Raw genomic sequence first — 41938 nt, 5'->3', positions numbered from 1 at the left:
CTAGGTGTTCACGTTCGGCCGATCTGGGTGTTCACGATCGACCGAAATCCGCAGCAGAAGGCGGTCGAGGAGCTCCTGCCTCGCAAGGGCCGGGGCTGGAGACCGCCGAGAATCACGTGGCGAGACCTCGCGAGACGCGCCATGGATCCGAACAGGAATCGTCATCCAACCCGCTGGAGACTGTGCCTGGAGCTGGTGCCGGCGAGGTGACCATGGCTCTTAACCGATCACGAATGGGTCTGCCCATGCTTACCACCGCTGAGTCTAACATTGTACACATGGAAATCGTCCCTCCGCCCTATCGAACGCTACCTGGTATCTATCGATGCTGGTCTCGCAGAGGCATTGAACAAACCCAGTTCGTTGTTTCGGTCAACGTCCTCAACATTCGTACCACCATGGAACCCGGCCAATTTAACCTCCATCCATCTAGCCCTGGACCCTACGGTCTGCGCCAGCCAATTCTGTGCCGCCGTGGGCTCGTTCGTTTACTACTGGGAAGTAGGTCATCTTGTTGGCTGCCAGTTCCTCTTCGAAGTGCCAGGCCCCTGGTCGGCACTCAGCCACGCGGAGCAGACGCTCTAGGTCGTCCCCCTGGATGGGCAGTTCATGCATCGAGCCAGGCCCGAACGGCTGGACCTATTGAGCGGACCAGAGGGAGCGAAGATGAACCCTCAAGGGTACGAATCTTGACCCCGACGAGCCGAACCAGTGTGCCCTATGTGTGCCATGGTTCTGCGTCCCGGACGGACGACAAAGGGTTTGCGGACCAAAATCGGTCCGCAAACCCTTGAAAATTGGTGGCGGTGGGTAGACTCGAACTACCGACACGGGGCTTATGAGACCCCTGCTCTAGCCACCTGAGCTACACCGCCGTATTCCGTTCCTGCTGTCCTCAGGACCACCCTGAAGGTGGCTGGGGGCGGGATTCGTACCCCGTGGGGGCCCATTGGTCAAGCGCCCATCGGCCCTGGCTTGGCTGCTAGCATGGGGGCCCATGTCCTGGAGGATCTGCAGCCTCTTCGTGCTCCTCTCGGCCCTCCCGGGCTGCGGGCGGGACTTCGAGATGCCCGGCCTCCTCCCCCAGGGGCTGATCGGCTGCGGGATCGACGCGGACTGCGACGGCGGCCGGCACTGCCAGGGCGCCACCTCTACGACGGAGGCCGTCTGCTTCCCCACGAGCATCATCGGCCTGCCCGGACAGGGTGATCCCTCGGCCCTCGACTACCGCGACAACCTCCCCCACCTGCGGGAGTGGGCGGAGGAGACCTACGGCCTGGGCCCCCCCGAGCTGGTCATGATCAACGGCGCCCACCTCGGCGCCGAGGGGACCATCGACCTGGGCGCTGGCGCGACCGCCAGCTGGACCTACCAGCTGCGCCTGGGCGACAGCGGCCGCTACCTGACGGTGGTCTACTACCTCTACGAGTACGCCGCGGAGAACCTGTCCGTCCCCCTGGGCATCCTCGGCATCGGTACGGTCACCGCGACCCTGAGCAACGCCCTGGGTCACTCCCTCTCCGCCGACCCGGTGACGGGCCAGGGCTCCACGATCTGCAACTGACGCCCTCCGTGCATAGGAATCGATCATGAGCCGCATCCAGAAGACGATCTCCCCCGTCGATGACACGGTCTACCTCGAGCGCGAGCTCGCCGAGGAGGCCCAGATCGAGGCGGCCCTGGCGAGGGCCGCGGCGGTGCAGCGCGAGTGGCGCTCGCTGACGGTCGAGGCCCGCTGCGAGGCCCTCTCCCGCTGGGTGGACGCGATGATCGCGGACCCGCAGCGCACGGCCACCGAGCTGGCCTGGCAGATGGGCCGGCCGGTCGCCCACGGGGGCGGCGAGCTCAAGGGTCTCGAGGAGCGGGCCCGGCACATGCTGGCCATCGCCCCGCGGGCGCTGGCGGACCTCGACGTGGGCCCCAAGGAGGGCTTCCGGCGCTTCATCCGCCGCGAGCCCCTCGGCGTGGTCTTCGTCGTCGCACCCTGGAACTACCCCTATCTGACGGCCGTCAACGCCGTGATCCCGGCCCTGGCGGCGGGCAACAGCGTCCTGCTCAAGCACTCCTCCCAGACCCCCCTGGTGGCAGAGGCCTTCTCCTCGGCGGCCGTCGAGGCGGGCCTGCCCGAGGGCCTGCTCACCCACCTCCACCTCTCCCACGAGGACGTGGCGAAGGTCATCGGCGACCCCCGGGTGGGCTTCGTCGCCTTCACCGGCTCGGTGCCGGGGGGCCACGCGGTGCAGGAGGCGGCCTCGGGCCGCTTCATCGCGACCGGTCTGGAGCTGGGCGGCAAGGACCCGGCCTACGTGCGGGCGGACGCGGATCTGAAGCACGCCATCGAGACGGTGATCGACGGGGCCTTCTACAACGCCGGCCAGAGCTGCTGCGGCATCGAGCGGGCCTACGTCCACGCCGACCTCTACGACGACTTCATCGCCGGCGCCGCCGAGCTGGTGCGGACCTACCACCTGGGCGACCCCACGAAGCCGGAGACGACCCTGGGGCCGGTGGTGCGCACCAGCGCCGCCGACTTCATCCGGCAGCAGGTCGCCAACGCCCTCACCCGCGGCGCCCGGCGGCTGGTGACCCCGGACGAGTTCCCCCTGGCCACCCCCTTCGGGCCCTACCTGGCCCCCGAGCTGCTGGTGGACGTCACCCACGAGATGGCGGTGATGAAGGAGGAGACCTTCGGGCCGGTGCTCGGGGTGATGAAGGTGGCCTCGGACGAGGAGGCGCTGGCCCTGATGAACGACAGCGACTTCGGGCTGACGGCGGCGATCTTCTCGCGGGATCTCGAGGCGGCGGTGGCGCTCGGCGACCGGGTCGAGACGGGGACCCTCTTCCTGAACCGCTGCGACTATCTGGATCCGGCGCTGGCGTGGACCGGGGTGAAGGACTCGGGGCGGGGGTGCACGCTGAGCTCGTTGGGGTATGAGGCGGTGACGCGGCCGAAGTCGTTCCACCTGAAGATCCTCGGCTAGCGAGGTTCCACCAACGCGCACGCGTGCGCGTGCGCGGAAGCGTGACAGGGGTGTCAGGGTGAGAACATGATTTCCCGGTCCCCGGGTACGTAACCCCTTGAATACCCGGGCCTCGTGATGGCACCCCCCTTGCTCCATCCCTGGCGATGCGACCGGCGCTCCTCGCTCCCCTCCTCGCCCTCCTGACGGCCACGGCCTGCTTCACCACGGTCCCCTCCTCCGGCCTCTCCCTGGAGGCCTTCGACCTGCAGGCCACGGTGGACGAGACCCGGGGCGGGCGGGTGCGGGTCTCGGTCACCCTGAACCACTGCGGCGTCTCCTGGGAGCGCATCACCCTGGCGGGCACGGACCGCCTGGAGGCGAGCCTGGACGGCGAGACGATCGAGCTCTCGCCGCCGATCTTCTCCCTGGGCGGGACCTACGAGGGCATCTTCCCCCGGGGCACCGAGAGCGGAGAGGTCTCGATGGTGCTGCTGCGGACCCCCGGCTCCCGCGCCCGGCCGGGCGCCACGGTGATGATGCCGGCGAAGGTGCGCATCACCTCCCCCGCCCGCCGGGAGCCCGTCTCCCGGGGCACCGAGGACCTCGCGGTGCGCTGGTCACCGCTGCGGGGCGAGGACGAGGGCAGCCTGGGCGCCGACCGGGCGGCCTGGGAGGTCCGGGGCGCCGAGGCCTGCTCCAGCGAGGATCAGGCGCCCGACTTCCGCGGCGACCTCGAGCTCGGCCGGCGGGACGACGGCTTCGTGCTGCCCGCCGGGACCCTGGCCCTGCCGGCGCTCTCGGGGAGCGGAAGCTGCAAGAGCGAGCTGGTAGTGCTGCGGTCGAACGTTGGCCTGGTGGATGAGGGGTTCTGTGGGGATTCGAGTATCCGGGCGGAGAGGGTTAGCGCGCGGGTGTTCAAGTCGACGCCCTAGAGCCCCGGATCGAGAGCCGTACACGTACACGTCCACGTCCACGGGTTCTCCGGTAAACCTCGAGGCTGAGAGCCATCGCCCCTCGGAAAGGCCGTGTACGTGTACGTGGACGTGGACGTGTACGGGGTCGGCCTACCGGCCGGCCTAGCCCTGACAGAACCCGTAGCTCCGCCCCTCGAGAGGCAGACACGCCGCGCCCCCCGCACAGGAGGGAGTCCCCCCCGGCACACACCCGATCCTGCAGGTACTCTCCCCATTCTGCAGGATGCAGAGCATCCCCTTCGCGCAGTCGAGGTGATCGGTGCAGGGATCCCCATCCTCGGAGGTCCCCCCCGGCCAGCAGCGCCCTCCCCGGGGCACATTGGCGGCCCAGCAGAAGGCTCCGTCCCCGCAGAAGGGGCTGACGGTGGGGTCGCAGGTCGGCAGGCAGACCAGCTGCCCCTGCACCTGCTGGCAGACATGGTTCTCGAGGCAGACCCCGGCCGAGCCGCCGCAGGGCTCCCGGGCCGCCTGCAGGCCCCGCGCGGGCGAGGTGCAGAGGCCCGCGGGGAGCTCGCAGACCCCCGACTGGCACTGGCCGTCACTCTGGCAGGGCGGCGCACAGACGTCCCGCAGGTCGGCCGGCTGGCCGGCGGGATCGCCGAAGAGGTAGCGCTGACAGGGGAAGTCGGCCGGGCAGCTGCCCTGGTCGCTGACGCCGCAGTAGGCGCTGCAGTAGGTCTGGCCCTCGGTGCCCGAGAGGCAGATCCGTTCGGCGCAGGCCAGGGGATCTCCCCCCGGGCAGGCCTCGCCGATGGCCGCCCCACCGCCGTCCGTCACGCCGCCGTCCGGGTCGTCGTTGCCGCCGGTGCCGCAGGCGGCGGTCAGGGAGAGGACGAGGAGGGTCGCGAGGGTCGGGAGAGTCCGGCGCATGGCGACCTTTTAGATCAGCCGGAGGAGGCCGGCGAGGTCGCGCGGGGGCCGAAGGGCAGGCGCCCGTCGACGATGACCCGGTAGGTCAGCCAGCCGCAGACCACGCCCAGGACGAGGAGGACCAGGCCGAGGCCAGTCGAGCCCAGGAAGAGCTCGCCGAAGCCGAAGAGGAGCAGGTAGACGAAGGCCACGCCGGTGGCCCAGCCCAGGGCCACGTCCCACTTGCGCTCGGTGAGGTCGACGTCCGGGCAGCGCGCCCGCACCGGCCCCCAGAAGCCCAGGGGCCGCACCTTCCGGTAGAAAGCGTCGAGGGTCGCGTCGTCGGTGGGCGGGGTGAGGAAGGTCACCGTCACCCAGATCGTGGTGGAGAAGCTCACGGTGACCAGCACCCGGGCCGCCTCCCCGAGCTCGGGGACGCCGGGCAGGTAGAGGACGAGGGTCACCAGGAGGGTGGCGCCGAGGGCCGCGAGCTCGCTCCAGGCGCTCACCCGCCACCAGAGCCAGCGGGCCAGGGCCACCAGGCCCAGCCCCGAGCCCAGGGTCACGAAGAAGACCCAGGCGTCGGCGATGCTGTTCATGTTCAGGGCGAAGATGGCGGCGATCACCGCCATGATCACCACCGCCCAGCGCGAGGCGGCGACGTAGTGCCGCTCGGAGGCGTCCTTCTTGAGGAAGCGCTGGTAGAGGTCGGTGACGAGGTAGGAGGCGCCCCAGTTCACGTGGGTGTCGATCGTCGACATGAAGGCGGCGATCAGCGAGGCCACGGCGATGCCGAGCAGGCCGGTGGGGAGCAGGTCGCGGATCAACATCGGGTAGGTCGTCTCGCGGTCGAGGCCGGCGTTCTCGGCCACGGGGTAGAGGACCAGGGCGGCGAGGCCCGCGAGCAGCCAGGGCCAGGTGCGCACGACGTAGTGGCAGGCCGTGAACCAGAGGGTGGCCCCGGCGGCGTGGCGGGCGTCCTTGCAGGCGGCCATCCGCTGCATGAGGTAGCCGCCGGCGTCGGAGTACTTCTGGGCCCACCAGAGGATGAGCACGTAGACCCCGAAGAGGTGCAGGGGCATCCACTCGCTGTCGCTGGCGGGCACCCAGGCGGTCAGGCCCGCCGCGTCCCCGGTGGTGGCCTCGAGCTTCGTCATCAGCTCGCCCAGGCCGCCGACCTCGCGCACCGCGAGCACCGCCACGGCGACCGAGCCGATCATGGCCAGGGAGAACTGGATGAGGTCGGTGATGACGACGCCCCGGAAGCCGCCGAGGACCGAGTAGCCCACGGCCAGGACCATGGCGAAGAGGACCGAGAGGCCGGTCTGCGGGTCGACCTGGTTGCCCGCGGGCCAGAGGGCCACCACGGCCTCGAACCAGCCGGCGGGGAGGATGGCCTCCCAGTCGACGAAGACCCCGAGGATCTTCCGCATCGCCAGGATGACCCAGCCCATGGTGATGCAGTTGATGGGCACGGCGAAGAAGAAGGCCTTGAAGGCCCGCAGGGTCGCCGCCGGCTTGCCCGAGTAGCGCGACTCGATGATGCCGGCGTCGGTGAGGACCTCGGAGCGCCGCCAGAGACGGGCGAGGTAGACCGCGGCGAAGACGTGGGCGATGGCCAGGTTCCACCAGAACCAGTTCCCGGCGACGCCCTTGGCCGCCACGATCCCGGTCACCGCCAGGGGGGTGTCGGCGGCGAAGGTGGTCGCCACCATCGAGGTGCCGGCGATCCACCAGGGCAGGGTCCGCCCGGCCGCGAAGAAGCTGGCGGTGCTCTCCGAGGCCTTGCGGGCGAAGAAGGCTCCGACGCCGACGGCGATCACCAGGTACGCGATGACGATGGACCAATCCAGTGCAGGCATGCGCGCGGCAGATTGCCTGACGGGGCGGGGTCGTGTCGATGCCGGTGGAGGGGCACCGGCTGCGAGCCATGAGCTGCGAGCTATGATCTGTGATCTTCGGTGGCACGCAGCCGCACGGGCCGGTCGTGGCACATCATCTGGCGCGGACGCCTCGAGCGCGCCGTGCGAGCACGACCAAGCTCGAAGCTCACAGCTCGAAGCTCACAGCCGGTAGCCGAAGGCTACCGCCTGTGATCCGGCCCGATCCGCTCTTCCTCGTTCTCGGCGCCCCGCTCCTTCTCGCCCTTCATCTGCAGGTAGCGCAGGTGCTCGCGGGAGACGTCGAAGGGGGTGCCGACCGGCAGGGTCGAGCCGAAGGGCTTGGACTCGGCCATGAGCTGATCGCGGCTCATGATCGCCGCGCTGCGGTCGAGGACCGGGGTGGCGTGCCGGCCGGTGTCCATCCGGATGGCGTCCTTCGGGCAGGCCTCGACGCAGAGACCGCAGACGATGCACTTGAGCTCGTCGATCTCGAAGCGCACCGGGTACTTCTCGATGGGGTCGTCCTCGAGCTCACCGGCCTCGATGGTGATGCAGTTGGCCGGGCAGTGGGTCGAGCACATGAAGCAGGCCACGCAGCGGGGCCGGCCGTCCTCGCGGTAGGTCAAGCGGTGCTGACCGCGGTAGCCCTTGGGATAGGGGGGCGCCTCGTCCGGGTACTCCCAGGTGACGACCTCGCTCGGTCCCTTCCGCTCCAGGACGTCGAAGTTCCGGTCGTGGGGGTAGAGCATGTTGGTCACCCACTTGCCGCCGATGACCTTCAGGCCCTTCACTGCCTCGCTGAAGAAGGTCCGCTCGAGGGCATCCATGGGGCGCTGCTCGGGAAGCTTGATGGTCTTGGTTGCCATGCGTCGCTCCTTGGATCAGTGACCGTGCGAGTGCGCGGTCTCGGCGTGGAGGGGGTCGGTCCGGGCCGGGGCCTTCACCGAGAGGTAGTAGCCCGCGAAGACCAGGCACTCGACGAGGCCGATCCCCAGCGCCCACTTCAGGGAGGGGTCGAGGATGACCGCGACGGCGGTGATGACGACGTTCACCAGGGAGAGGGGCAGGATCATCTTCCAGCCCACGTCCATGAGCTGATCGTAGCGGAAGCGGGGGAAGCTCCAGCGGATCAGCATCTGCAGCCAGACGAAGAACATCATCTTGCCGGCGAAGACCGTCAGGGCGATCCAGGCCGCCAGCAGGGCGCCCCAGTCACCGAGGCCGGCCGTGCCGGAGAGCCAGGCCTGCAGCTCGCCGTAGGGGAGCCAGGGGATGGACCAGCCGCCGAAGAAGAGGGTCACGATGATGCCCGAGAGGATCACCAGCTCGACGAACTCGGAGACCATGAAGATGCCGAACTTCATGCCCGAGTACTCGATGAAGTAGCCGACGATCTCGGGGTCGGCCTCGGGCAGGTCGAAGGGCGCCCGCTTGATCTCGGCGAAGGCCGCCACGATGAAGAAGAGGAAGGCGACCGGCTGGTAGATGACGCCCCACTTGGGCAGGCCGTAGAGGACGCCGTCCTGCCAGGCCACGATGCCCATCGGCTGCAGGCTCTCGTAGAGGAGGAAGGCGCCGACCAGGGTCAGGCCCAGGGTGACCTCGTAGGAGATCATCTGGGCCGAGGCGCGCAGGGCGCCCATGAGGCTGAACTTGTTGTTCGAGGCCCAGCCGGCCAGGGTCGTGCCGTAGACCGCCAGGGAGGCGATGGCGAAGACCCAGAGCATGCCGAAGTCGAGGCGGGCCGCCTGGAAGCGGACGTCGACGCCGAAGGCGGAGAGGTCCGGCCCGAAGGGCACGACGGCGATCAGGGCGAAGGCCGGGGCCATGGCCATGAAGGGCCCGAGGTTGAAGAGGAAGGCGTTGCCCGCCGGAGGCACGAAGTCCTCCTTGGTGAGCATCTTCACCGTGTCGGCCAGGACGTGGGGCAGGCCCATCCAGGGGCCGGAGCCCTTGATGATGCGCGCCCGGTTCGGCCCGATGCGGTTCTGCATCTTCGCCGACCACTTCCGCTCGGCCAGGGTGAGGAGGGCGGCGGTGGCCATCACCACCACCAGGCCGATGACGAGCAGCGCCAGGACGCCCACCCACTCGGTGCCGGAGATGTTGAGCCAGGCCCACTCCATCTTCTCTGCGATCACGGCCAGCAGCTTGGTCACGCCAAAGATGCCCACCAGCACGATCGCGCCGATGGCCAGGAAGACGGTCGTCATCAGGACCAGGGCCCGGGTGATGTAGAAGGCGCGCAGCGCGCCGCTCATCGCCGTACGGTCGTTGTTCGTCTTCATCGTCGTCTCACTCACCGGGGCCACCGGGAGATGCCGCGCTCGTGCCGCACACCCCGACCGCCGGTCTGGCTGTCGTCCTCACTGACTCCAACACCGTCGAGGGTCACGCCCTCGGCCGGGACCTCGCCCCACTCCACCGAGCCCAGGACCGGCGAGCGGCCTCCGAGCTCGGCCCAGAGGGAGGCCGGATCCTCGGCGTCCAGCTCCTCGCCCAGGGCGCGGGCGAGCTCCAGCAGCCACTCCCAGTGAGCGGCCGCCTCACCGCGGGGCTCGAAGGCCCGGGTGAAGCGCTGGGCGCGCCCGAAGGCGCTCACGAAGGTGCCCTCGGTCTCGACCATCGTGGCCGCCGGCAGGGCGATGTCGGCCTGCTCCACCAAGGGCCCCAGGTTGGTCGCCGAGCAGGAGAACCAGTTGAGGCCCGAGAAGGTGCCCGCGACGAGCTGCGGGTCGGTCGGTACGTCGAGGCCCACCGCGTGCAGGCGGGTCACCTCGCCGCCGTCCACCGCCTCGAGGAGGGCGCCGAAGCCCTTGAGCTCGAGGCCGAAGGCCTCGGCCGCCAGCTTCACGCCCAGGCGGTTCGGGTTGCGGTCCTCGCGCAGGAGGATCTTGTCGGCCTCGCCGGGCTCGCGGCCGCCCACGTAGAGGCGGCTGGCGCCGAAGAGCTCCTTGGCCACCCAGGCGGTCGCCAGGGCGTCCTCGGTGGAGACGCGGGGGCTGATCAGGAAGGCCAGCTCGCGCTTGCCCTTGAGGCTCTCGACCTTCTCGGCCAGCCGGCCGACGAGCTCGAGGGAGGAGCCGGCGGGCGCGACCTGCCCGCGCTCGTGGCGGGGGGTCAGCATCCGGGCCTCGTTCACGAACTTGTAGGTCGTGCGGCCCTCGTCGCACATCCAGTAGCGGTTCACCGCGAGGTTGTCCCGCGCCCGGAGGCGCTCGACCCGCGACTGCTTCTGGTCGACCCAGGTGTTGCAGCCCCGGTCGCAGCCGTCGCAGATGCCCGCGGAGGTCTGGAGGTTCCAGACTCGATCCCGGAAGCGGAAGTCGCTCGAGGTCAGCGCGCCCACCGGGCAGATCTGCACGGTGTTCAGCGAGTAGTTCGAGGTCAGGGGCTCCTCGGGGAAGGTCTCGAGGTAGGCGTGGTCGTTGCGCCAGAAGATCGCCAGCTGCGGCTCCTTCGCCACCTCGTCCATGAAGCGCACGCAGCGCGAGCAGAGGATGCAGCGCTCCTGGTCGAGGGTGACCCGGGGCCCGAGCTCGACCCGCTTGCGCTTCTTCACCTTGAGGACCGGATCGCCGATGCGCGCCGCCCGGGCGTCGTACTGGGCGTACTGATCCTGCAGGGGGCACTCGCCGGCCTGATCGCAGATCGGGCAGTCGATGGGGTGGTTCACGAGGATGAACTCGAGCACCGCCTCCTGCGAGCGCTTCACCCGCGCGTTGCGGGTGTTGATCACCTGGCCGTCCATCAGCGTGGTGTGACAGGCGGGCAGCAGCTTGGGCGCCTTCTCGACCTCGACGAGGCACATCCGGCAGTTCGCCGGGATGGTGAGCTCCTCGTGGTAGCAGAAGCGCGGGATCTCGATCCCCAGCTCGTCGCAGAGCTGCATGATCGTCTGGCCCTTCTTGGGCTCGATCTTCATCTCGACGCCGTCGAGGGTGATCGTGATCCGGTTGTCGGTCTTCTCGGTTGTCTGTGTCTCGGGAGCCATCAGCGGTCGATCTCCCCACCGATCATGTTGATCGAGTCGAAGGTGGGAACCAGGTCGGCGATGAGCGAGCCCGTCACCATCGACGGGAGCGCCTGCATCAGCGACAGGCAGGGCGAGCGGACCTTGCACTTGTAGGGCTTCCCGCCGCCGTCGCTGACGACGTAGAAGCCGAGCTCGCCGTTCGCGCCCTCGGTGTAGCCGTAGGCCTCACCGGCGGGCACCTGCATGCCGTACATGACCAGCTCGAAGTGGGCGATCGTGCCCTGGATCGAGTGGTAGACGTCGGTCTTGGCGGGCTTCGCCCACCGCCAGTCGTCGATGATGATCGGCCCGTCGGGGAGCCGGTCGAGGCACTGCTCGACGATCCGCACCGACTGCCGCATCTCCTCCATCCGGACGAGGTAGCGGTCGTAGTTGTCGCCCCGCTCACCCACCGGCACGTCCCAGTCGAGCTCGCCGTAGAGGAGGTAGGGGTGGTCCTTGCGGACGTCGTAGTCGACGCCGGTGGCCCGCAGGCAGGGGCCGGTGAAGCCCCAGTCGATGGCGTCCTCGGCGTTGATGATGCCGGTGTCGCGGGTCCGGTCGATGAAGATCCGGTTGCGGGTCAGCAGCGCGTCGAGCTCGCGGACGATCTCGAGGGTGCGCTTCAGGCACTCGCGGACCTTGGGGACCCACTGATCGTCGGGGATGTCCCGGGCGAGGCCGCCGACGCGGCAGTAGGAGACCATCAGCCGCGCGCCGGTGAGCTCGGCGATCCGGTCGTACCAGTGATCGCGCATCTCGACGGCGTAGAGGAAGGCCGTCATCGCGCCCAGCTCGAGGGCCATCGCGGCGATGGCGGTGAGGTGGTCGCAGATGCGGTGGATCTCACCGACGAAGGTGCGGATGTTCTGGGCCCGGGGTGGCGCCTCGATGCCGATCAGCTTCTCGACCGCCATCGCGTAGCCCACGTTGTTGAGCATCGGCGAGACGTAGTTGAGGCGATCGGTGTAGGGGAAGGCCTGGGTCCAGGTGGCCGCCTCGACCTGCTTCTCGAAGCCGCGGTGGAGGTAGCCGATCTCCGGATCGATGGCGGCGATGGTCTCGCCGTCGAAGCGGATCAGGAAGCGGACGGTGCCGTGGGTGACCGGGTGGGAGGGGCCGACGTTGACGAGGATCTCCTCGGTCGGGAGGCCCTCCACCTCGGAGCCGAAGAAGCTCGCCGGCGGCGGGTTGCTGCCGGGGCCCAGGGTGCGGCGCACCTTCGCCATCTCGGCGGCGGACTCGTCGCGGGACTTGATCTTGTCGGGGGCGCCCATCGTCAGTTCTCCTCCGCCACGGGCCGCACGCCCTCAGGGCGCTTCAGCTGGATCAGGGTTCCGCCCGGCATCACCGGCCGCTGGCTCTCCGGATCGCGCATCGTGACCAGGGGCTGCTCGCCGCGGATCGGGTAGTCCTTGCGCAGGGGGTGCCCGATGAACTCGGGGTAGAGCAGGAGGCGCCGGAGGTCGGGGTGCCCCTCGAAGACGATGCCGTACATGTCGTAGGCCTCGCGCTCGAGCCAGTTGGCGCCCTTCCAGACCGGCTGCACGCTCGGCAGGCGGGGATCGCTCTCGTCGACCCGGCACTTCAGCCGCACCCGGTGCCGCCGGGTGAGGGAGTAGAGCTGGTAGACGACCTCGAAGCGGGGCGACTGCCCCAGCCAGTCCACGCAGGTGATGTCGGAGACCTGCTGGAAGGCCATCTCCGGGTCGCTCTTCAGCCAGCGGCAGACCTCCCGGATCATCTCGGGGACGATCTCGGCGGTGTCGTCGCCACGGTGGGAGTGGGTCTTCAGGACGACCTCTTCCCCGAACTGCTCCTGCAGGGCCGCGAGTACCTTCTTGCTCATCTCGATGTTCCTCGTTTCGCCTATTCGACGACCACGGGCCGGCGGGCGCCAGCGACGCCGCGAACCTCGGTGGACACCTTGTCCTGGAGCAGCATCAGCGCATCGATGACCTGCTCGGGGCGCGGCGGGCAGCCCGGGACGTAGACGTCCACCGGGATGATCCGGTCGATCCCCTCGACCGCGGTGTAGTTCTGGTAGAAGCCGCCGGTGGAGGCGCAGACCCCGAAGGCCATCACCCAGCGGGGCTCGGGCATGGCCTCCCAGACCCGGCGGAGCACCGGCGCCTGCTTGTGGGTGATCGTGCCGACCACCATCAGCAGATCGGCCTGCCGGGGGGTGAAGCGCGGCACCTCGGCGCCGAAGCGGCCCATGTCGAAGCGGGCGCTGGAGATCGACATGTACTCCATGCCGCAGCAGGCCGTGACGAAGGGGTACTGGAAGAGGGAGAAGCGCCGGGCCCAGTTCAGGCCGCCGTGCGCCTTTCCGGTCTTGAGGGCCGAGAAGAAGCCGATGGCGTCCTCGCGGCTCGTGGGAATGATCGGCAGGCCGCCGGTCTCGTCGAGCTTGGTCATGCCTCGTCTCCCTCGGGAGCGGTGCGGGGCGACCACTGAAGGGCGCCCTTCTTCCACTCGTAGACTAGTCCCAGGATGAGGAGCAGCAGGAACACGCCCATGGCCAGGAGGCCGTAGACGCCCAACTCCCGGGCCACGGGGGCCCAGATGAAGAGGAAGATCGTCTCCAGGTCGAAGGCGATGAAGAGCAGCGCCACGATGTAGAACTGCACGTTGACGCGCCTGCGGGCCGATCCGACGGGGATCGAGCCGGCCTCGTAGGGCATGCGCTTGTAGTGGCTCTTCTCCTTCACGGTGCCGATCGCGGTGACCAGACCGATGAGGAGGGCGGCGATGAAGCCGCCGAGGGCGAGGGCGATGGCAGCCGGGAGGTAGGCGCCGATGTCGCCTTCGGCCGCTGACCCGGAAGCAAGGAGCGTAGGGACCATGATGTGTCTCTCGTCCAGCGGGTTTGTGGCCCGAAAATGGGCCGGGAAAAACCTGGTGGTTTGGGGAGCCGTAGTTAGTCGCGGCGCCGGAAAAGAGTCAACTGTTCCTGGGGCTTGCGGCGATTGGGTCGACCTCCGCGCACCTGGGATAGGATGTCCCGCATGAGCCGGGACGGTGACTCGGGCGAGCGGACCCGCCAGGCCTCGGTGGCGGACCTCGCCTCGGGCGAGATCGATCGCCTGGAGTCGAGCCTGGAGCGGGCCTCGATCACCCGGATCCTGCGCCTCCAGACCGTCCTCGACGAGCGCCTGCGCGAGCGCTACCACACCCTGGCGGTCCTCTTCTCGGACATCGCGGGCTCCACCTCCTACTTCGAGACCCACGGGGACCTGGCCGGCCGGAAGATGGTCCAGCGGCACAACGACCTGCTGATGCCCATCATCGAGGGGCAGGACGGCCGGATCATCAAGACGATCGGGGACGCCATCATGGCCACCTTCCCCGACCCCGAGGCGGCGGTCCTGGCGGCGATCGGCATGCAGGAGGCGGTCGCCCAGCTGCAGTCCCTCGCCCGGCGGGCCGAGGATCAGCTCTCGATCCGCATCGGGATCAACTTCGGCGACGCCCTGGTCAACGACAAGGACGGCGACGTCTACGGTGACATGGTGAACGTGGCGGCCCGGGTGCAGTCCCAGGCCGGCCCCGACCAGATCTTCGTCTCCGACTCGGTCCGCGCCCGGATGCCCGACCGGATCCGCCTGCGGCCTGCCGGGACCTTCACCCTCAAGGGCAAGACCGACGCCTACCCCCTCTTCGAGGTGCGCTGGGTGGGGACGGGCAAGCACCAGCGCCCCACCCTGCCGGAGGTCGAGCTCCCGGCCACCCTCCCCGCCGAGACCTCGGGACCGATCGAGGCCCTGCCGCCCCCGCCGAGGCGGCGACCCCCGCCCCGGCGCCGGCGCCCCCGCCGGGGCTGACCTTCACCAGCCCCCTCTTCGTGCTGGCGGTGCTGGGCATCCTGACCCTGGCCGGCGCGGTGGGGCTCGGGGCCTACCTGGCCCTGCGCGGCGGCGCGGCCCCGGCACCAGCAGCCGCCACCGCGGCCGCCCCGGCGAAGGAGCCGGCGGCCGACGCGCCTCCGGCGGCGCCCGGCGGGCCCGCCGCCCTGCCCGCCGACCCGGCGCCCGAGGCGACGGCCGAGGACCCCCTCGCCGCCGGCATCGAGCGCCTGCCCCTCGAGCCCCTGGCGGCCGATCCCCCCTCGCGGGCCGGCCGGGAGCTCACCGGCCAGCGCAGCGCGAAGGCGCGGGGGCCCGCCACCCTCAAGGTCATCGTCACCGGCGGCTGGGGCCAGGTGAAGATCGACGGCATCAACCGGGGCCAGACGCCGATCGCCCCGGTCGAGCTCGCCCCGGGCCGGCACGAGGTGGTGATCGAGAACCCCCTGCGCCAGACCCACCGCCAGGTGCTCCGCCTGCGCGCCGGTGAAGAGCGCACCCTGAAGGTGAAGCTGCTGCCGAAGTAGGCTCCGCGGCGGGTCGAGCCTCCGGGGCGATCCACAGTAGGATGGGGGCTGCTGTCGCGAGGAGGTGACATGGCAACGAGGGGACTTCATTGCCTGCTCTTCGTGCTCTGCTGCGCGCCGCTGCCGGCGTGGAGCCAGGACACGGAGGCGGACGTCCGGGTCAGCGAGGGCGTGCGCCTCTACGAGAGCGCCGAGCTGCCCGAGGCGAAGGCCGTGCTCTCGCGCGCCCTGGAGGACGAGGCCCTGCCGCCCGCCGACGCCTCCCGCGCCCGCAAGTACCTGGCCGCGGCCCTCCTCGCCGGCGGCGATCTCGCCGGGGCCCGGGCGGTGCTGGTCGAGCTCTTCCAGGCCGACCTCGAGGCCGAGGTCTCCCCCGGCGTCTTCGTCCCGGCCCTGGTCACCCTGGCCGAGGAGGCCCGGAGAGAGGTCGAGGCCGATCTCGCGGCCCGGCCCGCACCGCCGGTGGAAGTGCCGGCCCCGCCGGTCGAGCCGGGCCCGGTCGAGACCAAGGAGCCCGCCGACCCCGCGCCGCCCGCGAACACCGGCGGCGCGGCCACCCCCGCGCCGGCGCCGGCGGATCCCGCGACGCCGAAGGTGCGCGGCCTCTCCCTGCGCGCCGGGGTCTTCGGCCTCTCGGAGCTCACCGGCCCGAGCCTGGGCGCGGGCGCGGCGGTCGTCGTCGGCTACGCCGGGGTCGAGCTCTCCCCCCGCCTCCTCCTCGGCGCGCACCTCGGCGGCGAGATCGAGCTGGCCTACGCCTTCCTTTCCGGAGACCTCCAGCCCCGGCTGGGGGTGCGCGCCACCTTCGTGCCCGACGCGGGCTGGGGCGGCGGGCAGTTCGTGGGGCTGCGCCTCGCCCTGACCGGCGGGCTCGAGCTCTCCGCCGACGCCGGCGTCGCCTTCTTCGACGCCAGCGAGGACTTCCGGCGCTTCGGGATCCTCTTCAACCTCGGCCTCGCCTATCGGGTGGTGGGACGATGAGCACCTCGACGAGCCGGATCCTCCCCCTCCTCCTCGGGCTGGCCCTCGCCGGCCCTGCCCGGGCCCAGGGCACCGGCTACCTGGTCGGCGCCGGGGGGGACGAGAGCCTCGGCGGCTTCGACCTCGGCCCGGACGGGGTCGCGGTCGCCGCGCTCACCTCGGACTCCCCCGACTGGCCCCAGGCCGGCGCGACGAGCCTCGCCGGGGGCACCGATCTGGTGCTGGCGATCTTCGACCAGACCAACCCCGCCCACACCTTCTATTATGGTGGCTCGGGCGACGAGGCGGCCCGGGCCCTCTCGGTGGCGAGCGACGGCACGATCTGGGTCACCGGCACCACCACCTCCGCGGACCTGCCCCTCCTCTCCCCCCTGGCCGAGGGCGGCGCCTGCTCCGGCTGCGGCCTCGAGATCTTCGTGGCCCGCTTCGCCCGGGACGGCACCCTCCTCTTCGCCACCACCCTCGGCGGCCGGGAGGACGGCCGGGACGACGAGCCCCTGGGGATCCAGGCCGTGGACGACGGGGTCCTGGTGGTCGGCAAGACCCGCTCCACCGCCTTCCCGATGCGGGGCGGACATCTCCAGGGCACCCACGGCAACGACGTCGGCGGCAACGACGGCTTCCTCGCTCACCTGAAGGAGGACGGCGCCGGCGGGATGACCCTGACCTACTCCACCTACCTGGGCGGCAACCGGGACGACGCCCTGCGCGCGGTGGTGGTGAGCGAGAGCGGCCGGGTCTACCTCGGCGGCTGGACCTCCAGCGACTCGGCCACCCTCTCCCTCACCCAGGCCTTCGACGACACGGCCAGCGCCATGGAGGGCCTCCTCCTCGCCCTCGATCCGGCGAGCGGCGGGGGCTTCGAGCTGGCCTGGAGCAGCTTCCTCGGCGGGCTCTCCGACGACGTGGTCCGCGACCTGGCGGTGTTGCCCGACGGCCTGGCGGTGGTCGGCGACTCGGACTCCAGCAACTTTGCCCCGGCCGCCCGGGCGACCCTCTCCGGCACCCCCACCGGCCTGGACGGCTTCGTGCTGCGCCTCGTCGACGAGGGCAGCCGGGCCAGCATCGCCTGGTGGACCTTCGCCGGCGGCCAGGGCGTCGATCGCTACCTCGGGGTCTCGGTCTTCCCCGACGGGCAGATCGCCGTCAGCGGCGCCACGGCCTCGGCCGACCTCCTCCCGGTCGATCCGGTGGTGGGCAACCCCGGCGGCCTCGCCGGCCCGTCCGACGCCTTCTTCTCGGTCTACGACGCCGACGGCCTCACCCTCCTCTGGTCGGAGGTGGCGGGCGGCGCCGGGGACGAGCGCGCGCCCAACCTGCGGGTCCACGCCAACCCGAGCTTCACGGTCACCGTGGCCGGCAACACCGACTCCACCGACTTCCTCGCCACCAGCGGCCGGACCCCGGCGGGCACCAACACCTTCCTGCTCTCCCGCCCCCTCTTCGACGACGCCACGCCGCCCCTGCTGGGTGACCTCGTGGCGACCTTCACCGCCGAGGGCGCCGGCACCTACCAGGTCGACGCGAGCTGGACCGCCAGCGACGCCGACACCCGGATCGTCTCCACCCTCTGGAGCGTGGAGCCGGTGGACGATCTCGAGGCCGAGACGGTGCACGGCCCGATCGAGGTGGGCACTCAGCACAGCGCGAGCGCCGGCGGCCTCGCCCTGGTGGCGGGCAGGAGCTACGCCGTCGAGATCAGCCTGCGCGACGCCGCGGGCCTCGAGACGACCCTCAACTCCGCGCCCTTCGAGGCGCCCGGCGGCGAGCAGCCCGACGGCGGCGGCGGCGATGGCGGCGACGCCGACGGGGGCACCACCGACGAGCTGGAGCCCGTCTTCGGCTGGTCGTGTGACCACGTCGAGAGCCCGGCCGGCCTCGCCCTTTTCTCGATCTTCTTCCTGACCTCGGTCCTGCTCCGCGAGAGACGCTCATGAGAACGAACCTGCGCACCCTCCTGCTCTCCCTCCCGGCCCTCCTCCTCTTCGCCGGCTGCCCCGCCGAGGTGGACGGCCCGGTGACGGTCCTGCCCGCCCCCCTGCCCGGCACCCCCCTCCCCGCCGACCCCGCCCTGATCTGTCGCGATCAGCTGGAGACGTCGGTGGTGGTGCGCGGCGTGGGCTTCTCTCCGGTGCCGATCGGGATCCCCCACGATCCCCGCACCGCGCTGCCCTCGATCACCCTCTCCCGCCGCAGCACCCTCGACGGCCAGGGCGCGGAGGCCTTCAGCTTCACCTACCCCGGAGACCCCAACGAGCCGAACAGCGAGCTCCTCTCCTGGCAGGGCCAGGAGCAGATGACCCTGGTGGTGAACCAGAGCCTGCTCCTCGCCGCCGACAGGGTGGGCCTGCTCGAGGACGGGATCTTCGACATCACCGTCACCAACCCCAACGGCAACGAGGGCCGGAGCCTCGGCGCCCTCGCCGTGGCGCCGCGGCCCACGCTCACCGGCGCCGCCCCGACCTTGCTCTGCCTGGCGCAGGGACCGCGCGACCTCGTGCTCTCGGGCACGACCTTCCTGCGGGACGAGGTCCGGCTGCCCACCCTCACCACCGGCGCCTCGCGCTTCGACCAGGTGGTCCTCTCCGGCTGCGCCGACATCGACCACGCCGGCATCGCCGCCGAGGTCTGCGACACCGCCACCTACACCCTGCCCGACGGGAGCCTGGCCGAGGGCACCCACGACCTCGTGCTCACCAACCCCGAGGCCGCCGCCTGCCACACCGAGGAGCTCGTCACCCTCCGGGTGGTGCCGCCCCCCTCGATCAGCGTCGTCGAGCCGGCCCTGGTCTGCACCGCCGATGGCACGCGCGATGTCATCGTCCGGGGCGCCGACTTCCTGAACGTGGACGGCGTCCCGCCGACCGCCACCGTCGGCGGCACCCCGGTGACCGTCACCGGCGCCACCGACTGCGCGCCCCTGCCGACCACCGGCCTGACGGTGCTGCGCTGCGACACCCTGGCCCTGACCCTGCCCCAGGGCGTGGTGACCGCGCCGGAGGAGCCCGAGCTCGTCGTCACCAACCCGGATCCGGCCGGGTGCAGCGGCAGCGCCACCGCCCTCCTCGGCCTGATGCCCCCGCCGGTGATCACCGACGTGCAGCCCCCGGCCCTCTGCGACGACGGCAGCGACGCCACCCTCGTCCTCACCGGCACCGACTTCACGGTCCTGGGGACGACGCCCCCGACCGTGCGGGTGGACGGCAGCGACGCGCCGACGGTCACCGCCTCGGACTGCACCCCGCAGACGGTGGCCGGGCAGGCCGTGGAGCTCTGCACCACCCTCACCGCCACCTTCCCCACCACCGGCTTCACCGGCACCGAGGTGAGGGTCGAGGTGGAGAACCCCGACCCCGTGGGCTGCATCTCGACCTGGGCCGACCCCCTCCCCCTGATGACGCCGCCCGCGATCCTCTCGGCCGTCCCTGCCCTGGTCTGCACCGAGGACGGCAGCCAGGCCATCACGATCACCGGCACCGAGTTCCTGGTGGTCGGCGGGCAGGGCCCCGCGGTGACCCTCGGGGGCACCGCCGTCACCTCCACCGTCACCGCCGCGAGCTGCACCCCGACCACGATCGGCCCGGTGGCCGCCGAGCGCTGCACCGAGCTGGTCGCCACGGCCCCGCAGGGCAGCCTGGTCGAGGGTGACGTCGAGGTCACCGTCACCAACCCGCCGCCCCTGGTCTGCGGGGGCAGCTCCAGCGCCGTGCTCGACGCGCCACCGCCGCTGACCATCGTCTCCACCGCCCCCTCCGGCATGTGCGAGGCCAGCCCCCCGACCCAGGTGACGATCACCGGCACCGGCTTCCTGGACGTCGACGGCGCCCTCCCCACGGTGACCTTCGGCGGCAGCGCCGTCACCGTGGACGGCCTCGGCACCTGCCAGGACCTCACGGTCGCCGGCCAGCAGGTCCAGGCCTGCGAGGAGCTGCTGGTCACCCTCCAGCCCAACACCCTGCCCACCGGGGACGTCGAGGTGATCGTCACCAACCCCGGCCTCGCCGCCTGCACCGAGTCGGCCACCGGCGTCTTCTCCGCCTCGGTGGTGCCCTCCCTCACCAGCGTCGTCCCCACCGAGTTCTGCACCGAGCTCGGCGGCACCCTCACCCTCACCGGCACCGGCTTCTATGCGACGACCAGCGTCACCCTCACCGACGCCGGCGGCGCCGCGCTGCCCGCGGACAGCGTGACCTTCGTCTCGGACACCGAGCTCGAGGCCTCCTGGGGCGTCGGCCTGCCCCGGGGCAGCTACGATCTGACCGTCTCGAACGGCCCCTCCTGTGACGCCACCCTGCCGGGCGCCGTCTCCATCGAGCCGCGGCCCTTCGTCTTCTTCATCGATCCCCCGGTGGCCTACAACGGCGTGGCCATCCAGGCGACGATCTACAGCGACGGGCTGACCAGCCAGGCCTCCTCGGTGCGCCTCCTCGGCCCCAACGGCGAGGTCGAGGCCCTCTCGGGCTCCTCGGTGGCCGGCCGGCCCAACCAGATCTTCGTGACGATCCCCGCCGGCCTCGCGCCGGGGACCTGGGACGTCGAGGTCACCAGCACCACCGGCTGCCTGGGCACCCTGGTGGGTGGCCTGGAGATCACCAACAACACCTCCCTGGCGCTGGCCGGCATCGATCCCCCCTTCGGCTCGACCAACCTCCAGACGCCGGTGATCGTCACCGCCCGGCCGGATCCCCTGGGCGCCGGCGAGGTGGACTTCGTCTCCACCCCGCGGGCTTACCTGAACCCGAACCCCTCGGGCCCCGGCACCACCGCCGCTGCCCTGCAGGCGACGGTCCACGTCGACGCCAAGACCCTCACCGCCGTGGTGCCCCCGGGCCTCGCCACCGGCAGCTACGATCTGATCGTCGTCAACCCGAACGCGACCGTGGGCGTCGTCTCCAACGCCTTCACCATCAACGCCAACGATCCTCCGGTGGTCACCGCGGTGGTCCCCGGCTCCCTCGACGCGAACGCCACGGTGAGCATCGAGGTGCAGGGCCAGGCCTTCGACACCGTGGGCGGCGCGACGGTCGACCTGATCTGCCGGGACCCCGCCGGCGTGATCTACACCGGCAGCGCGGCCTCACCGGTCGTCGTCGATCCCACCAGCACCACGGCGACGGTGAACGTCGGCGCCATCGTCGACGGCGGCGGCGGCGCGGTCTCCGCCGGGGCGGTCTGCGTCGTGCGCCTCACCAACTTCGACGGCGCCCACTTCGACTACTCGGCGATCTCCATCAAGACGCCCTCCCAGAACCTCAACTCCTGGACGGGCACCGCGCCGATGCTCGCGGCGCGCCGGGGCCTGGGCCTGCAGGCCGGACGCCCGACCGCGACCAGCCGCTACCTCTACGCCATCGGCGGTGACGACGGCGCGCTCGCCGGCGCCAGGAGCACGGTCGAGGGCGTGAACGTGGGGGTCTACGGGCAGCTCTCGAGCTGGGTCGATCAGCGCAACGGCCTGCAGACCGCCACCGGGCCCGCGCCCCGCACCCTCGCCGGCCACACCAAGATCGGACGCTTCCTCTACGCGGTGGGCGGCCACGACGGCGCCGCCCCGGTGGCGACGATCCTCCGGGCCCAGATCCTCGATCCCCTGGCCACCCCCGAGGTCGTCGACCTCTCCCTCGACCTGGGCGAGGGCAGCGGCCTGGCCCCGGGCTTCTACTCCTACCGGATCGCGGCCACCTTCCCGACCTCGGACGGCGCGAACCCGGGCGGCGAGTCCCTCCCCGGCGAGGTGCTCGGCGTGCTGGTGCCGGACATCAGCGGCGTCGAGCTGACCCTCGTCTGGGACGCCATCCCCGGCGCCGACGGCTACCGCGTCTACCGGACGCCCACCGCCGGCGCGAGCGTCGACACCGCGGAGCTCCTGGCCACGGTCAGCGGCACCACCACCTACGTCGACACCGGCGCCGACACCACCACCGCCGGCGCCCTGCCCCTGCCTCCGGGCTCGCTGGGCCGCTGGCACGAGGCCGGGATGAGCCTCGGCACGCCCCGCTACCGGCTCGCGGCCGCCTCCGGTCCGGACCCGGCGCTCCCCGGCACCCACTACCTCTATGCCTTCGGAGGGGACGACGGCGCCGGCAACGCCCTGGCGAGCGTGGAGGTCTTCACCGTCCAGGTGACGCCGCCCGCCCTGCCGAAGGCCAGCGAGCAGCAGACCCTCACGGCGGCGGGCCTCACCACCGCGGCGCTGCCCTCGGCCCGCGAGAGCCACGGCACCTTCGTCGTGAGCCATGACGACTTCGCGGTGGTGCCCACCGGCAGCACCTGGATCTACGTGGGGCCGGGCGAGGACGGCGCCGGCGCCTCGGTGGCCGAGATGAATGCCTTCGAGGTCGCCGCGGGCGGAGACATCACGACCTTCCTCCAGGTCTCGGCGCCCAACGGCCGGGAGCGCGCGGGGGCCGCCGACGGCAACGGCTTCCTCTTCCTGATCGGCGGCGCCGGAGCCCTGACCAGCGGCGTCTCCGCCCGGCTCTGCGCGGCCGGCGATCCCGGCTGCACCGGCGGGCCGCCCGAGCCTCCGGACCTCCAGAACTGGAACGGGCTGGGCATCAGCCTGAGCGAGGGCCGCGAGGATCCGGGCATGACCCAGGAGAGCGCCTTCTTCTTCATCGCCGGCGGCTTCAACGGCACGGCGGTCACCAACAGCGTCGACCAGACGGTCAAGTAGGGAGGAGGGAAACCATGCGTCACACGACTCGAACCTTCGGTCTCGTCTTCTTCCTCGGCCTGCTCCTCGCCGCGCCCCTCCGGGCCGACGCCGGCGCCGACGCCCCCTTCGTGGTGGGCGCCAAGGTCGGCCTGGGCGTCGGCACCGGCCCCCTGGGCGCGGGCTTCACCCCCGAGCTGGAGCTGGGCTACGTCCTGCCCTTCCTCGAGGGGAGGATCTCGGCCTTCCTCGGCCTGCGCTACGCCGGCCTGCCGAGCAAGGACGCCCTGCCCGTCGACCCCCGCCTGCCGGGGAGCCAGGTGCACGAGTACACGCTGCTCCAGGAGGAGGCCATCCTCACCCTGGGCGGCCGCACCTTCTTCGAGCTCACCGACTCCCTCTCGGCCTACGGCCTCCTCGGCGCCCGCCTCTACCTGATGCGCACCCGGATCCGCGGTGACATCGATGGCATCGATCCGGGGGAGAACCTCGAGACCGGCACCAGCGGCGGCTTCGTCCTCGGCGGTGGGGTCGAGTGGGCCCTGGGGCCCGGCCACCTCGTGGGCGAGCTGGCCTTCGGCTACGCGCCCCTCGACGGGCTGGTCTTCCAGGAGACCAACACCGGCATGCTCTCGCTCAACGTCGGCTACCGCTTCTACTTCGGCCTATAGCCCCCGGCTCCACTCGGGGCGCAGGGGGATCTGGCCGTCGAGGGCCGCGTCGAGGGCCTCGAGCATGGCCTCCCGGTCCGCCGGGAGCTTGCCCCGCAGGGGCAGGTAGTTCGAGGCGTGGTTGGTCCGGAAGACGGCGTCGGTCGGGCGGGCGAGATCCACGAAGGTGCGCAGCTCCCGCAGGAAGCCCAGCTGGTCGGGCAGCTCGAAGCGCCCCTGCGCCTGCAGCTTCGCGATGGGGGTCCCCGGCACCACCGTGAGGGTGAGCAGGGCCAGGAACTCGGGATCCATCTCGGTGGCCAGGCGCGCCGATCCTTGCGCGTGCTCGGCGCTGCGGGCGGTGCCGCCGGCGCCGAAAAGGAAGATCGCCGACTGCTCCATCCCCGCCGCCTTCGCCCGGCGGGCGGCCTCGACGTGCTCGGCGAAGTCGTTGCCCTTGGCGATGGCCTTCAGGGTCGGATCGTCCCCGGACTCGGGGCCGAGGTAGAGGCGGGAGAGCCCGGCCTCGCGCAGCTGCCGCAGCTCGTCCTCGGACTTCTCGAGGAGGTTGGCCGCGGTGGCGTAGGCGCTCACCCGCTTCAGGCGCGGCAGCTCCTTGCGGGCGGTCTCCAGGAGCGGGAGCCAGGCCTCGAGGGGCATGGCCAGGGCGTCCCCGTCGGCGACGAAGAGCTTCTTCACGTAGGGCCCGACCTCGGCGGCGACCTCGACGAGCTCCTCGCAGACCTCCTCGGTGGACCGCACCCGGTAGGCCTTGTCCCGGTACATCTCGCAGTAGGTGCAGTGGTTCCAGGAGCAGCCGATGGTGGCCTGGACGATGAGCGCGTCGGCCTCGCTGGGCGGCCGGTACATCCGGCCCTCGTAGACGAGCGGCATGGCCCTACATTGCCTCGCGGCCGTGGGGGCCGTCGAGATCGAGCTCGGGCCCCACCGGCACCACCCGCGAGGGGTTCAGGGACTCGTGGGAGTAGTAGTAGTGGCGCTTGATCGCCGGGAGGTCGGTCGTCTCCCGGAAGGCCGGCCGCTGGTAGAGATCCCGCAGGTAGCCCCAGAGCGCCGGGTAGTCCTGGATCCGCCGCCGGTTGCACTTGAAGTGACCGTGGTAGACCGCGTCGAAGCGCACCAGGGTGGTCCAGAGGCAGAGGTCGGCCTCGGTGAGCTGCTCACCGACGAGGTAGCGCTGCCCCGCGAGGAGGGCCTCGAGCTCACCGAGGCGCTCGAAGAGCTGCCCGACGGCCTCCTCGTAGGCCTGCTGAGAGGTCGCGAAGCCCGAGCGGTAGACGCCGTTGTTGATGGGCTCGTAGTTGGCGTCGATCATCGCGTCGATCTCGGGGAGGAGGGCCTCGGGCGCCAGCTCGAGCTGCGCGCCCGCCGCCCGGGCGAAGGTCGTCGAGAGCATCCGCAAGATCTCCCGGCTCTCGTTCGAGACGATCGTGCCGGCCTCGCGATCCCAGAGGACGGGCACCGTCACCCGCCCGGTGTAGTCGGCCCGGGCCTCGCGGTAGACCTCCCAGAGGTAGCGCTTGCCCAGCACCGGATCGGTGCTCGCCCCGGCGTCGTCCCGCAGCTCCCAGCCGTTCTCGAGCATGTCGGGGTGCACGAGCGAGACGCCGAGCAGGTCGTGCAGGCCCAGCAGCTCCCGGGCGAGCAGGGTCCGGTGGGCCCAGGGGCAGGCCAGGCAGACGTAGAGGTGGTAGCGGCCCGCGGTGACCTCCCCGGCGGCGACCCTCCCGCGGAACTGGGTGGGAGGCCGCACGAAGCGACCCTGCGCGTCGGGCTGGTACCACTCGGTGGTCCAGCGCCCTTCGATCATCCGCCCCACGAGCCTAGCGCCGCCGGCCCCGGCCCGGGCCGCCCATCTCGTCGCGCATGGCCTCGTAGGCGGTGAACTGGTCCTCGTTGAGCAGGCCCTTCACCGAGGCGTCGGTCTCGTCGCGGAGGGTGCGGATCTCGCCGCGCAGCTCCCGGTGGCTGCGGTCGCCCTCCTGCGCCTGGCGGAAGAGATCGTTCATGGCGGCCATCTCGGCGTTCATGAGATTCGTGAGGTCCCGGGCCTGCTGGTTGGAGAGGTCGTGGGCCTCGGCCAGCCGGGCGACCTCCTCCTTGACCTCCTCGGCGCGCGACTCCTGCCAGCGCTGCATCCGCTCCGCGTGCTCCTGGCGGCGGGTCTCCTGCACCAGCTCCTTGAGGCGCTCGCGGGCGGCCTCGGTCTCGAGGACCTCCCCCACCATCAGCGCGTCGACCTGCTCGCGGATCTGGTGGACGGCCTCCTGGGTCTCGGGGGCGGCGGCCGGCGCGTCGCCGGTCTCCTCGGCGGCCGGCGCGGCGGGGAGGCCCGCCTTCGAGCGCAGCACGGCCAGCTCGGCCTCCAGGCGGGTCACCCGCGACTGGAGGGAGCGCAGCAGCACCTCCTGGTCGCCCTCGGGCAGCGCGCCCCCGGCGTCGCGCGCGGGGGACTCCCCGGCGGAAGGGCCGGTGCGGGACTCGAGGGCCTGCTCCAGCTCGGCGATCCGGCCTCCGTGGCGCAGCGCGAAGATGCCCGAGAGGGCGGCGAGGGCGAGGGCGGCGATGGCGAGGGCCTTCATGGGCGGGAATCTAGGACCCCGGGTGCGTGATGGAAAGCCTCCCCGGCGCCCCCCTTCGGCTATAGGGTGGGGTCGGCATGGGGATCACCATCGATCTGCTGGCCGGGGTCTCCCTCCTGGCCGCGGTGAACAACTTCTATCTCTCGGGCCTCTCCTGGTTCGAGGCCCGGGGCCTGCTCACCGCGAGGCTGCTCTCGGCGCTGACCCTGGTGGCGGCCTGGTGGACCCTCTGGATGGGCCTGGCCTTCACCGAGCTGGGGGTGGCCGAGCCCCGGCTGGTCCAGACCTCGCAGCTCTTCTCGGGCTTCTTCGGTCCCCTGCTCCTCCTCTTCACCCTGGCCTACACCCGGGTGCTGCGCCGCCTCGACTGGCGCGCGGGGCTGGTGATGTGCACCGGGCTCTTCGGCACGGTGAGCAACGTCCTCCTCTGGATCCTCGATCCGCCGATCTACCGGCGGATGGCCGAGGAGTTCATCCGGGGGGGGAAGGGCTTCGAGCTGGGCCAGGTCACCGACGAGCTGCTCTGGTACGAGATCCTCCAGCGGGCCCACGCCACCGAGCTGCTCCTCTTCACCCTCGTCAGCAGCGTCCTCTTCGCCCGCTGGTCGTGGAAGCAGACCGAGCGCCGGGACCGGATCGACGGCGCCGTCATCGCCACCATCCACGTCACGCTGCTGGTGGGCATCGTGGCGACCAACATCATGCCGGGGGCCGGCTACAGCTCGACCGGGGCCCGCCTCTCCCCGATCCTCTCCCTGCCCTTCCTCTTCCTCCTCTTCTACTTCGTCCGGCAGCGCGCCCGGGGGATGGCCCGGCTGGCCCGGGAGCGGGAGAGCCTGATGGCCTACCTGCCGGTGTCCGGGCTGGAGCAGCACGAGGTGGGGCAGCGCAGCACGCTCCTCGACGCCCTGGCGCAGCCCCGCAAGACCGAGGCCGCGGTGCTCTTCGCGGATCTGCGGGCCTTCACCACCTACAGCGAGACCCTCCCCCCGGAGGTGCTGGTGCGCTGGGTGGACGCCTTCTTCACCCGGATGAGCGCCCGGGTCCTCGCCGAGCAGGGCATGGTCGACAAGCTCATCGGCGACGCCGTGCTGGCGGTCTTCGGGGCCCTGCCCGAGCTGCCCGACCCCTGCGCCAACGCCGTGCGCTGCGCCGAGGGCCTGCTGGCCGAGCTGGAGGTGCTCAACGACGAGCTGCCCCTGGCCGAGGGCGTGCGGATGCGCATGGGGGTGGGCATCCACTTCGGCACCCTCGTGGCGGGCTCGGTGGGCACCGACGCCCGGCGCACCTACACGGTCTTCGGCGACACGGTGAACACCGCCAGCCGCCTCGAGGGCCTGACCCGCGAGCTCGAGGCCGACCTCCTCGTCTCCGGCGAGGTCCTCTCCCGCCTCCCCCCCGATCTCGCGGCCCGCTTCGAGTCCTGCGGCGCGCGCTCGATCCGGGGCCGCCAGGAGAGCATCGAGCTGCACGGGATGGTGGCCGCAGGCACGCCGCGCGCCTAGGTTCGCCTCCGCCGCGCGCCCGGGCCAAGTGCCCGGAATGCCTACCCCCGTGGCGTTGACAGCTCTCCGTACATTGAACACACTCCGCCACCCTTCAGACCCGATCCCCCGGGATCATCCGGTCGCCGCAGCTCTAGCCCGAGGCCCTCTGGAATGAGTGCCGGAGGAAGAGAGAGAAAAGATGGCATTCGACTTCGCCACTGTCCTCGTCTTCACGCTCGTCGCCGTCGGATTCCTCGCCGGAGCCCTCCTGGTCGGCTCCTGGGTGCGTCCCGACATCCCGGATCCCGAGAAGGCCACCGTCTACGAGTGCGGTGAGCGCCCCATCGGTCCGGCCTGGTTCAAGTTCAACCCGCGCTTCTACCTCGTCGCCCTGGTCTTCGTGATCTTCGACGTCGAGGTCGCGTTCATGTTCCCGGTGGTCGCGATCTACCGGGAGTGGGTGCAGGCCGGGCACGGCCTCGTCGCCTTCCTCGAGATCTTCGCCTTCGTCGGGATCCTGAGCGTCGCCCTCGCCTACGTCTGGGCCAGCGGCGACCTGGCCTGGGTGAAGAACACCATCGCGGACATCAACAGCCGCACCGACGCCGACGACGCCGCCAAGCTGAAGAAGGCGGCCTAGGAATCTCTCCATCCAGCTCCCCTCGACAGGAGCCCATCATCATGAGCAAGCGCTACGACTCGGCGGGGGAAGGTGGAGGTGAGATCCTCTTCGCCAACACCTCGCAGATCGACGACCTGATCAACCTCGCCCGGAAGAACTCGGTCTGGTACCTGCTCTTCGGGCTGGCCTGCTGCGGCATCGAGCTGCTCCAGACCGGCGGGCCCCGCGCCGACCTCGAGCGCTTCGGAGCGGTCTTCCGGGCCACCCCCCGGCAGAGCGACCTGATGATCGTCGCCGGCACCCTCACCTACAAGATGGCCGAGCGGGCGAAGCTCCTCTACGACCAGATGCCCGAGCCCAAGTACGTGATCTCGATGGGCTCCTGCGCCACCTGCGGCGGGCTCTTCCAGCTCTCGTACTCGGTGGTGAAGGGCGTGGACAAGATCATCCCGGTCGACGTCTACGTCCCGGGCTGCCCGCCCCGCCCCGAGGCCCTCACCGAGGGCCTGATGAAGATCCACAGCCTCGTCACGAAGGAGCGCTGGGCCGACAAGATGCGCGCTCGCAGGGAGGGGACGCAGTCATGACCGTGCAGGAGATCGTCGAGCAGCTGAAGGCCACCTTCGGAGAGAAGGTGGGCGAGCTCTCGGAGACCCTCGATCCCTTCCTCACCCTGAAGGCCGAGGACCTCCTCGAGATCGCCGGGTTCTTGAAGGACACCGCCGGCCTGGAGATGGACTTCCTCCAGGACGAGACGGCCGTCGACTACCCCGACGAGTCCCTCATCCGGATGGTCTACCACCTCTTCTCCTACCAGCACCGTCACGGCATCGTGCTGAAGGTCGAGCTCGACCGGGCGGCCCCGAAGGTGCCCACCCTCGAGGGGCTCTGGCCGGTGGCCAACTGGCTCGAGCGGGAGGTCTGGGACCTCTTCGGTGTCGACTTCGAGGGCCACTCGGACCTGCGCCGGATCATGCTGCCGGACGACTGGGAGGGGCACCCCCTGCGGAAGGACTACGAGGACCCCACCGAGTACCACGGCATCTCCCACGACCGGCCCTCCCCCATCGATGGCTTCACCCGGGTCGACGAGAAGCTGCGGCAGATCGCGGCCGAGACCGCGGCCCAGCTCGCCGCGGCCACCGGCGAGGGCGAGAGCAGCGAGGAGAGCGCATCGTGAGCCAGCTGAGCATCCAGCGGCAGGACGCCCCCGGCGACGACCTGCTGATCAACTTCGGGCCGCAGCACCCCTCCACCCACGGCGTGATCAACCTGGTCGTCGAGACCGACGGTGAGGTCATCACCCGGGCCATCCCCGACGTGGGCTACCTGCACCGCTCCCTCGAGAAGATCGGCGAGAAGTGCACGTACCACGGCTACATGCCCTACACCGATCGCATCGACTACGTGGCGGCGATGTTCGCCAACGAGGGCTACGCCCGGGTCATCGAGCGGCTCCAGGGCATCGAGGTCCCCCAGCAGGCCGAGTACTGCCGGGTGCTGGCCTGTGAGCTCTGCCGCATCGCCTCCCACATGATCGCCGTGGGCACCAACGCCACCGACATCGGCGCCGTGACCCCGCTGCTCCACGCCACCCGGGAGCGGGAGTACGCCAACGATCTCCTCGAGGAGCTCTGCGGCGCCCGCCTCACCTACAACTACATGCGGATCGGCGGCGTCTCCGCGCCCGTGCCCATCGGCTGGCTCGACAAGCTCTCCCGCTTCCTCGACCACCTCGAGCCGATCATGATCGAGTTCAACCGCCTCATCACGGAGAACGAGATCTACGTCCAGCGTCTGGCGAACATCGCGCCGATCAGCGCCAAGGAGGCCATCGCCTTCGGCCTGGTGGGCCCCAACCTGCGCGCCTCCGGCGTCGACTGGGATCTGCGCCGCGACGTGCCCTACGGCGTCTACCCCGACTTCGACTTCGAGGTCCCGGTGGGCCGGGGCGAGCGTGGCACGGTGGGCGACTGCTACGACCGCTGGCTGATGCGGGTGCGCGAGATCCTCCAGTCCGCCAGGATCCTGCGCCAGGCCATCGAGAAGTACCCCACCGAGGGCGAGTTCGTCGCGGCCAAGGTGCCCCGCAAGCTCAAGCCCAAGGCGAACGAGGCCCAGTCGCGCATCGAGAGCGCCCGAGGCGAGATGGCCTACTACGTCGTCGCCGACGGCGGCGAGAACCCCTACCGGGTGCGGGCCCGCACCGGCTCCTTCGCCGTCATGACCATCGTCGAGAAGATCTCGCGAGGCCTGATGATCCAGGACCTCATCGCCTTCTTCGCCTCCATCGACGTGGTCGCCCCCGAGATCGACCGCTAGCGAATTCTCCGGAGAAACGCGCGTGCAAGCCTTCGCTGACAAGCTCATCCAGCTCCTCGAGCACGACCCGGCCACCTGGGAGTACACCCAGATCTTCTACGCGGGGGTCATGCTGGCCTTCATCTGCTTGCTCTTCTTCGTGCTGGTGTTGCCGCTCTTCGCGGGCATCAGCACCTGGCTGGAGCGGAAGGTCTCGGCCCGGATGCAGTCGCGGATCGGCCCCAACCGGGCCGGCCCCCACGGCTTTTTCGTCTGGATCGCCGACGGCGTGAAGCTCTTCCTCAAGGAGGACCTCATCCCCGCCGAGGCCGACCACCTGCTCTTCCGGCTCGGGCCTCACCTGGTGATGGTCGGCCTGTGCGCCTCGGTCGTCGTCCTGCCCTTCGCGGCCGGTTCGACCATCGCCGACATGAACCTGGCCCTCTTCTACCTGATGGCCGTCACCTCCATCGAGGTGGTGGGCATCCTGGTCTCGGGCTGGGCGTCGAACAGCAAGTGGTCGCTGCTCGGCGGCTTCCGCTCCGCCGCGCAGATCATCTCCTACGAGATCCCGGTGGCCCTGACCTTCATGGTCGTCGCCCTCTCCGCCGGCACCCTCTCCCTCGGCGGCATCGTCGCGGCGCAGGGTCCGTGGCCCTGGGAGTGGTACCTGGTGCACAGCCCGATGCACTTCGTGGCCTTCTTCCTCTACGCCACCGCGGCGCTGGCCGAGGGCAACCGGACGCCCTTCGACCTCCCCGAGGCCGAGTCCGAGCTCGTCTCGGGCTTCAACACCGAGTACTCCGGCTTCCGCTTCTCGGCCTTCTTCATGGCCGAGTTCGCCAACATCTGGATCATGAACATCGTCGGCGTGGTCCTCTTCTTCGGCGGCTGGCAGCTCCCCTTCCTGAACGACCGGTTCACGGCTCCGATCATCGCCGACGGCGCCTTCGATGGCTGGGCTCTCGTGTGGACCTTCGTCTCGCTCCTCGTGCTGCTGGCCAAGGTCAGCGTGGGCGTCTTCGTGGTCCTCTGGCTGCGCTGGACCCTGCCCCGCCTGCGCATCGATCAGATGATGGCCCTGTGCTGGAAGTACCTGGTGCCCGTCGGCATCCTGCTGGTCATCCTCACCGCGGCCTGGGAGCTCGTCCTGTACGAGGTCCCGTCGCTGAAGTGGATGTTCCCGGGGTTGCTCACGCTCGTCAGCGCCGGGCTGCTCTTCGCCTTCCTGCGCCAGACCTACCGGAACTTCGAGCTCTCCGGTGACACCCCGAGCCTGGAGAACTTCTGATGCGCGCACAGGTAGGCTCTGGCTACTTCGCCAACATCAAGAACAGCACCCGGACCATCTGGCACGGGATGAGCATCACGCTCTCCTACATGTTCCGGCGCCCGATCACGGTGCAGTACCCGGACCGCACCGAGGTCCCGGTCCGGGACACCCTGCCCGACCGCTATCGAGGCTTCCTCGAGGTCGACATGGACATCTGCACGGCCTGCCAGGCCTGCCAGAAGGACTGTCCGATCGACTGCATCCGGATCGACATCGAGGGCAAGGGCAAGGAGCGCTACATGACGCGCTTCGACATCGACATCGCCAAGTGCATGTTCTGTGGCCTCTGCACCGAGAACTGCCCCACGGGGGCCATCCAGCACACCCCCGAGTTCGAGGCCTCCGCCCTCGCGATGGAGAACCTCACCTTCCGCTTCATCTCGGACCCGGTGCAGGGCGTCCCCCCCTACAAGGTCGAGAAGGGCGTCGACAGCTACCAGCGCAAGCCGCTGGGCTCGATCCTCTCCGGCATCATCAAGCCCTGGGACGCCCCGCCCCCCGTCTTCCCCGATCCCGAGCCGGAGCCCGAGCCTGAGGCAGCGCCCGAGGCCGAGCCCGCCTTGGAGGCCGACGCCTCATGAGCAAGCACATCCTGACCATCCTCGGCGTCCTCGCTCTCCTGGGCCTGACCCTGGTGGCCGTCGCGAAGCTGGCCCCCGCCGGCGGCGCGGCGTTCGAGCGAGCGCCCGCCACCGACCTGACCACCCTCCTCTGGTACGTCTTCGCCGCCCTCGCGGTGACCACGGCGGCCCTGACGGCCCTGCACCCGAAGATCATCTACGCCGGCCTCTCCCTCCTGGGCACCTTCGGCGCGATCGCGGCGATCTTCGTGTTTCTCTCGGCCGACTTCCTGGCCGTCACCCAGGTCGCCGTCTACATCGGCGGCATCCTGGTGCTGATCCTCTTCGCGGTGATGCTCACCAACCGGATCGGCACCGACGTGGTGACCAACCCCTCGGTGAAGCTCCCGGTGGCCGTGGGCCTCGGCGTACTGCTCCTGGGCCTGCTGGCCTACGGCCTCGGTCAGACCGGCTGGAGCGTGGCCGCGGTCGGCGCCCCGACCGAGTCCACGGCCTCTCTCGGGCACGCCCTCCTGACCACCTACCTGCTGCCCTTCGAGGTGGCCTCGGTGCTCCTGGTGGCGGTGATCATCGGCGCGGTGATCGTCGTCCGCAAGGAGGTCCGCCCCGACGCCGACGAGGCTGGCCCCCGGGCCTGACGCGAGGAGAACGACACCATGCTTCCTGCCATCGGGCTGACCCACTACCTGATCCTCGGCGCGGTCCTCTTCGTCTTCGGCTTCATCTGCGTGATGAGCCGCAAGAACGCCATCGGGCTGCTGATGGGCGTCGAGCTGATCCTCAACGCCGCCAACGTGAACTTCGTGGCCTTCGGCCGCTACGTCGAGGGCCTCTCCGCCGGCGTCACCGGCCAGATCCTGGCCCTCTTCGTCATCGTCCTGGCCGCCGCCGAGGCGGCCGTGGCCCTGGCCATCGTGCTGGCGCTCTACCAGAACGCCCACACCATCGACGTGGACACCCTCGAGGCCCAGCGCGGCCCCACCCTCGAGTCGCTCGCCACCGACCGCATCTGGTGAACTGAATGAACGCCCTCATCACGCTCCTGCTCGCCGGAACGGAGGCGGCCCACGAGGCCGCCGCAGAGGCCGCGGCCTTCCCGACGGAAGCCCTCGTCGGGACGAACCACCTCCTCTGGATCATCCCGGCCCTCCCCCTCCTCGGCGCCGCCATCAACCTCGCCATCGGCGCCCGGCTGCAGCGCGCCGGCAAGGAGAACATCGCCTCGTCCATCGCCGTCGGGGTGATGGTTCTGGCGACCCTCTACGCCTGGTTCTCCGTGCTCCCCACCCTCCTGGGGCAGCCGGTCGATCAGCGCTACCTGGGCGACACGGTCTGGTCGATGTTCTCGGCCGGCAGCCTGAACGTGGAGATGGCCTTCGCCATCGACCCCCTCTCGATGGTGATGGTCCTGATCATCCTCACCATCGCCACGGGCATCCACATCTACTCCGTGGGCTACATGCACGGAGACCCCATCTACTGGAAGTTCTTCGTCTACCTGAACTACTTCGTCTTCTCGATGTTGCTGCTCGTCATGGGCGACAACTTCCTGGTGATGTTCTTCGGCTGGGAGGGCGTGGGGCTCGCCTCCTACCTCCTCATCGGCTTCTGGCACCAGGACGTCGAGAAGGCCAAGGCCGGCTCGAAGGCCTTCATCGTCAACCGCTTCGGTGACTTCGGCTTCATCCTCGGCCTCTTCGCCCTCTTCTGGGCCCTCGGCGGCAACTTCGTCGGCGGCGACTGGCGGCCCCAGGAGGGCGCCAAGGCCATGCGCCACGAGGCCGCCGCCCCCACGATGGTGGTGGGCGCGAGCCAGACCGAGATCCCGGTCGGCCCCACCCTGAACTTCCGCGAGCTGCGCAACCAGATCGTCATCCAGGAGACGGGCGTGGCGGTGCGGCTGGTGAGCATGACCTTCTGGGGCCTGCCCCTGATGGCCATCATCGGCATCCTCTTCTTCATCGGCGCCACCGGGAAGTCGGCCCAAATACCCCTCTTCGTCTGGCTCCCCGACGCCATGGCCGGCCCGACCCCCGTCTCCGCGCTCATCCACGCGGCGACGATGGTCACCGCCGGCGTCTACATGGTGGCGAGGCTGAACTTCCTCTACTCGCTCTCGCCCATCGCCATGACCGTGGTCGCCATGGTCGGCGCGACGACGGCCCTGCTGGCCGCGACCATCGGCTTCTTCCAGCACGACATCAAGAAGGTGCTGGCCTACTCGACGGTCTCCCAGCTCGGCTACATGTTCGTCGGCGTCGGCATCGGCGCCTACTGGCTGGGCATCTTCCACCTGCTCAACCACGCCTGCTTCAAGGCCTGCCTCTTCCTCGGCTCGGGCTCGGTGATCCACGGCTGCCACCACGAGCAGGACATGCGGAAGATGGGCGGCCTGAAGAAGCTCATGCCCATCACGGCCTGGACCTACCTGGTGGCGACCATCGCCATCGTGGGCCTGCCCATCGCCAACGCCTTCTACTCGAAGGACGAGATCCTCTGGAAGGCGCTCACCGGCGAGAACCTCCTGGTCCCCGGCTGGATCCCCTGGCTCCTCGGCCTCATCGGCGCGATGGGCACCGCCTATTACATGTGGCGCTCCTACGTCTTCACCTTCAAGGGTGAGTACCGGGGCGAGGTCCACGAGGCGCACGGCGAGGAGCACGGGGACGACCACGGCCACCACGGCGGCCTCCCCCACGAGTCGCCGAGGTCGATGACCTGGGTGCTGGTCTTCCTGGCCGTGCTCTCGATCCTCACCCTCTTCCTCGGCCTGCCCCACGCCCTGGGCTTCCACCCCTGGCTGGAGGCCTTCCTCTCCCCGGTGATGGCGGGCTCCGAGCCGCTGCTGGCCTTCGCCGCCCTCGGCGAGCATCCGGTGGGCATCGAGTGGACCCTCATCATCGTGGGCGGCCTGGTGGTTCCCATCGGTGGCTACTTCGTGGCGCGCTACTTCTACGAGGGCAAGGGCATGGCCCTGCGCGACGCGCTGGCCGAGAACCAGGACACCTCCTTCGGCCCGCTGCCCCTGAAGGCCTCGGTCTACGGGCCGGTCTACCGGCTGCTCTACGACAAGTACCGGGTGGACGAGCTCTACGACTGGCTGATCATCCAGCCCTTCATGAAGGCCACCCGCGCCGCCGCCGCCTTCGACAAGTGGGTCGTGGACGGGGCGGTGAACGTCGTCGGCCACACCGGCCGCATCGTCTGCGAGTCCATGAGCGCCGTCGATCGCATCGGCGTCGACGGGGCCGTGCTCGGCGTGGCCCGCGTCCTGGACCGCGCCGGCAAGGGGCTCACCGAGCTCCAGGCCAGCACGGTGCGCACCTACTTCTACTCGGTTCTCGGCGGTGCGCTGGTCATCGTCGTCCTCAACTACGTGCTCTTCTAGCGCGCTTCCTGGCGCGCAAACGCCAACGCAAAGAGAGAAAGCCTCATGCTCTTCCAAGGCATCCTGACTGGCGTCGTCTTCATCCCCTTCGCCGCGGCCCTCGTGATCCTCCTGGGCTGGATCGGGCGCGCGGCCCTCGGCAGGTCGGGCCCGAGCACCGCGCTCGACAACTTCGCCCGCGGCGTCGCCGGCCTGGGCACCCTCGGTGCCTTCGTCATGGCCCTGGTGGCCTGGGGCGGCTTCGACACCGGCACCTCCGAGCTGCAATTCGTCGACCACTTCGTGTGGATCCGCTCCTTCAACGTCGAGTTCTTCCTCGGCGTGGACGGGCTCTCCATCGCGCTCATCCTGCTGACGGGCTTCATCAGCCTCATCGCCTGGGTGGCCTCCATCCCCCACGAGCACGCCGACGACCACCACTTCTCCCGTCGGGCCGTGGCCGGCTACCAGGTGATGTTCCTGATCCTGCAGACCGGCATGTACGGCACCTTCCTCGCCCAGGACGTCTTCCTCTTCTACGTCTTCTGGGAGGTGATGCTCCTGCCGATGTACTTCCTCATCGGCATCTGGGGCGGCCCGCGCAAGGAGTACGCGGCGATCAAGTTCTTCCTCTACACCCTCGCCGGCAGCGTGCTGATGCTGCTCGCGATCATCGCCCTCTACTACAACTCCCCGGCCTGGAAGCTGGTGGACGGCACCGATGTCGCCCACACCTTCTCGATGGTCGGCTGGAAGTGGGCCGCCCAGAGCGGCGTCTACGCCTCGGTGGATCCGATCCTCGGCTTCACCTTCACCCACGTGGTCTGGCTGGGCCTCTTCATCGGCTTCTCGATCAAGGTGCCGATCTTCCCCTTCCACACCTGGCTCCCCGACGCCCACGTCGAGGCCCCCACCCCCATCTCGGTCATCCTGGCGGGCATCCTCCTGAAGACCGGCGGCTACGGCATCTTCCGCTTCTGCCTGGGCTTCCTGCCGGAGAGCACCGAGTTCTTCGCGGGCTTCGAGGGCGGCGTCCCCCTGCTGCCGGTCATCGGCACGGTCTCCATCGTCTACGCGGCGATGGTCTGCATGGGCCAGACCGACCTGAAGAAGCTCATCGCCTACTCCTCCGTGAGCCACATGGGCTTCGTCCTCCTGGGCCTCTCGGCGCTCACGCCGCAGGGCCTCTCCGGCGCGATGTTCGTGATGATCGCCCACGGCGTCGTCTCCCCCATGTTGTTCTTGATTGTGGGGGTCGTCTACGACCGGGCACACCACCGGAACATCGAGGGCTTCGGCGGCCTGGCCAAGCAGGTGCCCGAGTACACGGGCCTGATGGGCCTGGCCTTCTTCGCCTCCCTGGGCCTGCCGGGCCTCGCGGGCTTCATCGGCGAGGTCACGGTCTTCCTCGGGGCCTTCGCCCAGCAGACGATCTACGTGGCCATCTCGGCCACCGCGGTGATCATCACCGCCGCCTACTACCTCTGGGCCATCCAGCGGGTCTTCCTCGGCGGCTTCAACACCAAGTACGAGAAGCTCCCCGACGTGGTCTGGATCGAGCGGCTGACCCTCTACCCGCTCGCCATCGTCACCATCGTCCTCGGCTTCTGGCCCGCGCCCATCTTCGAGATGGTCAACGTCGGCCTCTTCGCTCTCCTGAAGTAGCGGGGCCACGAACGTGCAGAACGCAGCGCAGCTCATCGCCGACAACCAGGGCTCCTTCGCCTACGTTCTCCCCGAGATCGTGGTCATCGCGGGCATCCTGGGCCTCTTCCTCCTCGACCTCTTCCTGAAGAAGTCGACGGCAGCCCGGGTGATCCACACCGCGGCGGTCGTGGTGGTCCTCCTGGTCGCCACCGGCCTCCTCTTCGCGATGCGGGCCTGGGAGCCGGCCAGCCTCTTCAACGGGCTGCTGGTCCACGACGCCTTCGCGTGGTTCTTCCGGGCCTTCGCCCTGCTCTCGACCCTCGTCGTGATCGTGATGGTGCCGGACTACCGCGAGATCCCCACCTCGCGGATCGGGGAGTTCTACGCCCTGCTGCTCACCATCGTGCTCGGCCTGCTCCTCCTGCCGGCCTCGACCGATCTGCTGATGATCGTGCTCTCCCTCGAGCTGGTCTCCCTGGTGAGCTACGTGCTCACCGGCTACCGCAAGGGCAACCGGCCGAGCGCCGAGGGTGCGCTGAAGTACGTCATCTTCGGCGGGGTGGCCACGGGCACCATGCTCTACGGCTTCTCGATCCTCTACGGCCTCTGCGGCGGCACCAGCCTGGTCGACCTGCAGGCGGGCTTCGCCCGGGCCATGGGCGAGGTCTCGACCCTCGGCGATCCGACCGCCATCAAGCTGGCCCTGGCCACCGCGACGGTCTTCGTCCTGGTGGGCTTCGGCTACAAGATCGCCGCGGCGCCCTTCCACCTCTGGACGCCCGACGCCTACGAGGGCGCGCCGACCCCCTTCACGGCCTTCCTCTCGGTGGGCCCGAAGGCCGCCGGCCTGGCCCTGATGATCCGCTTCTTCTTCGGGATCTTCACCAGCCACGATCCGGCCGCCTGGGCCGCGGGCACGGTGCAGAGCCTGGGCAGCCTCCCCTGGATGGAGATCCTGGCCCTGATGTCCATGGCCACCATGACCGTGGGCAACATCACCGCCCTGCGGCAGGAGAACGTCAAGCGGATGCTGGCCTTCTCCTCCATCGCCCACGCCGGCACCATGCTGATGGGCCTGGCCACCGGCACCGTCCTGGGGGTCGAGGCGGTGATCGTCTACGCGATCATCTACCTCTTCATGAACCTCGGCGCCTTCGCCATCGTCTCCGCCATCGGCACCCGCCTGGGCACCGAGACCGTCGAGGGCTATCGGGGCCTCTCGCAGCGGGCTCCCTGGGCCGCCTTCACCCTGGCCGCCTTCCTCTTCAGCCTCACGGGCCTCCCGCCCCTGGCCGGCTTCATCGGGAAGTTCTACGTCTTCTACGCCGTCATCCTGAAGGGCGGCTCCCTGATGTGGATCCTCGCCCTGGTCGGCGCCCTCAACGGGGCCATCAGCCTCTTCTACTACGCGAAGATCGTGCGGGCGATGTACCTCGAGAAGGCCGTCGATCCCACGCCGGTGCGGATCGGCTGGAGCACCGCAGCCCTGGCCGGCGCGATGTTGATCCCGACCCTCGTCTTCGGCCTCTACTGGTCGCCGCTGGTGGATACCTCGCGAGAGGCAGTGAGGGAGGCTCCGCTCTCGGCGCAGGTGAGCGGCAGCGCCGTGGCTGCCGCAGAGCACGACGACCCGACGAAGCTGGCGCGCCGCTAGCTCGACGCACGAGCCGTCCACGGACACGTCCACGTACACGTCCACGGGTTCTCCATCGAACCCGTCGGCGCCGACCTCGCCCCGAGGAAAAGCCGTGTACGGGCACGTGTACGTGTACGAATACGGACGGCGAGAAGGACGCTACCAGCGCCCCTCTCCATCGCTCTCCACCGACTCCCGGATCCCCCTCCACACCTCCAACCTCTCCTCCTCCACCTCCCCCGCCTCCAGCGCCTCGAGGACGGCGCAGTCGGGCTCGGTGAGGTGCTGGCAGTCGGCGAAGCGGCAGCCCTCGGCCAGGCCGGCGAGCTCGGGGAAGGCGGCGTCGATTCCGTCCTCGGAGAGGAGGCCGAAGGAGCGGATCCCGGGCAGATCGATCAGCGCTCCCCCCTTCCAGGGATAGGCCTGGCCCAGGGTGGTGGTGTGGCGGCCCCTCCCCTTCTCGTCGACATCCCCCTCGGGGATCTCGGCCTCGAGGTCGAGGGCGTTGATCAGGGTCGACTTGCCGACCCCCGAGAAGCCGACCAGGGCGGTGACCTTGCCCGCCAGGAGCGCCTCCAGGGCCTCGAGGCCCTCACCGCTCTGGGCGGAGACCCGCAGGACCCGGAAGCCGAGGCGCTCATGGAGCGCCATCCGGGCCCCCAGGTCGCCCTCTGTGTCGAGATCGGCCTTGTTGAAGACCAGGAGGGGCTCGATGCCCTCGGCGGCCGCAGCGGCCACGCAGCGGGCGATGAAGCCCTCTCCCCCGTCGCGGGTGCCGTGGGCCAGCAGGATGAGCAGGCCGTCGAGGTTGGCCGCCAGGAGGCGGTCGCCCTTCACCGTCCGCCGCTCCAGCGCGTTGCGCCGCTCGGCGGGGCCGTCGATGGCCCCGTCCGCGGCCGGGATCACCCGATCCCCGGGGACGAGGCGCTCGCCCCCGCGCACCCGGTGGCGCCGGGGGCCCTCCTCCTCGAGGAGCCAGACGTGGCGCCGGGCGGCTCGCAGGACGAGGAGGCCCTCGTCGGCGGGCGTCGACGCTGCAGCGCTCATCCGGGCTAGCAGCCGGTGCGGGAGACCGAGAGCTCGCTCAGGGCGGTGGCGGTGTTGCCGTAGGGATCCTCGACGGTGAGCCGCACCGTCCAGCGCCCGGGGAAGGTCGGGGCGAGCTGGGTGGTCGGGGCGTTGGTCGAGCTCAGGGTCTCGGTGCCGCCGGTCGGGACCTGCGTGATCTCCCAGAGGTAGAGCAGCGTGTCGTTGTCGGGATCCGAGGAGCCGGTGCCGTCGAAGGCGGCGACCTCGGCCCCGCCCGCGGCGCAGACGTCGAGGTTGCAGGGCTGGGCGAAGCACTCGGTGCCCGCGACGAAGGTGCGGATGTTGGCCAGGGGCACGTGGTTGGCCTGGGTGTCGGTGTCGATGAAGAGCAGGTACTCGCCGCCGAGGGTGGCGTAGGCCGGGTCGTCGTTGGCGATGGCCAGCTCACCGACCTCGCTCTGGCCGGCGCCGTTGGCGTCGCGGCCGATGCCCGGGTCGTCGTCGAACTGCACCGTGATGTCGAAGGAGGCGCCGGGGGCGACGACCTGCGGGAGGGGCGGCGCCGAGGCCAGGGAGAAGACGTCGGAGGGGTTCACCGTGAAGTTGAAGCCCGTGACGTTCAGATCGGCCTGGCCGACGTTGGCGATGGTGACCACCTGGGAGGCGGTGCCGGCGGTGGGCACGGTGCCGAAGTCGATGGTCGTCGAGGGGGTGACCTCGATCGAGGGCACGGGGCCGCCGGCGACGGGCACCGGGTTCAGGGCGCCGAAGCCGGTGACGATCAGGACCGCGTCCTGATCGGGCTCGGCGTCCACCGGGGTGTAGGTCACGTCGAACTCGACGGTGCCGAAGGCCGCCATCGGCGCGGGCATGGTCGTGGGCGGGGTGACCGTGAACTCGGGGTCCCCCGTCTCGAGGGCGATGGAGACGATCTCGCCGGCCAGGCCGCCCGTGTTCTCGATGGTGAAGGTCTGGGTCTGGGGGGTGCTGATGTCCGCCTCGGCGAAGTTGAACGAGGGGGGCCGCACCAGCAGCTGGAGCTGCACCCCGGTGCCCACCATGGAGAGGGAGGCGGTGTCGCTGGTCGAGTTGCCGGCGTCGGTGTAGTCGAGGATCAGCCGGCCGACGTAGGTGTCCGCCGCGGTGGGGGTGAGGGTCGGCACCACCGTCTGCTGGATCACGTTGGTGACGTTGAAGGGGGTCTCGGGGGCCGTCAGGGAGAAACCCGGCGCGGGGCCGCTGCCCCCGATGTCCTGGATCACGATGCTGTCGACCCGCAGCAGGGCGCAGCCGGCGTTCTCGATGACCAGGGGGATCTCCTTGGAGAGATCCACGCCCACGTCGCCGAAGGAGAGGGTGGCCGGGCAGTCCTCGAGGCTCGCGCCGCTGGCCGACTCGCAGAGGAAGTTGAAGTCGACCCGGGCGCCGCCGTCCCCCGAGCCCGAGAGCCGGGCGGTGACCTCGGGGCGCTCGAGATCGTCGCTGGAGACCACCAGGTCCGCGAAGAACTCGCCCTCGCCCGAGGGGGTGAAGGTCACCCGGATGGTCCCGATCGCCTCGGCCTGGTTCGAGGCCGCGGCGAGGGTCTCGGGGAAGGACTCGACCGCGAAGACCCCGGAGCCCACGACCACCGCGCCGGAGATGTGCAGGGGCACGTTCCCGTCGTTGCGCACCTCGAGGTTGAAGATCGCCGTGTCGCCCACGCAGACCCGACCGAACTGCAGGTTGCCGGTCCCCAGCTCGAGGGTGCCGGAGGTGCGGTTGACCTCCGGGCCGTCACAGCTGCAGCCGCTGCCACCGAGGGAGACGGAGAGGAGGGGGGCGAGGAGAGCGAATACGACGATCGAGCGGTGCATGGCGCGGAAACTAGCAGAAGGGCTCCGAAGCTGGCCACCGGCCCACCCCAACGTAATGACGCATCGCGTTACCAGGGAATCGACCCGCATCCTCCCGATGACCGATACCGGCGCTTGACGGCGGCGTGTAC

Annotated in this window: 35 protein-coding genes and 1 tRNA gene; 21 read left to right on the top strand and 15 right to left on the bottom strand. The window is 70.2% G+C overall.

The window, feature by feature from the left end; all coding sequences use genetic code 11:
* Nucleotides 1–798: 798 nt before the first annotated feature.
* Nucleotides 799–875, bottom strand: a tRNA-Met gene (locus tag P1V51_23225).
* Nucleotides 876–997: 122 nt separating this feature from the next.
* Between P1V51_23225 and P1V51_23220 the strand changes: the two genes are divergently transcribed.
* The 3 genes from P1V51_23220 (at nucleotide 998) to P1V51_23210 (ending at nucleotide 3895) form a co-directional block, all read left to right on the top strand.
* Nucleotides 998–1564 (top strand): hypothetical protein, encoded by a 567-nt coding sequence (locus tag P1V51_23220; protein ID MDF1565966.1) that lies wholly within the window; start codon nucleotides 998–1000, stop codon nucleotides 1562–1564.
* A 25-nt stretch (nucleotides 1565–1589) separates the two neighbouring features.
* Nucleotides 1590–2981: an aldehyde dehydrogenase family protein gene (locus P1V51_23215; protein MDF1565965.1), complete on the top strand. Its 1392-nt coding sequence runs from the start codon at nucleotides 1590–1592 to the stop codon at nucleotides 2979–2981.
* 146 nt (nucleotides 2982–3127) lie between these two features.
* Nucleotides 3128–3895, top strand: a complete 768-nt coding sequence (locus tag P1V51_23210) for a hypothetical protein (GenBank protein ID MDF1565964.1) — start codon at nucleotides 3128–3130, stop codon at nucleotides 3893–3895.
* A 144-nt stretch (nucleotides 3896–4039) separates the two neighbouring features.
* Here P1V51_23210 and P1V51_23205 read toward each other — a convergent pair whose 3' ends face one another.
* The 9 genes from P1V51_23205 to P1V51_23165 form a co-directional block, all read right to left on the bottom strand.
* Nucleotides 4040–4807, bottom strand: coding sequence for a hypothetical protein (locus tag P1V51_23205; GenBank protein ID MDF1565963.1), 768 nt, complete (start codon nucleotides 4805–4807; stop codon nucleotides 4040–4042).
* A gap of 14 nt (nucleotides 4808–4821) precedes the next feature.
* Nucleotides 4822–6648: a Na+:solute symporter gene (locus tag P1V51_23200; GenBank protein MDF1565962.1), complete on the bottom strand. Its 1827-nt coding sequence runs from the start codon at nucleotides 6646–6648 to the stop codon at nucleotides 4822–4824.
* Nucleotides 6649–6869: 221 nt separating this feature from the next.
* Nucleotides 6870–7535, bottom strand: coding sequence for a 4Fe-4S dicluster domain-containing protein (locus P1V51_23195; protein ID MDF1565961.1), 666 nt, complete (start codon nucleotides 7533–7535; stop codon nucleotides 6870–6872).
* 15 nt (nucleotides 7536–7550) lie between these two features.
* Entirely contained in the window at nucleotides 7551–8957 is a 1407-nt protein-coding gene (locus P1V51_23190) for an NADH-quinone oxidoreductase subunit H (GenBank protein ID MDF1565960.1), read from the bottom strand.
* 11 nt (nucleotides 8958–8968) lie between these two features.
* Nucleotides 8969–10663 (bottom strand): 2Fe-2S iron-sulfur cluster-binding protein, encoded by a 1695-nt coding sequence (locus P1V51_23185; protein MDF1565959.1) that lies wholly within the window; start codon nucleotides 10661–10663, stop codon nucleotides 8969–8971.
* Entirely contained in the window at nucleotides 10663–11961 is a 1299-nt protein-coding gene (locus P1V51_23180) for an NADH-quinone oxidoreductase subunit D (protein MDF1565958.1), read from the bottom strand. Before P1V51_23180 ends, P1V51_23185 begins: the two co-directional genes overlap by 1 nt.
* 2 nt (nucleotides 11962–11963) lie before the next feature.
* Nucleotides 11964–12533 carry an NADH-quinone oxidoreductase subunit C gene (locus tag P1V51_23175; GenBank protein MDF1565957.1) on the bottom strand — a complete coding sequence of 190 codons (570 nt, stop codon included), beginning with the start codon at nucleotides 12531–12533 and terminating at the stop codon, nucleotides 11964–11966.
* Nucleotides 12534–12553: 20 nt separating this feature from the next.
* Nucleotides 12554–13105 carry an NADH-quinone oxidoreductase subunit B gene (locus P1V51_23170; protein MDF1565956.1) on the bottom strand — a complete coding sequence of 184 codons (552 nt, stop codon included), beginning with the start codon at nucleotides 13103–13105 and terminating at the stop codon, nucleotides 12554–12556.
* On the bottom strand, nucleotides 13102–13533 hold the full coding sequence (locus P1V51_23165; GenBank protein ID MDF1565955.1) for an NADH-quinone oxidoreductase subunit A: 432 nt from the start codon (nucleotides 13531–13533) through the stop codon (nucleotides 13102–13104). The genes P1V51_23170 and P1V51_23165 overlap by 4 nt, the downstream gene beginning before the upstream one ends.
* Before the next feature lie 162 nt (nucleotides 13534–13695).
* Between P1V51_23165 and P1V51_23160 the strand changes: the two genes are divergently transcribed.
* From P1V51_23160 to P1V51_23135, 6 genes are all read left to right on the top strand, one after another.
* Nucleotides 13696–14511, top strand: coding sequence for an adenylate/guanylate cyclase domain-containing protein (locus tag P1V51_23160; GenBank protein ID MDF1565954.1), 816 nt, complete (start codon nucleotides 13696–13698; stop codon nucleotides 14509–14511).
* 20 nt (nucleotides 14512–14531) lie between these two features.
* On the top strand, nucleotides 14532–15059 hold the full coding sequence (locus P1V51_23155) for a PEGA domain-containing protein (GenBank protein ID MDF1565953.1): 528 nt from the start codon (nucleotides 14532–14534) through the stop codon (nucleotides 15057–15059).
* A 69-nt stretch (nucleotides 15060–15128) separates the two neighbouring features.
* Nucleotides 15129–16040 (top strand): hypothetical protein, encoded by a 912-nt coding sequence (locus P1V51_23150; GenBank protein MDF1565952.1) that lies wholly within the window; start codon nucleotides 15129–15131, stop codon nucleotides 16038–16040.
* Nucleotides 16037–17977 (top strand): hypothetical protein, encoded by a 1941-nt coding sequence (locus P1V51_23145; protein ID MDF1565951.1) that lies wholly within the window; start codon nucleotides 16037–16039, stop codon nucleotides 17975–17977. The genes P1V51_23150 and P1V51_23145 overlap by 4 nt, the downstream gene beginning before the upstream one ends.
* Nucleotides 17974–22716: a hypothetical protein gene (locus tag P1V51_23140; GenBank protein MDF1565950.1), complete on the top strand. Its 4743-nt coding sequence runs from the start codon at nucleotides 17974–17976 to the stop codon at nucleotides 22714–22716. Before P1V51_23145 ends, P1V51_23140 begins: the two co-directional genes overlap by 4 nt.
* A gap of 14 nt (nucleotides 22717–22730) precedes the next feature.
* Nucleotides 22731–23366 carry an outer membrane beta-barrel protein gene (locus P1V51_23135; protein ID MDF1565949.1) on the top strand — a complete coding sequence of 212 codons (636 nt, stop codon included), beginning with the start codon at nucleotides 22731–22733 and terminating at the stop codon, nucleotides 23364–23366.
* Here the strand turns inward: P1V51_23135 and P1V51_23130 are convergent.
* The 3 genes from P1V51_23130 to P1V51_23120 are packed head-to-tail and all read right to left on the bottom strand — an operon-like array spanning nucleotide 23361 to nucleotide 25948.
* Entirely contained in the window at nucleotides 23361–24239 is an 879-nt protein-coding gene (locus P1V51_23130; protein MDF1565948.1) for a radical SAM protein, read from the bottom strand. The genes P1V51_23135 and P1V51_23130 overlap by 6 nt on opposite strands.
* A gap of 4 nt (nucleotides 24240–24243) precedes the next feature.
* Nucleotides 24244–25176, bottom strand: a complete 933-nt coding sequence (locus P1V51_23125) for a glutathione S-transferase family protein (protein ID MDF1565947.1) — start codon at nucleotides 25174–25176, stop codon at nucleotides 24244–24246.
* Nucleotides 25177–25189: 13 nt separating this feature from the next.
* Nucleotides 25190–25948, bottom strand: a complete 759-nt coding sequence (locus P1V51_23120) for a hypothetical protein (GenBank protein MDF1565946.1) — start codon at nucleotides 25946–25948, stop codon at nucleotides 25190–25192.
* A 77-nt stretch (nucleotides 25949–26025) separates the two neighbouring features.
* Between P1V51_23120 and P1V51_23115 the strand changes: the two genes are divergently transcribed.
* From P1V51_23115 to P1V51_23060, 12 genes are all read left to right on the top strand, one after another.
* Complete coding sequence (locus tag P1V51_23115) at nucleotides 26026–27453, top strand: adenylate/guanylate cyclase domain-containing protein (protein ID MDF1565945.1); 1428 nt, start codon at nucleotides 26026–26028, stop codon at nucleotides 27451–27453.
* Nucleotides 27454–27634: 181 nt separating this feature from the next.
* Complete coding sequence (locus P1V51_23110; protein MDF1565944.1) at nucleotides 27635–28075, top strand: NADH-quinone oxidoreductase subunit A; 441 nt, start codon at nucleotides 27635–27637, stop codon at nucleotides 28073–28075.
* A 41-nt stretch (nucleotides 28076–28116) separates the two neighbouring features.
* Nucleotides 28117–28644 (top strand): NADH-quinone oxidoreductase subunit NuoB, encoded by a 528-nt coding sequence (gene nuoB, locus P1V51_23105; GenBank protein MDF1565943.1) that lies wholly within the window; start codon nucleotides 28117–28119, stop codon nucleotides 28642–28644.
* Nucleotides 28641–29237, top strand: coding sequence for an NADH-quinone oxidoreductase subunit C (locus P1V51_23100; protein ID MDF1565942.1), 597 nt, complete (start codon nucleotides 28641–28643; stop codon nucleotides 29235–29237). Before nuoB ends, P1V51_23100 begins: the two co-directional genes overlap by 4 nt.
* Nucleotides 29234–30379 carry an NADH-quinone oxidoreductase subunit D gene (locus tag P1V51_23095; protein ID MDF1565941.1) on the top strand — a complete coding sequence of 382 codons (1146 nt, stop codon included), beginning with the start codon at nucleotides 29234–29236 and terminating at the stop codon, nucleotides 30377–30379. Before P1V51_23100 ends, P1V51_23095 begins: the two co-directional genes overlap by 4 nt.
* A 22-nt stretch (nucleotides 30380–30401) precedes the next feature.
* A complete protein-coding gene (locus tag P1V51_23090; protein ID MDF1565940.1) occupies nucleotides 30402–31649 on the top strand; it encodes an NADH-quinone oxidoreductase subunit H in 1248 nt (415 codons plus the stop codon).
* Entirely contained in the window at nucleotides 31649–32272 is a 624-nt protein-coding gene (locus P1V51_23085; GenBank protein MDF1565939.1) for an NADH-quinone oxidoreductase subunit I, read from the top strand. Before P1V51_23090 ends, P1V51_23085 begins: the two co-directional genes overlap by 1 nt.
* A complete protein-coding gene (locus tag P1V51_23080) occupies nucleotides 32269–32910 on the top strand; it encodes an NADH-quinone oxidoreductase subunit J (GenBank protein MDF1565938.1) in 642 nt (213 codons plus the stop codon). The genes P1V51_23085 and P1V51_23080 overlap by 4 nt, the downstream gene beginning before the upstream one ends.
* A gap of 18 nt (nucleotides 32911–32928) precedes the next feature.
* Nucleotides 32929–33288 carry an NADH-quinone oxidoreductase subunit NuoK gene (gene nuoK, locus P1V51_23075; protein MDF1565937.1) on the top strand — a complete coding sequence of 120 codons (360 nt, stop codon included), beginning with the start codon at nucleotides 32929–32931 and terminating at the stop codon, nucleotides 33286–33288.
* Nucleotides 33289–33293: 5 nt separating this feature from the next.
* A complete protein-coding gene (gene nuoL / locus P1V51_23070) occupies nucleotides 33294–35660 on the top strand; it encodes an NADH-quinone oxidoreductase subunit L (protein MDF1565936.1) in 2367 nt (788 codons plus the stop codon).
* A gap of 45 nt (nucleotides 35661–35705) precedes the next feature.
* Nucleotides 35706–37304: an NADH-quinone oxidoreductase subunit M gene (locus tag P1V51_23065; protein MDF1565935.1), complete on the top strand. Its 1599-nt coding sequence runs from the start codon at nucleotides 35706–35708 to the stop codon at nucleotides 37302–37304.
* A gap of 13 nt (nucleotides 37305–37317) precedes the next feature.
* Entirely contained in the window at nucleotides 37318–38940 is a 1623-nt protein-coding gene (locus P1V51_23060; protein MDF1565934.1) for an NADH-quinone oxidoreductase subunit N, read from the top strand.
* Between the two features lie 141 nt (nucleotides 38941–39081).
* Here P1V51_23060 and rsgA read toward each other — a convergent pair whose 3' ends face one another.
* Nucleotides 39082–39969: a ribosome small subunit-dependent GTPase A gene (gene rsgA, locus P1V51_23055; GenBank protein ID MDF1565933.1), complete on the bottom strand. Its 888-nt coding sequence runs from the start codon at nucleotides 39967–39969 to the stop codon at nucleotides 39082–39084.
* Nucleotides 39970–39974: 5 nt separating this feature from the next.
* Complete coding sequence (locus P1V51_23050; GenBank protein ID MDF1565932.1) at nucleotides 39975–41807, bottom strand: choice-of-anchor D domain-containing protein; 1833 nt, start codon at nucleotides 41805–41807, stop codon at nucleotides 39975–39977.
* Nucleotides 41808–41938: the final 131 nt, after the last annotated feature.

It is taken from the genome of Deltaproteobacteria bacterium, from assembly GCA_029210625.1.
Lineage (GTDB): Bacteria > Myxococcota > Myxococcia > SLRQ01 > SLRQ01 > JARGFU01.
This window is presented reverse-complemented; position numbering and strand designations above follow the sequence as displayed.

Bases quoted from the DNA above. Each gene is read 5' to 3' on its own strand.
- P1V51_23190 (MDF1565960.1), bottom strand. From the start codon at position 8,957: ATGAAGACGAACAACGACCGTACGGCGATGAGCGGCGCGCTGCGCGCC.
- P1V51_23120 (MDF1565946.1), bottom strand. From the start codon at position 25,948: ATGAAGGCCCTCGCCATCGCCGCCCTCGCCCTCGCCGCCCTCTCGGGC.
- P1V51_23145 (MDF1565951.1), top strand. From the start codon at position 16,037: ATGAGCACCTCGACGAGCCGGATCCTCCCCCTCCTCCTCGGGCTGGCC.
- P1V51_23185 (MDF1565959.1), bottom strand. From the start codon at position 10,663: ATGGCTCCCGAGACACAGACAACCGAGAAGACCGACAACCGGATCACG.
- P1V51_23200 (MDF1565962.1), bottom strand. From the start codon at position 6,648: ATGCCTGCACTGGATTGGTCCATCGTCATCGCGTACCTGGTGATCGCC.
- P1V51_23215 (MDF1565965.1), top strand. From the start codon at position 1,590: ATGAGCCGCATCCAGAAGACGATCTCCCCCGTCGATGACACGGTCTAC.
- P1V51_23170 (MDF1565956.1), bottom strand. From the start codon at position 13,105: ATGACCAAGCTCGACGAGACCGGCGGCCTGCCGATCATTCCCACGAGC.
- P1V51_23175 (MDF1565957.1), bottom strand. From the start codon at position 12,533: ATGAGCAAGAAGGTACTCGCGGCCCTGCAGGAGCAGTTCGGGGAAGAG.
- P1V51_23140 (MDF1565950.1), top strand. From the start codon at position 17,974: ATGAGAACGAACCTGCGCACCCTCCTGCTCTCCCTCCCGGCCCTCCTC.
- P1V51_23115 (MDF1565945.1), top strand. From the start codon at position 26,026: ATGGGGATCACCATCGATCTGCTGGCCGGGGTCTCCCTCCTGGCCGCG.
- P1V51_23165 (MDF1565955.1), bottom strand. From the start codon at position 13,533: ATGGTCCCTACGCTCCTTGCTTCCGGGTCAGCGGCCGAAGGCGACATC.
- P1V51_23100 (MDF1565942.1), top strand. From the start codon at position 28,641: ATGACCGTGCAGGAGATCGTCGAGCAGCTGAAGGCCACCTTCGGAGAG.
- P1V51_23205 (MDF1565963.1), bottom strand. From the start codon at position 4,807: ATGCGCCGGACTCTCCCGACCCTCGCGACCCTCCTCGTCCTCTCCCTG.
- nuoB (MDF1565943.1), top strand. From the start codon at position 28,117: ATGAGCAAGCGCTACGACTCGGCGGGGGAAGGTGGAGGTGAGATCCTC.
- P1V51_23180 (MDF1565958.1), bottom strand. From the start codon at position 11,961: ATGGGCGCCCCCGACAAGATCAAGTCCCGCGACGAGTCCGCCGCCGAG.
- P1V51_23050 (MDF1565932.1), bottom strand. From the start codon at position 41,807: ATGCACCGCTCGATCGTCGTATTCGCTCTCCTCGCCCCCCTCCTCTCC.
- P1V51_23110 (MDF1565944.1), top strand. From the start codon at position 27,635: ATGGCATTCGACTTCGCCACTGTCCTCGTCTTCACGCTCGTCGCCGTC.
- P1V51_23210 (MDF1565964.1), top strand. From the start codon at position 3,128: ATGCGACCGGCGCTCCTCGCTCCCCTCCTCGCCCTCCTGACGGCCACG.
- P1V51_23150 (MDF1565952.1), top strand. From the start codon at position 15,129: ATGGCAACGAGGGGACTTCATTGCCTGCTCTTCGTGCTCTGCTGCGCG.
- P1V51_23220 (MDF1565966.1), top strand. From the start codon at position 998: ATGTCCTGGAGGATCTGCAGCCTCTTCGTGCTCCTCTCGGCCCTCCCG.
- rsgA (MDF1565933.1), bottom strand. From the start codon at position 39,969: ATGAGCGCTGCAGCGTCGACGCCCGCCGACGAGGGCCTCCTCGTCCTG.
- P1V51_23065 (MDF1565935.1), top strand. From the start codon at position 35,706: ATGCTCTTCCAAGGCATCCTGACTGGCGTCGTCTTCATCCCCTTCGCC.
- P1V51_23080 (MDF1565938.1), top strand. From the start codon at position 32,269: ATGAGCAAGCACATCCTGACCATCCTCGGCGTCCTCGCTCTCCTGGGC.
- P1V51_23125 (MDF1565947.1), bottom strand. From the start codon at position 25,176: ATGATCGAAGGGCGCTGGACCACCGAGTGGTACCAGCCCGACGCGCAG.
- nuoK (MDF1565937.1), top strand. From the start codon at position 32,929: ATGCTTCCTGCCATCGGGCTGACCCACTACCTGATCCTCGGCGCGGTC.
- P1V51_23135 (MDF1565949.1), top strand. From the start codon at position 22,731: ATGCGTCACACGACTCGAACCTTCGGTCTCGTCTTCTTCCTCGGCCTG.
- P1V51_23130 (MDF1565948.1), bottom strand. From the start codon at position 24,239: ATGCCGCTCGTCTACGAGGGCCGGATGTACCGGCCGCCCAGCGAGGCC.
- P1V51_23195 (MDF1565961.1), bottom strand. From the start codon at position 7,535: ATGGCAACCAAGACCATCAAGCTTCCCGAGCAGCGCCCCATGGATGCC.
- P1V51_23160 (MDF1565954.1), top strand. From the start codon at position 13,696: ATGAGCCGGGACGGTGACTCGGGCGAGCGGACCCGCCAGGCCTCGGTG.
- nuoL (MDF1565936.1), top strand. From the start codon at position 33,294: ATGAACGCCCTCATCACGCTCCTGCTCGCCGGAACGGAGGCGGCCCAC.
- P1V51_23085 (MDF1565939.1), top strand. From the start codon at position 31,649: ATGCGCGCACAGGTAGGCTCTGGCTACTTCGCCAACATCAAGAACAGC.